This window comes from Actinomycetospora atypica (assembly GCF_042653685.1).
GTDB lineage: Bacteria > Actinomycetota > Actinomycetes > Mycobacteriales > Pseudonocardiaceae > Actinomycetospora > Actinomycetospora atypica.
In genome coordinates this window covers 55,168-100,257 of record NZ_JBHSIV010000023.1, presented here as the reverse complement: position 1 = coordinate 100,257, position 45,090 = coordinate 55,168, and the positions used below count along the sequence as shown (strand labels likewise).

The following is a 45,090-nucleotide window of genomic DNA, read 5'->3' as shown; positions in this document are numbered from 1 at the left end:
GATCGCCGAGGGCCCGGCCTCCGCCCCGTTCCGCTCCCCGGGGGCACCGGGGCCGGGGGACGACGCCCGGACCTCGCTGGTCGGGCACGGCCCGGCACCGGCGCGGCCGCCGGCCGCGCCGGCCGGGACGCCGCCCGGGGGACCCGACCCCACGCCCGGACCTCCGCGGTCCCGGGTGCGACTGCTGGTCGTCGCGGCCGCCGCCGCGGTGCTCGTCGGGGCCCTGACCACCGGCGGCGTCGTCTACGCCCGCAGCGGCTCGGTCTCGGCGACCCTGACGCCGCCCGAGGCCCCGGCCACCAGCGAGGTGGTCCCGGCCGTGGCGCCCACGCAGGAGGTCGTCGAGGAGGACCCGTCCGCCGGCTCCGCCGTCAGCGGCTCCGGGGCGTCGTCCGGGTCCGGGGGGTCGGCCGGCTCCGGCGGATCACGCGGCGGCGGGTCGTCGTCGGGCGGAACCGGCGGCCGGGGCGGGTCGTCCGGCGGGCACCACGGCTCGTCCACCACCGACCACTCGACCCCAGACCCCGAGCCGGAGCCCCCCGTCGAGACCCCGGCCCCGTGGCCGACCGACGCGAACTGACGCGCCGGGAGGGAGCTCAGTTCGAGCCGGGCCCCACCGGGTCGCGGCGGGCGCGGGCCGACGGGAACGGGAGGGTGTGCACCTCGCCGGGGGCATCCTCCACGCGGTCGTCGAGCGGGGCGTCGTCCGCGTCACCGTGCGCGTGGACCCAGAACCAGGCGGCCCAGCCGACGACGGCCACCCCGACGAAGCTGATGAGGCGGTAGAGCAGCACGGCCGCGAGGGCCGGGTGCGAGGGCACCCCGCCGGCGACGAGGGCGGCGAGCAGGGCGCCGTCGACGAGGCCGAGCCCGCCGGGGAGGAACGCGGCGCTCGAGGCGGCGGTGGCGGCGGCGTAGGCGACGAGGACGAGCGAGAGCGTCATGCCGTCGGCGCCGACCGCCGCGCAGCAGGCGGCGAGGCAGGCGATGTCGAGGAGCCAGTTGCAGAGCGCCGCGAGCCCGACCGTCACGCGGCCGCCGCCGCGGAGCTCGATCAGCGCGAGGCTCTCGATCTGGGCGAGGAGCTCGGGCACGCCGGCCTCGCGGGGGCGGCGGCGGAGGCGGTTGAGCAGGCGCAGTCCGCCGAGGGCCGCGGCCGTGATGAGGCCGGGGCGGCGGGACACCACCACGATCAGCGCGCCGACGGCGACGACCCCGGCGAGCTGCAGCAGCTGCGGCCCGAGGGTGGTGGCGCGGCCGTTGACCACCAGCGCCGACCCGATCGCGATGCCGGCCAGCGCGAGGCTCGCCGCGACCCCGCCCGCGACCATGGTCCAGGTGGTGATCGGTCCGCTGGCGCCCCAGGCGCGGCGGCGACGGAACGTGTAGGCGGTCGAGAGCGCGGCGCCGCCGGGCACGGTGAGGTGCAGGGCGTTCGCGGCGAGGGTCACCAGGACGACCGCGCGGAAGCGGACCCGGACCGCCGCGGCCCGCAGCAGCCGGTGGTGCAGCAGGGAGAAGGCGAGGATCGAGCACGCCTCGCAGACGACCGCGAGGACGACCCACACCGCGTCGGCGTCGACCAGCGCCGCCCCGGCGGCCTCGATGGTCGGGAGGATCAGGATGCAGCCCACGACGAGCGCGACGACGACCGCCGTGCCCGCGACGACCCGCGCAGGACGGCTCGATGCCACGCGACCCACACGGCCCATGACCTCGCCCGCCGTCACTCCCACGCCCTCCACTGTCCTCTCCTCGCGCGCGCCCGGGAAAGACGGGGGTGCCGCGCGTCCGACTGAGAATGACCCTCCGGTGGCGTCCTCACACCGTGATCCACGTCCACCCGGGCCTCCTCAGGCCGGTCGCAGCACCCACCACCATGTCGCCTCCTCGGTCTCGCGGGCCCGCTCGCGGGTGAACCCGCACCGGACGAGCACGCTCGTCGAGGGGTTCGGGCCGCGGGCGGTGCGGGCGACGACGCGGACGAGCCCGGCCGCCGCGGCCCGGGCGACCCACCGGCGCACGGCGGCCGTGGCGATGCCGCGACCGCGGTGGGCCGGGGCGACGTGGTAGCCGATCTCCACCTCGCCGTCGTAGGGCGGACCGGTGAAGCCGCCCATCCCGACGACGACCGTGCCCTCCACGAACAGGTGCGTCAGCCAGCGCGGGTCGACCCCGCCCTCGAGGGCGTCCACGGTCGGCTCGAGGGTGCCGGGCTCGTCCCAGCCCTCGGCGAGCACCAGCCCGAAGCGCTCGGGGTAGGCCTCCGGCTCGAAGGCGAGCGTCACCGCCTCCTCGACGGTCATCGGCCGGACGTCCACCACGGCAGGTCACCGTAGGCCCCGGGGCGACGCCGTGGAGCAGAGCTCGACCCGGCGCCGGACGGGGCGTGACAGCGGGCGTGGCGGGCGCGACGATCGGTCCATGGGATCCCTGTGGCACCCGTTCTCCGACATGGCCGCCGTGCGCGAGCACGAGTTCGTCGTCGACCGCGCGGAGGGCGCGTGGGTCTACGACGAGGCGGGACGCGCCTATCTCGACGGCTGCGCGAGCCTCTGGTACGCCAACGTCGGCCACGGGCGCACCGAGATCGTCGAGGCGGCGATGCGCCAGATGGGGAAGCTCGAGGCCTACTCCTGCTTCGCCGACATCGCGAACCGCCCGGCCCTCGAGCTGGCCGACCGGCTCGCCGCGCTCGCCCCCACCGGCCCCGACTCCAAGGTGTTCCTCGGCTCCGGCGGCGCCGACGCGATCGACACGGCCGTGAAGATGGCCCGGGCCTACTGGCAGGCCCGCGGGGAGCACCAGCGGGTGCACGTCGTCTCGCGCGAGACCGGCTACCACGGCACCCACGGCTACGGGACCTCGATCGTCGGGATCCCCGCCAACCGCGAGGGCTGGGGCGTGCTGGCCGGGGAGAACACCGTCGCGCCGCAGGACCTCGAGGGCGTGGAGAAGGTCTTCGCCGACGTCGGCCCGGAGCGCATCGCGGCCTTCGTCATGGAGCCGGTGACGGGCGCCGGCGGCGTGCACATCCCGCCTCCGGGCTACGTCGAGGGCGTGGCCGAGCTGTGCCGGCAGCACGGCGTCCTGCTGGTGATCGACGCGGTGATCTGCGGGTTCGGGCGCCTCGGCACCTGGTTCGGGATCGAGCGCTTCGGCGTGCAGCCCGACCTCGTGACCTTCGCGAAGGGCGTGACCGGCGGCTACCTGCCGCTCGGCGGGGTGCTCGTCTCCGCCGAGGTGGCCGCCCCGTGGTGGACGACCCCGGGCGAGCGGACCTTCCGGCACGGGCCCACCTACGCCGGGCACCCCACCTGCTGCGCGGCCGGGCTCGCGACGCTCGACGTCTACGAGCGGGAGAACCTCATCCCGAAGGGGCAGGAGCTCGAGACCGCGCTCGAGGCGTCGCTCGCGCCGCTGCGCGAGCACCCGTACGTGGCCGAGGTGCGCGCCGGGTTCGGGCTGCTCGCCGCGGTGGAGCTGACGCCCGACGTGCTGTCCTCGGTGAAGGACGCGCCGAACAAGGTGCTGGCCGGCGCGCGGGCGGCCGGGCTACTGGTGCGCGGGCTCGGCAAGGGTGTGGCGGTGTCCCCGCCGCTCACGGTGTCGAACGACGAGATCCGGCTGCTCGGCGAGGGCATCCGGGCCGGGCTCGACGCGCTGCCGGTGGAGTCGCCGGTGCCGAGCGCGCCGGGTGCCTGAGACCGGACTACATCCAGCCGCGCTTCTTGAAGATCGCGAAGAGGACGAGCGAGGCGACCACCATGAGCGACAGCGCGAACGGATAGCCGTAGACCCAGCCCAGCTCGGGCATGTGCTCGAAGTTCATGCCGTAGATCGCGCCGATCAGCGACGGCGTGAACAGGATCGCCGCCCAGGACGAGATCTTCTTGACCTCCTCGCCCTGGGCCAGGCTGGTCTCGGAGAGCCGCTGCATCTCCTGGTTCTGGCGCTGCCCGACGAGGGAGGCGTTCACCGTCAGGAGCCGCTCGAGCAGCTGCCGGAAGGAGTCCGCGGCCTCGACGGCCGACTCGACGTGGTCGGCGACGTCGCGCAGCCCCCGGTGCAGCCGCACGAGGGACTCGTCGTCCTCGGTGTCGTGGACCAGGGTCCGGAGCATCGCGCGCAGCGGCTCGGTGGCGCGCTGGAACTCGATGACCTCGCGGGAGAGCCCGTAGATGCGGCGGGAGACGTCGGGGTCGCCGCCGAAGACCTCGTTCTCGATCTGGTCGATGTCGCGCCGGAGCTCGTTCACCACGGGCGCGTAGTCGTCGACCACCTGGTCGAGGATGGCGTAGAGCACGGCGCGCGGCCCGAGGGTCAGCAGTTCGGGATCGTCCTCGAGCCGCCGGCGGACGTCGGCCAGGTCGGGGTACTCGGCGTGCCGCACGGTCACGACGAAGTCGGAGCCGAGGAACAGGTGCACCTCGCCGACCTGGACGTCCTCCTCCGCCTCGACGTACCAGGCGGGACGCAGGACGACGAACTCCACGTCGTCGTAGCGCTCGAGCTTCGGGCGCTGGTGGGCGTGCACCGCGTCCTCCACCGCGAGGGCGGGGAGGTGGAGGTCGCGGGCGACGCGGGCGATCTCGGCGTCGTCGGGGCGCAGCAGGCCGATCCAGGCGAAGTCGGCGGCGGAGCGGCCGTCCTGCTCCTCCTCGTCACGTAGCGCGCCGAGCGTGTGGTCGAGGGAGTCGGGCTCGGACGTCCGCCGCCCGGCCCGGTACACCGCGTTGTCGACGACACTCATAGCCGGGCAGGTACCCGGCGACGGGCGGCGCTACCGCCCGTCGCCGGAAGTTCCTTCGCTCAGCTCACGAACTGCTCAGCTCACGAACTGCACGAGCGCCCGGTTGAACTCCTCGGGGTGCGTGGCGTTCAGGCCGTGCGGGCCGCCGGCGATCAGGGCCAGCTCGGCACCCCGGATCGACTCGTGGGTCCGCTTGCCGGAGACCTCGAACGGGACGATCGCGTCGGAGTCGCCGTGGATGACGAGCACGGGGATGCCGGCGTCGGAGATCTTCTCGATGTCGCCGCGGAAGTCGGTGCGCCCGAACGCGGCGATGCAGTCGAGCGTGCCCTTCGGCGAGGCGAACTCGGCGATGTGGCGGTGGTACTCGCGGTTCGGCTCGCTGATCAGGTCGGTCCGCTCGCCGGCGGCGAAGAAGTTCGTCGTGAAGCCGTCGAGGAAGGCGATGCGGTCGGAGGTCACGCCGCCCTGGAACTGCTCGATGGTGGCGTCGTCGAGGCCGCCGTCGGGGTTGTCTTCCGACTTGTAGAGGAACGGCGGGACGGCGGCGGCGAACACGGCCTTCGCGACGCGGCCCGTGCCGTAGCGGGAGATGTAGCGCGCGACCTCGCCACCGCCCATGGAGAACCCGACGAGCGTGGCACCCGTGACGTCGAGCTGGGACAGCAGCACGTCGAGGTCGGCCGCGAAGGTGTCGTAGTCGTAGCCCGACCAGGGCTGCGACGAGTCGCCGAAGCCGCGACGGTCGTAGGTGATGACGCGGTGGCCGGCCTCGATGAGGGCCGGGACCTGGTTCTCCCACGACCGGCTCGAGAGCGGCCAGCCGTGGATCAGCACGACCGGGCTGCCGGAACCCTGGTCGGTGTAGTGGAGCTCGATCGGGGCGCCGTTCTCGGTGCCCACCTGGACGCGTGCCATGGGTGGCCTCCTCGTGATCGGGACGGGCCCGGACGGCCCGCTCTCCGACCACGGAAACTCCGGTTGTGCGCTACCGAGTCCCGCGGATGGGGATGGTCTGCGTCTCACCCGGGGCGGGCAGCTCGGCCGGCACGGTCGACGCCGGGGCGGCGATCGGCTGCGTGCTGGTGGTCGGCCGGGCCGGGGCCGCGGCCGGCCGGGCGGCCACGGGGGCCGTGCCGCTGCCGTGGTCGGCGTCGCCGGAGGTGTCCTCGGAGCCGTCGTCCCAGGAGGAGTCCCACGAGGAGTCCCACGAGGAGTCCCACGAGTGGTCCCACGACGAGTCCCAGGTCGGGTCCCACGACGCCATGCCGACATCGGACAGGACGTCGTCCGACGAGTCGTCGGCGTGCGCCCCGTGCCCGTCGTGCTCCCCGGTGCCCGAGGAGTGGGAGTCCCCGTGCCCGGCGTCGTCGTGGGCCAGGGCCGTGCCCGTCCCGAGGACGCCGGTGACGGCGACCGCGAGGGCGGTGGTGGCGATGCGTGCGCCGGTGGGCGCCGTGGCCCCGCGCGTCGAGTGCGCACCCATGTCTGCCTCCTGCTCCCGGGGTAGACGAGTGGGTCGTCCCCGAGCCCGGGTCTCGGTTGCATCACGAACGTATCCCGGATCGGTGTCGGGTACACGTCGCATCGGCCGGGCGCGTCGGCGAGGTCCGACCGGGGCGGCCTACCCTCGATCGGGTGGCCAGGTTCTACGACGTGCATCCGCGCAATCCCCAGCGGCGCACGATCGGGCAGGCGGTGGCCCTGCTGCGCGACGGCGGGCTGATCGTCTACCCCACCGACTCCGGGTTCGCGCTGGGCTGCCGGGTGGAGGCGCGGGACGCGGTCGACCGCATCCGCACCATCCGCCACCTCGACGACCGGCACCACTTCACGCTCGTGTGCCGCGACTTCGCCCAGCTCGGCCAGCTCGTCGAGGTGTCGAACCCGGTGTTCCGCGCCGTGAAGGCCGCGACGCCCGGGCCGTTCACCTTCATCCTCCCGGCCTCGCGGGAGGTCCCGCGCCGGCTCGCGCACCCGAAGAAGCGCACGGTCGGGGTCCGGATCCCCGACAACGTCGTCACGCAGGCCCTGCTCGACGAGCTCGGGGAACCGCTGCTGTCGAGCACCCTGCTCCTGCCCGGGGAGTCCGAGCCCCCGACCGAGGGCTGGGAGGTCGCCGAGCTCCTCGAGCACATGGTCGACGCCGTCCTCGACTCCGGCGACCAGGGCAAGGAGCCGACGACGGTCGTCGACCTCTCCGGCCCCGAGCCCGAGGTGATCCGCCAGGGCCCGGGCGAGGAGCGCGTCTGGCGCTGGTGACCCGGCTCAGCCGCGGGTGATCTCGAACCGGACGTCGCGGCCCTGGGCCACGGTCACCGTGGCGCGGAGGGTCACCGGCGCCCCGTTCTCCGTGCCCGTGCAGGTGATGCTCGCCCCGACGGTCGCGGGCAGCGGGCCGGGGCAGCGGACCGTCCCGGCCGGCAGCGGCACCGTCCGCTCGATCGTGTCCTGCACCGACGTCGCCGCCAGGTCGTTCGACAGCCAGCTCTCCGGGACCCCGACCGTGAGGGCGGCGACCAGGGCGGCCTCGGCGAGGGTGAGCACCAGCCCGACGACGATCGCCGCGGTGGCCAGGCCCCGCCCGGAGAGCGGGTCGGGGGCCGTGTCGTCGAAGACGCTGCGCGACGACGCCGCGATCCGGCGTCGCGCCGCGATCCCGAGGACGAGCCCGACGGGCGCGAGCAGCACGGCGAGAACCAGGGCGACGACCGCCATCCGCGATCGCCGGGCGGTCGCGGCGACCGGTCCGCGGTGCGGGCCGCCCGGTCCGTAGGCGGAGTGCACCGGCGGGCGGGGCGGCGGGGCGCTCGGCCGGCCGCTCGGGAACGGACCCGACGCGGGGAGGACCGGCGGGCGCGGCGGCATCGGCGGCCGCATCGGTCCCGTCGGTGGCCGCGCCCCGCCCGGGGGCGGCGGCCCCTGACCCCACGGGCCCGGGCCGGGGCGGCCGGGTGGCGGGGCCTGGGGTGGCATCGGATCTCCGGAGGTCGGGGCGTCGGCGCCGCGCGATCGTAGCGAGACGGCTCAGGTCAGCAGTAGCTCGCGGGCCCGACGACGCCGGGTCGTCCCCGGGAACGACGAACGGCCCGCTCGTCACCTTCCTCGGTGACGAACGGGCCGTACGTCCGGTCGGAGCGGGGATCAGGCCTGGGGCTGGTCGCCGTCCTGCGCGGGGGCCTCCTGGGTGGGGGCCTCCGGCGTGGTGGCCTCCGGCGCGGGGGTCACGCCGTCGATCGCGACGCGACGCGTCTGCGGGGTGACGGGCTGCGGCTCGGCGTACGCGCCGCCCACCCGCACCGACAGCACACCGGCGTCGTACGAGGCGCGGACGGCGTCGGGGTCGACGTGGCGCGGCAGCGTGAAGCTGCGGCGGAACGAGCCGCGGCGGGACTCGCGGAAGCCCTCGCCGGTCCGCTCGTCGCGACGCTCGCCCGCGACCACGAGGCGGTGCCCGGTGACCTCGACGGTCACGTCGGACGCGACGTCGACACCGGGCAGCTCGAGCCGGACGACGGCGTCGTCGCCGTCGCGCTCCACGTCGGCGGCCGGGACGTACCAGGCCGACTCGGCGGGCCGGGTGGTGACGGTGCTGCGCACCAGGGCGTCGGCGAGCCGGAACGGGCCGAACGGGGTGACGAAGCGGGGGCCGCGGAAGGTCAGTGCGGTCATGGTGTCCTCCTGGGTGAAGGTGGCCCGTCCTTGCGGGCCGCTGACTCCTCCAACATGAGCCGACCCGGCTCAATTCCCGCCGGACGTCGATGTCTGGGACCGTGGCGGCATGAGCGAGCCCACCGACCGGGTCCCGGGCGACGACACCCCCGGCCTCACCCCCGACTACACCGCCGACGGCGTCCCGACCTTCGACTTCGTCCGCGACCGCATCGCCCGGCGCGCCGCGACCGCCGACGGCGCGGGGGTCCTCGACGAGGAGACCCCCGAGGTCCGGGACCTCGCGCAGCAGGAGGCCGACCGCGACGCGGCGGGCAAGCGGCGTCTCGAGGAGATCCGCCGCAGCATGGGCGGCTGACACCTGCAGCGGCACCCGCTGGTCCAATGTGGCCGTGCGCGCCCTGTTCGACCTGACTGCCGCCTACGAGCCGACCGCCGACCAGCGCCGGGCGCCCGTCCCCGCCGTCGAGGCCGTCCTCTTCGACTTCTCGAACACGCTCTTCCACATGGTCGACGTGCACACGTGGCTCACGCGGGTCGCCGCCGCGACCGGGCGGGACCTGGACGTCGAGCGGACCCTCGCCGACGTCGTCGCCGCGGCCGCCGACCCGGAGGTGGCCGCCGCCCAGCACGGCCGCGACCTGTCCGACGCGGCGCACCGGGAGGCCATGCGGACCTGGTTCGCGCGGGTGCCGGGGCTCGCGGGCGCGGAGGACACGGCGACCGACGTGCTGCGCGCCCCCGACGCCTGGGTGCCCTACGCCGACACCGCCGGGGTGCTCGACGCCCTCGCGGCGCGCGGCGTACCGGTCGGGATCGTCTCCGACATCGGCTGGGACATCCGCGCGCACGCCGACGCCGCGGGGCTCGCCGACCGGGTGGGGGCCTGGGTGCTCTCCTGCGAGATCGGGGTCGAGAAGCCCGACCCGGCGATGTTCACCACCGCGTGCCGGGCCCTCGGGGTCGACCCGCGCGCGACGCTGATGGTCGGCGACAACCCGGTCCGCGACGGCGGGGCGGTCGCGGTCGGCTGCCGCGCCTTCGTGCTGCCGAGCGAGTACCGCGACGGCGAGCGCGGCCTCGGCGCGGTGCTGGGCCTGCTCTGACCCGGGCCTGCCCTGATCCGGGCCTGCTCTAGCCGATCGCCGCCGCGAGGGCCCGCGCGAACCGCTCCTGGCCCTCGGGCGAGCGCGCGAGGGCGGCGTCCCCCGGGTTGCGCAGGTTGCCGCACTCGACGAGCACGCTCGGCACCGTCGCGAGGTTGAGCCCGGCGATGTCGTCGCGCGCGTCGAGCCCGTCGCGCCCGATGTAGGTGGCGGGCGTGAACCCGGCGCCGCGCATCGCGGTGACCGCGGCATCGGCGAGCGCCCTCGCCGGGCCGCGCTGCGCCGGGTCCAGCGGCGGCGAGGAGTAGAGGACGTGGAACCCGTGCCCCGCGGCCGACGCCCCGTCGGCGTGCACCGAGATCACCGCGGCGGCCCGCTCGCGCGCCCCGGCCTCCCCGCGGGCGTCGACGCACGGGCCGACCCCGGTGTCATCGGGGCGGGTGAGGACCACGCGGTACCCCCGCTCGCGCAGCAGCGCCGCGAGCCGGCCGGAGACCGCCCAGGTGAAGGCGTGCTCGGCGTAGCCGTCGGCGGTGGCCGCCCCCGTGGTGTTGCACGGCTTCGTCGAGCCCCGGCCGTCGGGGACGGGCCGGGCGATCGCGGCGGCGGCCCGGGCGTTGCCGCCGTTGTGGCCGGGGTCGATCACGATCGTCGCGCCGGGCGGCACCGCGAAGGTGCCCGGCCGTGGCGCCGGAGCCGGGGACACGGGCGGGGGCGGCGGCGCGGCGGGCGCGGCCGGGGCGCTGCTCGTCCTCGCGCACGCGGCGAGGAGCACGGCCAGGACGGCGACCAGCGCGGCACGGGACACGGCCGCCGATGGTGGACCCGCCGGGCCGGTCCCGCCCGCCGCGCCCTGCCAGGATTCCCCCGATGGAGGAGGTCCTGCTCTGCGACGTCGACGGCACCGTCGCAATGCGCACCGACCGCTCCCCCTTCCCCGGCCCGGGCGGCGAGCTGCGCTCCGGGGAGGACCTGCCGAACGCGGTCGTCGTGGGCGTCCTGCGCGACCTGCGGCGCTCCACCCCGCGCGTCGTCTTCCTCTCCGGGCGCACCGAGGCGGCGCGGGTGCCCACCGAGTGGTGGCTGCACGCGCACGTGCTCGAGGGCGACGAGTGGCCGGAGCTGCACCTGCGGGCGGTCGGCGACACCCGCCCCGACGACGTGGTCAAGCGCGAGCTCTACGAGCGCCACGTCGCGGGGCGGCTCCGGGTCCGGCTCGTGCTCGACGACCGGGACCGGGTGGTGGCGATGTGGCGGGCCCTCGGGCTGACGGTCCTCCAGGTCGCGGAGGGGAACTTCTAGGCCGCGGCCCGCGCCCGCAGCGCCGTGACCGCGCCGAGCACCGCGACCACCCCGAAACCGCCGTAGAGCAGCTGCGCCGAGACCGCCACGTCGCTGCCGCCGAGGGCCACCGCCACGCCGGCGAGCGAGGCGCCGAGCGCCACGGCCAGCATCTGCACCATCGTGATCGCGGCCGAGGCCCGGTCGCCCTCGCCCTCGTCGCCCTCCTCGGCGCCGCTCGCCATCGCGCCCGCGGCGAGGTGCGGCCAGGCCATCCCGACCCCGAGGCCGGCCAGCAGGAGCCCGACCGCCCACCAGACGACCGCGCCGGAAGTCTGGGTGACCGTCAGCAGGGCGAACCCGGCCACCGCGGCCCACGGCCCGAACGCGACGGCGGCCCGTCCCCGGTTCAGCGAGGCGCTGGTCATCTCCCCGACCACCCAGCCGCACGCGAGGGCGACCCCGAGGAAGCCCGCCACCACCGGCGTGAGCCCGCCGAGGCGCTGGCCGAACAGCGGGACGAACGCCTCCACCGCCGAGACCCCGATCAGCACCGCGGCCGTCACGTACACGGCCCCGAGCGGGCCGCCGCGGGTGAAGGTCGCGGCGGGCAGGATGCGCGCCGCCCCCGGCCGGCGCTCCACCACCACGAGCGCGACGAGCAGGCCGAGGGCCACGACGATGCCGCCCGCGGCCACCAGGAGGCCGCGGGCGCTCACCCCGGCCCCCGACACGGCGAGCCCCGACACCGAGAGCACCGCGGCCGCGCCGCCCACCAGCAGCACCGAGGTCAGCGGGAACCGTGTCCGCGGGCTCGCGGGGCGGGGCGCGGCCCGGCGCAGGCCCGCGGGGACCGCGACCGCCACCACCCCGGTGACCACGACCATCGTCAGGAAGGCCCCGCGCCACATGCCGGCCTCGGCGAACACGCCGCCGAGCGCCGGCCCGACGAGCAGGCCCAGGCCCCACATGGCGGAGATCGCCGCGCTGGCCCGGGTCCAGAGCTCGCGCGGCAGGGCGGTGCGGATCAGGGCGTAGGCGAGCCCGGCGAGCAGCCCGCCGCCCGCACCCTGCACCGCGCGCCCGACGAGCAGGACCGCCATGGACGGGGCGAGCGCGTCGATCGCCGTGCCGAGGCCGAAGGCGCCGAGCGCGATCAGGTAGGCCCGGCGGGCCGACCACGCCGCGAGGGCCCGGCCGGTGAGCGCGGACGCGACCACGGCGGGCAGCAGGTAGAGCGTGACCACCCACGAGTAGAAGCGCTCGCCGCCGATCTCGACGATCGCCGACGGCAGCAGGCTCGCCGTCACGTAGGTGTCGATCGCGAACAGCAGCACCCCGCCGCAGAGCACCCCGACCGTGCCGCGCCGCCCGGGGGCGAGCATCGCGGACCATCCCGCCGTCATCCGTGCTCCCCGTCGTCGTGCCCGGCCCTCGCCGCGCGAAGGGAGGATGACCGCGCACGCCGGCTCCGAAAGGCCCCGGGGGACGAGACCCTCGTCGCGATCGGGTGCGTCCGACCGGTGGACATCGACGACGCGGTGCTCGGTTCCCCCCGTGCGGGGAGGGTGGTCTGTAGGGTCGAACGCCCGGACCGGCACCCCCCGGTCCGGACGGCGAACCCCCGGGAGGACACCGGCGTGGCCACCCCCGACGACATCCCGACGACCGCCGGCACGGTCGAGGACCCCGGTCCCACCGCGCGCCGCATCATCCTCGGGGCCCAGCTCAAGCGGCTGCGCGAGGAGGCGTCGGTGACCCGTGGCAGCGCGGGCTACCACATCCGGGGCAGCGAGTCGAAGATCAGCCGGATGGAGTCGGGCAAGGTCGGCTTCAAGCGCCGCGACGTCGACGACCTGCTCACGCTCTACGGCGAGGGCGACACCCCGCGCCGCGCGCGACTGCTCGAGCTGGCCGAGCAGGCCAACGAGCCGGGCTGGTGGCAGCGCTCCGGGGAGGCCGTCCCGGGCTGGTTCTCCGAGTACGTCGGCCTCGAGTCGGCCGCGGTGCGCATCCAGACCTACGAGCTGCTCTTCGTCCCCGGGCTGCTGCAGACCCCGGAGTACGCGCGGGCCATCGTCACCCGAGGGCGCCCCGAGACCGCGGACGCGGTGGTCGAGGAGCGCATCGACGTGCGGATGAAGCGGCAGCGGGTCCTCGACCGGCCCGACGCCACCACGCTCTGGGCGGTCGTCGAGGAGTCGGTGCTGCACCGCCCGATCGGCGGGCACGCCGTGCTCGCCGCCCAGCTCGACCACCTCCTCGAGCGCACCCGCCGGCCCAACATCACGCTGCAGGTGCTGCCGACGGAGCTCTCGGGCTACGGCGCCGAGACCGCCTTCTCCCTGCTGCGGTTCGCCGAGCCCGACGTGCCCGACCTCGCCTACGTCGAGGGCCTCACCGGCGCGGTGTACCTCGACCGCCGCAACGAGGTCGAGGAGTACAGCCGGGTCATGGACGAGCTCACCATCGACGCCCTGAGCCCCGACGAGACGCGGAGCCTGCTCACGAAGCTTCGCAGCGGCCTCGACTGAACGGTCGTCCGCACCCTGCTTCTGCACATGCAGATGCCGGTCGCCGGTGCTACCGTCGTTCCTGGTTCAACCAGCCACGGGCGAACGGGGACACCACGATGCACACCGCGGCCTCGCGACTCGTCGACGTCCCCTGGCGGCGCAGCCGCCACAGCGGCAAGCAGGGCAACTGCGTGGAGCTGGCCCCCGCCGGCGAGGTCGCCGCCGACCACGTGGCGGTGCGCAACTCCCGCTTCCCCGACGAGCCCGCGCTGCTGCTCAGCCGCCCGGAGCTCGCCGCGTTCCTCGCCGACCTCCGGGGCGGACGGTTCGACGACCTCGTCCGGGACGCCTGATGACCACCGGACCCGGCGGCCGGGCCCACTGGCTGACCTGCGCGCTCGACGGCCGCGACCACGCCGTCGTCGACCACGATCCCGACTCCGGGGCCCACCTCTCGGCGTGCGCCCGCACGGTCTGGGCGTCGTCGCTGGCCAGCCCACCCGCGCAGCGCTGCGAGGACTGCGCGACGGCCACCGGCGAGAGCCGCGCGCCCGAGCGCCCCTCGCTGCTGGGGCGGCTGCGGGCCCTCCGGCCGGCCTGACCCCTAGGACTCCTGCCGCGCCCCGTCGGGTGCGAACTGCGGGTCGCCCGTGGTGAGGCCGCCGTGGTTCAGCACGGTCACCCGGGCCATCAGGCCGATCGCCACGGCGACCAGCAGCACCGGGACCGCGTAGGAGAACGCGGGCAGGTGCGTCTGCACCACGGCCCCGATCCCCGCGAACACGACGATCGCGCCGATGCGCAACGCCGAGTTGGAGTTCCAGCTCGGCTTGTGCAGCTCGACCATCGCCGAGACCCAGTTGGTCACGGTGCCGGTGAGGAAGTTCGTCGGCGTGCCCGCCGGGCCCACGTACCGCATCGCCGCCGCCTGGATGCCCATCGCGACCGCGGCTCCGAGCACCAGCAGGACCGCCCGCAGCGTGAGTTCCCCGGGGTCGGACAGGGCGTAGTAGCCGATACCGACCGCGACGAGGAGCGCCAGCTCCACCGTCAGCGCCACCCCCACCGCGTTGCGCCACGGCCAGCGCCGCATCGCGAGTCCCGCGCTGAGCGTCCCGGCGATCAGCCCGCTCGAGTACCCGACGATGGCGATGAGCGCCTCGAGCGCCTGGAACCACCGGCCGCGGCCGACGTCGAGCCCGAGCAGCACCAGGTTGCCGGTCATCGTCGAGGCGAACACCTCGTTGAACGCGAAGAACGTCACGGCGTCGATCGCCCCGGCCGCACCGGTGAGGACGATCGTGACGGCGCCGAGCAGGCGGGGGGCACGTTCGGGATGGTCGAATCCGGTCACGGACGATCATCGTGCGTCGGACCGATCGGTTGTGCCCAACCGACCCGCCCGAACGGACGGGTCAGCGCCGCAGGAGCGGCTCCGGCGGCACGCCCGGGCCGAGCGCGAGGACCTCGGCGAAGCCCTCGACGAGACAGCGTCCGAACAGGGTGCGGTCGGTGATCGCGGCCGGGTCGAGGTTGACCCCGACGCAGCAGGTGTCGCCGTGGGTGAGCATGGTGATCATCGCCGCGCACCCGGGCCGCGGGGCGTAGGGGAACATCCGGTCGACCCGCGCCCCCGCGAGGAAGACCTCCTCGCGGATGCCCGGGACGTTGGAGGCCTGCAGGTCGTTGCCCTTGGTGATGCCGCCCGCGACGGCCGCGATCACCGACCCGGGCAGGCGCGCGAGCAGGGGCGACACCAGCCCGATGTCGTCCGCCGCCGGCTCCGCCATGCCGCGGGCCACGTCGGCGGCGACCCGCGCCATCCGCTCGGCCGGGTCCTTCTCCGCGAGGTGGCCGGTCAGGCGCAGCGAGGCGATCCGGTTGCCGCCGGCGTCGTCCCCCTCGCTGCGCAGCGACACCGGGATCGCCATCCGGATCTCGTCGGCGGGGACGCCGCGGGCCTGGTGGTAGAGCCGGAAGGCCCCGAGCAGCGCGGCGACGTACGCGTCGTTGACCGACCCGCCGCCGGCCTTCGCGGCGGCCCGGAACGGCGCGAACGGCAGCTCCATCGCCACGAACCGCCAGTCGGGCCCGCGCTCGGCGAGCAGCGGGGACGCGGTGGCCCCCGGGTCGCCGATCACCCGGATCGCGGAGAGCCCGAACGCGACGGCCTCCCGCGCCCTCGCGATCGGGTCGCGCAGCGCCGCGCCGACCGCCCGCACCATGTGCACCGGCACCGCGGCGAGCGCCTCGGCGTCGTGGCGGACCTGGCGCCCGAGCGCCGACCAGGGACCGGGGCCGTCCTGCTCGGGCGCCCGGGGCTGCGGCTTGTCGGGGTCGGTCTCCCGGTGCCGGTTCAGCAGCCCGGAGAACAGCTGCACGCTGCCCAGCCCGTCGGTGGTGACGTGGTGCATCTTCAGCAGGTAGGCCGCCCGGCCGTCGGGCAGGCCCTCGACGAGGAGGGCCTCCCACGGGGGACGCTGCCGGTCGAACGGGGTGGTCGCGAGGTGCTCGGCCAGGGCCAGGACCCCGGCCCACCCCTCGCCCTCGGGCACCGAGACGCGGCGGACGTGCCGCGCCAGGTCGAAGTCGGGGTCGGCCGACCACACCGGCGCCCCGAGCCCCAGCGGCGGCTCCACCACCCGCTTGCGGAACCGCGGGACCATCCGGGTCGCCCACTCGTGCGCCGTGACCAGCCGCGTCCAGTCGGGCACCGCGTCGAGGTCCGCGACCGCGACCATCGTCGAGCGCAGCGCCGGGTCGGCCTCGGCGCGCCACATCAGCGTCTCGAACGCCGACATGTCGTCGGAGTCGGCCCATCCGAGTCCGGCGCTCTCCCCGTCGCTGCGCTCGCCCCTGTCGTCGGTCACTGCTTCTCCTCGAGCCCCAGCGTCGTCAGGAAGACGGACCGCACCTCGGCGACGTGCTCGTCGAGGGTCTCCACGCTCCAGCCGCCCGTGTCGATCGGCGGGTGCACCACCGCGGACACCGTGCCGGGCCGCACCGTCGCGTCGTGGCGCCACATCAGCTCGCCCGCGTTCTCCAGCACGATGGGCACCATCGGGACCCCCGCCTGCATCGCGATGTGGAACGCGCCCTTCTTGAACCGGCCGGGCCGCGGGGTCGCCGAACGGGTGCCCTCGGGGGCCATGAGCAGCGACATCCCGCGCCGGACCTTCTCCACGGCGGGCTCGAGCGCCTCCCGGGCCTGGCGGGTGTTGCCGCGCTCGACGAACGCCACGTCGGCGAACTGGAAGAGCGGCCCGAACAGCGGCATCGCCCTCGCCTCCGCCTTCGCCACACCGGTGAAGTCGTGGCGCAGCATCGTCATGGCGACGATCGGGTCGAGGGCGCTCTGGTGGTTGAACACGAACACCGCCGGTCGGCGCGCCCACAGGTGCTCGGTGCCCTCCACCTCGATCTGCACGCCCGCGATGCCGAGCGCGAGCTCCGAGGCCACCGAGCCCGCGAGGTTGATCGCCCAGTGCCGCGACCCCTGCAGCAGCCCCACGCCGGCCGCGGCGGCGCTCGCCGTGGCGAACCCGCCGTAGAACCCGACGGTGCCGCTGATCGCGTCGAGGGGCGGGACGGCGCCTCGCGGGCGCACGGGCAGGTCGCCGCGGCTCCCGTCCCGGCCGACCACCACCGCGTTCCCGACGAGGCCCAGCACCGGTTCGTCGGCCACGGTCCCGTAGGCGAAGGAGGTGGCGAGCACGACGTCGTGGTCCTCGGCCCAGGCGGCGACCGCCGCGGCCGCCTGCCGGCCCGCGCACACCGGCGACCCGATCCCGTCGATCCGGCCGTCGGTCACCGACACCCGCGTGACGACGACGTCGTCGGCCCCCAGCTCCTGGGCGAGCGGCTCCACCTCGGCGCGGGTCGCGCGGGAGACCAGCACGACGCGGTGCCCGCGGCGGGCGTGGGCGACCGCGAGCCGCCACACCTCGGGGTGCAGCCACGAGGCGGTCGTCGCGCGGAACGTCTCGCGGCCCTCCTGCGCGACCTCCTCGGCGTCGCGCCCGCGGCGCGACCGCACCACCCGCTCGACGTCGGCCGGGGTCACGTCGCCCGGGCCGTCGACGCCGCTGCGGACGTCGGCGAGGAAGCGGCCCCACAGCGAGTCGGGAGCGGCGGCCGGGCCGAGCGGGCAGCCGGCGAGCAGCCCCCCGTCGACCACGACGAACGCCGTCACCGCCCCGCCGGCGGGGGCGGCGTCGATGCGGGCGGCCAGCCCGGCCTCGGCGTCGGTCCGCACGACGGTCATGCGAGCAGCTCCTCGGTCACCCGGTCCTCCACGTGGGCCAGCTCGACGAGCCGGTCGCGGACGTCGCCGATCTCGTCGCGGAACGCCGTCCGCGCCTCGGCGGAGGCGTCGGCGCCCAGCAGCCCGCGGTTGTCGGCCAGGTCGAGCGCCGAGGCGTAGAGCTCGGTCGACACCGAGTCGGGGCGCACCACCCGGCCCTGGCGCAGCATCTGGCGCCCGAGCCCGAGGCACTCCTCGCCGAAGGCCGTCCGGTCGACCTCCGTGCCCGCCGGCAGCGCCGCCAGCTTCGTCGCGACCACCCACTGCGCGTCGACGAACGAGCGCAGCGCCCGGGGGGCGACGAGGAAGCGGGTGCGCTCCAGCAGCCGGGCGGCGCCGTCGGCGTCGCCGACGTGCTCGCGCCACTCGGGGTCGACCAGCGCCGACTCGGCCTCGATCTCCGTGGCGAAGCGCCGCTTGGACGGGAAGAAGAACTCGAACTTCAGCAGGTCGCGCAGCGCCAGCGCCTCGGCCCAAGCCGCGTCCAGCGGGTCGGTGCCCGACGGCGCGCGGGACGCCGCGAGCAGCGCCAGTTCGACGATCGCGCGGTTGACGAAGTGGTGGATCGCGCCGTTGCGGTAGAAGGCAGCGACCCGGTGGCGGCCGTCGCGGATCGACCACACCGGCTCCTCGCCGCCGTCGTAGCGCTCGACGACCTCCCCGGTGACGAGCCGCTCCAGCGTCCGCTCGATGCCGTCGCCGGTCAGGGCGTCGCGCGGGCCGGGACGCTCGAGCCGGTCGAGGTGGTCGAGCAGCGGCAGGGTGGAGGCCCGGATCTGGTCGAGCGTGAGGGCCCGCCCCCCGGTCCCGAGAAGCGCGAACGTCACGAGCGCCGTCGGCGTCGCCGGGGTCGCCCGGTTGATGCCGTCGCAGATCGCGAACGCGACCTTCTCCAGCCGCGTGGGGCCCTCGCCGACCTCGGCCAGGGCCTCGCGGAGCGAGAACGGCTCACCGAAGCGCACCCGCGCGTTCCCGTTGTTGCGGGTCTGCCCGCGGACGTAGCGGGCCAGCCAGCCCAGCCCCTCGGCCGACTTCTCCGAGCCGCCCTGCTCGGCGGCCATCGCGTCGAGCTCGTAGAGGCGGTCGTAGACGATCGAGGTGGGCACGAGCTGCACGTCGGGCGCCCGCCCGTCGTCGAGCGCGCCCGCCAGGTAGTTGAGCAGGCCCAGCCGGGGCTTGCGGAGCTTGCCGGTGCGCGAGCGCCCGCCCTCGACGTACCACTCGAGGTTGAACCGCTTCGCCACGAGATGGGCGATGTACTCGCGCAGCGCCAGCCGGTAGACCGGGTCGTCGCCCGACGTGCGGCGGATGAAGACGACCCCGGCGCGCTTGCCCAGCGGCCCGATCGGCCAGAACGACATGTTGTTGCCGCCGAGGACGGTGTTCCGCGGCAGGTCGTGGTCGCGGAGCACCTCGGCGAGCACCAGCGGGTCGGCGTAGGAGCGGTGGGTCGGCAGGAACACCAGGGGCGCGGTGCGGTTGAGCTCGCGCAGCGGCTCCACCGTCTCGCTGTCGACCTGCACGTCCCAGGCCGGGGTGTGCAGCGGGGAGAAGACCGTGCGGAACGCGTCGATCGCCAGCGGGCTCTGCACGGCGGCGAGGTCGCCGAGGCGGGCGCGCATGTCGGCCAGGACGTCGTCGAAGGTCCGCCCGTGCTCGCGCGCCAGGTCGCGCAGCCGCTCGCGCACCCCCGTCGAGGCGACGATCTGCTCCACGACCAGGCGCGGCACCGTGTAGTGGTCGCCGATCACCGCGCGCTCGGCCCGCTCGCAGGCGAGCACCCCGGCGCGCCGGACGTAGGCCGCGAGCGGCTCCTCGCGGGCCTCGTCGTCGTGCCGCTCGCGCAGGTCGCCCACCGAGGCGGCCTCGCCCTCGACCACCTGCACGCGGTCGGGCGACGTGCGAGCCAGGCGGCGCTGGACGAAGCGCAGCGGGGCGCGGTGCCCGAGCAGGGCGATGAGGTCGGAGGGCTTCGGCCTCTCGGCCGGGGTCCCGGCGCCGTCCCCCCGCTCGGCGATCCGGGTCGGCGGCAGCCACGTCACCCGGATCGGCACCACCGTCGTCGTCGGGCCGGCGCCCTCCAGCGCCCGCGCGAGCGCGTCCTCCTCGAGGCAGACCGGGGCGCCCGGGTGGTGCTCCGCGGCCCAGGAGGCCACCAGCTCGTGCTCGGCCCTCGTGCGCGCCGTGGCGAGCACGATCACCTCGCCCGTCCCCGTCGCCGGGACCGTCCCCGACTCGACGCCCACCGCCATGTGGTCACACCCCTGCCGTCTCGGTCCCTCGCCCCGGACGCGCGACGAGCACCCCCGGAGCCCGGACGGGACACCGCGGCCGGCCGTCGTCGGCCGTCCACCGCATCGTTACCCACGCCACACTCGATCACCACCCCTGCGGGCCGCCGGGTTCGGGCGGCCGGGGGCTCAGAGCCCCGCGCGACGCCGGTAGGACCCCGGCGCCTCGTGGAACTCCTGCTTGAACCGGCGGCTGAACGAGGCGAGGTCGGCGAAGCCGCAGACGTGCGCGATCTCGGTGAGGCTCGTGTCGGCGCCGCGGGGGTCGAGCAGGCGGCGCCGGGCCTGCTGCAGGCGGCGCCGGCGGATCAGGGCGCCCACCGTCGTGTCGTCGTCGGCGAACACCCGGTGCAGGGCGCGCACCGAGAGGTAGTGCGCCCGGGCGATGTCCTCCGGCCCGAGGTCGGGGTCGGCGAGGTGCTCGACGACGTACTCGTCCACCCGGCGCCGCAGGTCGGCGGCGCTGCCCGGGGACAGGACCTCGTCGCGCCGCAGCGACTCCCCGACGGCCGTGCCGAGCAGCGCGGCGAGCTGCCCCGCGAGGCGGCCGCCGGCCGCCGCCGAGAGCTCCGGCGGCGACTCCGCGGTGTCGGCCAGCGTGTGCCCGACGATGGCCCCGAGCCGGTCGCCTCCGAGCGCGCGGGCGGTGGCGGCGCGCGTGACCTCGGCGCCGAGCGGGACGAGCTCGCGGGGCCAGGTGAGCACGTTCAGCGTCCAGGGCCCGGGGAAGTGCCACGCGAAGGGCCGGTCGGTCTCGTAGATCGCGAAGTCGCCCGCCTCGAGGACGGCCTCCCGTCCGTCCTGCTCGAGCACGGCCCGGCCCTGCGCCACCATCCCGACCTGCAGGTAGACCCGCGGATCGCTGCGGACCAGCCCCGTCGTCCGGCAGGCGCTCTGCGGGGCCGAGCTGACGACGGCCGCCGAGAGGTGTCCGACGAGCGCGCTGCGCACCCGACTACGGAACGGACCGTCCCGGTCGACGTCGTCGACGTCGAGGGCGACGAAGTGCTCGCGGAGGAGGTCGTTCCACGGGGCGAGGCCCTGCGCCGTCTCCGCGGCAGCGCCGACCCCGGGCCCGGCGAAGGGCCCGACTCGGTGCACGGCGCGGCTCATGGGCAGGGGTCTTCCGGTGGTGGTCGCCCGACGCTAGGGCGGGCCCCGGCGGGCCGCAAGCACCCCCGTGTTTCGTCTGCGTGCACCGATCTGGCACGGAGCGACAAGCCCGCTCTCCCCGCGGCGGGTGACGATGCGCACACGTCGACGACGACCGGACCTCCGAACCACCACGAGGAGTCCCCGTGACCGCTCTGGACCTGCCCCTGACGCCGACCACCACCACGGTCCGCGCCGCCTGCCCGCACGACTGCCCCGACACCTGCGCGATGCTCGTGACCGTCGAGGACGGCCGCGCCACGAAGGTGGCCGGCGACCCCGAGCACCCGATCACCCGCGGCGGGCTCTGCGTCAAGGTCAACAACTACCAGGAGAAGACCTACAGCCCCGACCGCGTGCTGCACCCGCTGCGCCGCATCGGCCCGAAGGGCAGCGGCCGCTTCGAGCAGATCTCCTGGGAGTCCGCGCTCGAGACCATCGCGACGACCTTCCAGGAGAAGATCGCCGAGCACGGGTCCGAGACCGTGATGCCGGTCAGCTACCTCGGCACGCAGGGCATCCTCAACGGGCTCTCCGCCGGCGACGCGTTCTTCCACCGGCTCGGCGCCACGGTCACCGAGCGCACCTACTGCGACTCCGGGGCCTGCACCGCGTACGCCTCCACCGTGGGCGCGACGGCGGGCGTCGACCCCGAGAGCATCGTGCACTCGAAGTACATCATCATCTGGGCCTCGAACACGATCTCCACGAACCTGCACCTCTGGCCGGTCATCGCCGAGGCCCAGAAGCGCGGCGCGAAGGTCGTCTGCATCGACCCGATGCGTCACCGCACCGCGCAGCGCGCCGACTGGCACATCCCGATCCGCCCCGGCACCGACGGCGCCCTCGCGCTGGCGATGATGCACGTGATCATCACCGAGGACCTGTACGACGAGGAGTACGTCCGCGAGTACACCCTCGGCTTCGACGAGCTCTCCGAGCGCGTCGCGCAGTACACCCCGGAGTGGGCGTCGGAGGAGACCGGCATCCCGGTCGAGGACATCCGCACCCTCGCCCGCGAGTACGCGACCACCGACCCGGCGATGATCCGCATCGGCGTCGCCATCGAGCGCCACGCCGGCGGCGGCCAGACCGTCCGGTCGATCGCCTGCCTGCCCGCGCTCGTCGGCGCGTGGCGCCACGTCGGCGGCGGCCTGCTGCAGCTGCCGCTGTGGGCGCACCCGGTGAACTGGCCCGCGTTCATCCACCCCGAGTACCGCACCCCCGGCACGCGGGTGATCAACCAGTTCCTGCTCGGCCGGGCGCTCACCGGCGAGATGGCGCTGGACACCCCGGTCACCGCGATCATGGTCTACAACTCCAATCCGATGGTCGTCTCCCCCGAGCAGGAGAAGATCGCCGCCGGGCTCGCCCGCGAGGACCTGTTCACGGTGGTCAGCGACCACTTCCTCACCGACACCGCGATGTACGCCGACATCGTGCTGCCGGCGACCACGCAGCTCGAGCAGCACGACATCATGTTCAGCTGGGGCCACTTCTACGTGACGCTGAACGTCCCGGCCGTCGCGCCCGAGGGCGAGGCCGTCCCGAACACCGAGCTGTTCCGCCGGCTCGCGAAGGCCATGGGCTTCGACGACGAGTTCTTCCAGCTCTCCGACGAGCAGCTGCTCGAGCAGGCCTACGACTGGTCGGCGCCCGCGATGGAGGGCATCACCCTCGAGTCGCTGCGCGAGACCGGCTGGGCCCGGCTCAACCTGCCCTCGCCCGACGAGTACCGCCCGCACGCCGAGGGCGGGTTCCCCACCCCGTCGGGCAAGACCGAGTTCCGCAGCTCGGCGCTCGAGGCGGTGGGCAACTTCGTCGTGAACCTGTTCCGGCAGCTCTCCGACGACCACCAGCCCGGCGGCACGGTCGACCCGCTCCCCCACTACGTGGAGCCGCGCGAGCGCGGCGAGGTCTACCCGCTCAACCTGCTCTCGCCGAAGTCGCACGCCTACATCAACTCGAGTGCGGGCGACCAGGCGATGCAGAAGCGGGTCCAGGGCGAGCAGACCCTGACGATCCACCCGGACGACGCCGAGGCCCGCGGGATCGACGAGGGCAACTACGTGGCGGTGACCAACGACCGCGGCCGATTCGTCGCGCTGGCGCACATCTCCGCGGAGGTCGCGCCGGGCGTCGTCGTCTGTCCCATGGGATCGTGGCGGAAGAACGCGAAGGAGGGCACCACGGTGAACGCCGTCAACCCGTTCGTCTTCGCGGACCTGGGGAACGCTCCGACGTTCTCCGACACCCGCGTCGAGGTCAGCCCGGTCTGACGATGCCCCACGACCCGGTCGAGCTCCGCTGCGCTTCGTCTCCGACGATCGCGGACGCCCACCTCCGGACACCGAAGGTCCACGGACCCGACGTGTCCGTGGGGGCGGCGCGGGCGTTCTTCACCGACTCCCACGTGCACGCCCTGCTGCTCGTCGAGCGGGGCGTGCTCGTGTCGGTGGTCGAGCGCGACGACCTCGACGGGCGACCCGACTCCGACCGCGCCCGCACGGCGGGCCGGCTCACCGGCCGGGTCGCCGGGCCGGGGGACGACCTCGAGGCGACGCGCGCGGCGATGGCCGCGGCCGGCCGGCGCCGGCTCGCGGTGGTCGACGCGACCGGCGCGCTCCTCGGGCTGCTCTGCCTCAAGCGGCACGGCCGGGGCTTCTGCTCGGCCGTCGACGTCGCGGCCCGCGAGGCCGACCGGGCCGGTACGCGCGCCGGCTGACACGCCCCTCGACGACGGAGCGAGCGGCACTCCCGCTGCTTCTCCGCGCGCGAGCGGGCCGCTCGCTCTGCGCGCCGCGATCCCGACCGGACGAACGGGCCGCTCGTCACCTTCTCGGGTGACGAGCGGGCCGTTCGTCCCGTCGGGCGACGGACCCTCCCGTGACGGGGCGCCGATGTCGGGTTCGCGCGGTGTCCGTCCCCCGGTGGAGCGAGGCGGGGGCTCTCGTCCGGGGGATCCACGGGCGCGCCGACGAACCCGGGCCGATCACCGTCGTTGAGCCCGCCGCATCCGACGGTGCGCCGGTAGGGCGCCGTCCGCTCCCCTGCAGGAGGTTCTCCCGTGTCTCTCTCCCCCCGCGTGCGCGCCCTCACGATCGGTGTGCTCGTCGCCGCCGCGGCCTCGCCCGCGACCGCGTTCGCCGCTCCGGCCCCGGCGGCCCCGGCTCCCGCCGCGTCGGCCGCCCAGCCCGCCGCTGCTCCCCGGACCACCGCGGCCCGCCCGGCCGCCGCCCCGGCGGCCCAGCCCACGAGGGGTGGCAGCCTGCTCCGGTCCTCCTCCGCACCGCAGTCGACGGAGAAGGCCCAGGCGCAGGCCGAGAAGGCCCGGGCCGAGGCCGCGAAGAAGGAGGCCGCGGCGAAGAAGGACGCCCAGGGCTCGGGGGCGAGCAAGGCCGCCCTCAGCGGCATCACCCTCTAGTCCGACCGCCGCTCCGGCCGGGTGCGCCCAGCGCGCACCCGGCGGGCCGGTCGCTCTCAGGACCGGGGCTTCGTGGTGCCGTCGGGACCGGCGGTGTGCGAGAGCTGCTTGGCGAAGCAGTCGTTGGCGGGCAGGCCCTGCGCCGAACACCAGGCGTTGGCGCCGTCGGCGGTGGAGAAGGCCTGCGGGTAGACCGCGACCCAGTAGTCGGAGCCCTTGAACACCGACCAGTCGCCCGAGTACAGCAGCGCCGTCGACGGGTAGCGCGCGGCCAGCATCGTGAAGTGCGACCAGATCGCGTCGTCGTCGTAGGTGACGCCGTCGGCGACGGTGCCCTCGTGCTTGGCCGACAGCTGCGGCACCCAGCTCCCCGCGAGGGCGTCCACCGCCGACCGGTCGGCGTCGACCTGCGCCTGCAGGGACGCGGTGGCCCCGGAGGTCGACCCGGCGGAGTACACGGTGCCCGACGAGCTGTCGGCAGTCCGCGAGGCACCGACCGGGACCGGCACGCCGACCGTGACGGTCGGGGCGACCACCGGGGCAGGCGCCGCGGACACGGTCGCGGGCCGCAGGGCGAGGACGGTCATCGCGACGGCCAGGAGGGTGAACGCGGCGAGGACCGCGATCCCGCCCACGAGCCAGGGCGCGGTGGACCGGGTCGGCCGGGGCGTCGGCGCCGCGTACGCCGGGGCCGCCACGGGGACCGCGGGCCTCGTCGGGAACGGGGAGACGGTGGGCGGAAGGGATCGCGGCGCGGCCGGGCGCGGCAGCGGCCGCGGACCGACCGGGCCACCGACGCCCGCGCCCACCGGCACCCTCGGCATCACCGGGACGCGCGCCCCGCACGAGACGCAGAAGTGCAGGTCCGGCACCCACGAGGCACCGCAACGACAACGACCCATCGTGATCATCCCCCGACGACCTGGCCGCCAACGTGCGGCCGTTCGCCGACTGGATCGCTCCAGCGGGCCCGGCGTTACTGCCCGTCGGTCTCCCACTCGAACGCCACGCGGTGCGTCCCGTCGGCGTCGACGCCGAGCGACCCCGAGCCGCGGATCCCGGCCAGCTCCCCGGTCCCGCTGCCGGTCACGATGACGAAGAACTCGTGGCTCCGGTCGGACCCCGACGTCGTCGCGGAGTGGACGTAGGCGAACGTGCCGGTCCGCCCGTCGAGCGAGCCCTCGAACGCCTCCATCGCGATGTAGGTGCCCTGGCCCGAGGTCTCGTCGAAGGCGGCCGTGAACAGCGTCGCGGACCGGCCGGCGACGTCGCCCTCGTAGACCTTCTCCATGCGGGCGATGCCGATCGGGAGGGCGGTGGCGATCGCCGGGTCGACGGTCACGTCGGTGGGGTCGAAGGCGGCGACGCGGAAGGTGCCGGAGGTCTGCATGCCGGGGACCGTAGGCCCCCCGAGCGCGGTCGCCATTGAAGATTCGCGACCGGCTGGCCAGGCTCTGCGCCCATGCGCACCGCACCGGGAACCGCCGTCGTCACCGGAGCCGGCTCCGGCCTCGGCCGGGTCATCAGCCGCGCCCTGCTCGACGACGGATGGCGGGTCGCCCTGGCGGGCCGCCGCGAGGAGGCGCTGCGCGAGACGGCCGACGGACGCGAGCACGCGATCGTCGTGCCGACCGACGTCGCCGACCCCGACGACGTGGCAGCCCTCTTCCGCGCCGTGACCGACACCTGGGGCCGGCTCGACCTGCTCGTCAACAACGCCGGCACGACCGGGCCGGTCGGCACCCCCGACCAGGTCGACGTCGACGGCTGGAACGCGACGGTGGGCGTCAACCTCACCGGCTCGTTCCTCTGCGCGCGGGAGGCCTTCGCGATCATGCGGGCCCAGGACCCGCAGGGCGGGCGCATCCTCAACAACGGCTCCATCGCCGCCCACGTCGGTCGCCCCGGCGGGATCGCCTACACCGCGACGAAGCACGCGATCACGGGCATCACCCGGACGATCGCCCTCGACGGCCGGCCCTTCGGCATCGCCTGCGGGCAGTTCGACGTCGGCAACGCCGCCACCGACATGACCGCGCGGATGCGCGAGGGGATCGTCCAGCCGAACGGCGAGCGGATGGTCGAGCCGACGTTCGACCCCGAGCACGTGGCCGACGCCGTGCGCTACATGGTGGGGCTGCCGCTCGACGCCAACGTGCCGTTCCTGACGATCATGGCGACGACGATGCCGTACCTCGGGCGGGGGTGACTAGGTGCCGGCGGTGTAGAGCGCGGCGATCCGTGCGGTCGAGAGCGCGTCGGTGTAGACGGAGGCGTAGGCCAGGCTGCCCGTCCAGTAGTCGGTGGCCGGGCGCGACGGCCACCCCGCGAGGGTGTCCCAGCCGGCCCGCCAGTAGCCGCCCAGGAGCTGCAGGGAGCCCGAGGTGACGCCCTGGTTGGCCGCGACCTGGGCGCCGTCGACGGACAGCGTCATCCCGGCCGGCGAGAGCGTCGCCACCGCCAGGTGCCACACGCCGTCGTTGTAGGCCCTCGCGCCGCTGACCGTCACCGGCGCGCTCAGCGTCGGCTGGACGCCGAAGACGATCCGGCCCGTGTCGGTCATGTAGAGGTGGCGGTCGGTGGCGAGGGACGCCCCGGTGCGGGCGGGTGAGAAGCCGAGCAGGCGCCCGCCCGTCGTCGTGGTGGTGCGGAACCAGACCGCGATCGAGAAGGTGTTCCGGGCCGGCGTGCTGAGGGCCGCGGTCGGGGTGACGTACGACGGGACCTGGGCGGTCGGGGCCAGCGTCACCGCCCGGGCCGGGGTGTCGCGCGGGCAGGGCTTGGTGCCGGTCGTCGTGAAGCCGCCGGTGTAGGTGCCGGTGCGGGTGCGGGAGTCGGAGAGGTCGCGCGCGGTCGACCCGTTCGTCACCGGCGCGTCGTCGAGCGGCCAGACCTGGAAGTCGGCCGATCCGTCGGTCGAGGCGGCCGCGCAGGTGAAGTAGGGCGCCGAGGCCGCGGTGTTCGCGGAGTTGGTCACCCGAGCGGTGAAGCTCGCGGTCGTCGAGGCGATGACGAGGGTGAGGGCGACGACGAGTCCGGCGACCACCGACGTGCCGACCAGCGGCGCGCGGTAGCGCTCGATCGGCGCGGTCACCGGCAGGAGCAGGGGCGCCGTGGGCGGCTCGTCGGGACCGGCGGCCCCGGTCTCGTCGACCAGCGGGTGCCGCCAGGCGGCGACGAGGCCGTAGAGCATCGGGGTCAGCCAGAAGGCGACCATGACCACCCAGAGCCAGACCGGCATGTGGACGCCGCTGGTGATCACGGTGCCCTTCTCGCCCTGCGGCACCTGCGTCGTCAGCACCCCGACCTGGCCGTCGACGAGGTCGAGGTGACCGCCGGTCGCGGCGGTGACCCGGATCGGGAGGAGCCCGGTGGAGACGAGGGTGACGTGGGAGCCCGCACCGTCCGTGGTCGTCGCGAGGGTCACGACGCCGACGAACGGCCGGAGCACCGTGGTCGCGGCGGCGATGAGACCGGAGAACCCGAGCACCCGCAGCGGCACGCCCCAGCGGCGGGGCACCCAGAGCCGGGTCACCCACCACAGCAGCAGCACCCCGCTGACCAGCAGCGGCAGCGCCTTCACCAGCCAACCGAGGCCCGGCCCGACGAACACGGCCCGGCCGACGAGGTCGGCCGGCCGCACGGTCCACGGGTCCTCGGCGCCGTTGATGTCCCCGCGGGTCCGGAACGACCCGTCGGGTGCGACGGCCACGACCCGGTGGGTGACCGTCAGCGGGTGGTTCGCCACCGGCGGCCGGTAGGTGACGACGTCGCCGATCCCGACGCCCGCGGCGGGTCGGGTGAGCACGAGCGTGCCCACCGGTGCCGCCGTCCCCATGGAGGGCGTCGCGACGATCTGCCCGCGCCCCCCGGTGCCGTACCAGGCGACCGCGGCGACCAGCCCGGCGATCACCACGAGCGCGCCGAGGGCGGCGGCGAACCGGGTCCCCCCGAACCGCATGACGTGGACTCCGTTCGATGGTGGCGGCCGGGTGGGCGGGGATCAGGAGGAGATCGACCAGGTGATGGGCTGCGAGGCCTGGAGACCCTGGTAGGCGTTGCCCGCGGAGTTGTCGATGTAGGTGGTGAAGGTGAACGGCACGGTGGTGCCGGAGTTCGCCGCCGGGATCAGGCTCGCCGGCAGGGTCACCGTGGTGTTGGCCAGCGCGGCCGCGGTGGTGTCGGCCTGCACCGTGGTGGTGCCGCTGACGACCTTGACGTGCAGCTTCGAGCAGAAGTCCGTCGCGGAGCCGTTCGCGGCCCCGTTGTTCGACTGGGTGCAGGCACCGAAGGCCATGGTGAAGGCGTTCGCGGCCACCGTGCCGGTGTTCTTGAAGTTCACCGTCGTCGAGACCGTGTTGGTGGTGCCCGCCGCGTTCGACGGCGTCATGGTCGTGCTGCCGCCGTACTTGTTGAAGGTCGTGCAGGTGGCGTAGGCGTTGTCGCTGATCCCGCCCGCGCCGTCGGTGCTGTTGCAGGCGGCCCCGCCGGTGGCCCCGGTCTCCTGCAGGACGAGCGAGCCGGTGGCCGCGGTGTCGTTGCTGTTGGTGATCGAGGCGACGAACGCCGACAGCGTGTTCGTCATCGCGAGCGACATGAACACGGCGCCGACGAGGCCGGCGGCCACGATGAGGGCGATGAAGCGCCGCTGCTGCGGTGAGGCGGAGGGGTGCTGGGCCACGGCGGGACACCTTTCGAGCGATGACGAGGTGCTCGGCGGAAGCGCCGTGCACCTCGTCAATAGGCCGAATGGTGCTCGTTGTTAGCCTGTTCATCCCATCGTGTCGCCGAAGTCGGGCGTGGCGTGGGCGGAAAAGGGCACCTCGGGGATAGGTGGACGCGCTCGGTGACGAGCTGTCCGATCCGCTCCGCCACCATGACGATGATCTCCTCGGAACCGCGGACGTCGCAGAGCTCGTAGACGCCCGCGTAGCCCTCGAGTCCGGGGCCGACGAAGAACGTCCCCGCCTCGAGGTGCCCGACGACGATGTTCACGTGGTCGAGTCGGCGCACCGGCATGGCGGCGGACCCTGGTGCGCTGCGCGGAACGACTCCCAGACCTCGGGGCGCAGCCGTCCCCGGTCGGGCACGACGAGGCCTGCGGAGCGCGCCCAGGCGCGGACCTCGGCCGTCGTCGGCTCGGGGGCGTCCCCGCTCACCTGCGAGGTCGCCCGGGGGATCCGCGCCCCCACGGCCTGCTCGTCCTCGGCCCACGTCGAGGCAGCCGCGAGGAAACGGTAGGTCCACTCCTCGGCGAGCGGGCGGGTCTCGGCGAACAGCACCGGCACGGTCGGGTAGCGGACCTGCAGCTCGGCCAGGCCGTCGGCGACGACCGCGGGCCGGATGCGGTCGAGGGCGAAGACCTGCGAGTAGCGCCTGCGAGTAGCGGTCCTCGACGACGACCGCGGCTCTCGGCAGGGTCGCCAGCTCGGCCATGGCGTGGCGCAGGCTCGAGTCGACGAGACTCCCGACGAGGTCGGCGAGCGATTTCCGCTCCACCGAGGCCACGAGCGTTCCTCCGACGACAACGCCGTAGTCGCCGCAGCTCAGCGCCCGCTTCGTCGTCGTCACCTGCTGCCCGGCGAAGCGGTACGCGTACCGCTCGTGCGAGTCGACGACGATCTCGAGCGCCCCGTCGATGCCGGCCGCCCGCGCTGTCGGGGTGCGGACCTGGGGGCGCGCCTGCTTCCGGGTCCGTGGCGACTGCCAGAACACCATCTCTCGACCACGGGCCCGCGTGTAGACGATCTGCGAGCGCTTCTCCCGCTGCCGCTCGGCGATGACGTCGATCGCGGCGCCGTGGCGGGCGCAGCCCACCAGGGGTACGCGCTCGACGACGTCCGGGTCCGCCGGCCACTCCTCGGCCCCGACCGGGTGGCAGTACAGGGCCTTCGTCCGCGGCCAGGTGTCGGAGGTGCGGAAGACGAGCCCGCCCGACGTGGGCACGTGGAGCAGGAAGGGGAGCTTCGAGTCCGGGTCCGGATTGCGGGCGATGACCAGCTCAGCCACGCCGCCGACGCTAGCGGGTCTCGGTGCTCCCCCGAACCCTCCACGGTGCACACCGGCTGCGACGCCGTGACCGTCGCCCGGAGACCGGGTCCCGGAGACCCGGTTCTCCCGCAGGTCTCGCGAGCCGCCTCTACGGTGACACGGCCGGGACCGCGACCGTAGGACCGGGGCCGGGGCGTGCACTCGTCGGTCAGTCGACGATCTGTACCTCGTCGCCCGGGTGCAGGGCCGCGAAGAACGTGCGCGCGTCCTCGTCGTCGAGGTGCACGCAGCCGGCGGACTGGCGGCTCAGGCTGCCGCCGTGCAGCGCCCGGCCGTCGTCGTCGAAGAACACCGACCACGGCATCGGCGCGTTGCCGGCCTCCTGGCTCACGTGGTCGCGGTCCTTGCGCTGGACCGTGAACGTCCCGGTCGGCGTCTCGGACCCGCGGGCGCCGCTCGTGATGCGGACCGGGCCCTCGACGACCCGGCCGTTCTCGAGCAGCCAGGCGCGGTGACGGCTGAGGTCGACGCAGACGTCGGCGGTGGCGTCGCACGGCACCGAGCGGGCGCCGGTGGCCGGACCGGCCACGGCGGGCTGGGCCACCACCGCCGGGACCGCGGCCGCCGCCGCGAGCACCGCCGTCGATCGGAGAGCGAGCGCGCTGCGCGTCCGCCGATGTCGAGCACTCATTCCGTCGTCCCCCCGCATACCTCCGACAAGTCCACAGGGCGTGCCCACCCGCCGCGTCGCGCACGCCTTCGACCACGGTCGTGTGCGTGCCCCGGTGCGCGAGGCCATGGGCTGGTGCAGCACGCCGAGAGGGCACGCACGGGGGCGGCGTCAGCCCGGACGCCACCCGTCGGGGACATCCCCGGGGATCACCTCGCCGGGCGCGTAGGGCTCGCGGGTGAACACGAAGCTGCCGAGGTCGAGGTGGCTCACGGCGCCGTCGGGCCCGCGCACCACCCGCAGCGTCTCCCCGGCGTAGTAGCCGTCGAGGCCGACCCAGGTCCCGTCGGGCCGCGGCCGGAACCGCGAGGTCCGGGCGCCGCCGCCGAGCCCGCCGAGGTGCAGCTCGTCGGGGCCGCGCAGCCGCAGCGCCACCGGGCTCGCCCCCCAGTACCAGGGCCCGAGCAGCGCGAGCAGTTCCGGATCGACCGCGGCGGGCGCCCACGGCGCCGGGAGGCGGGGCTCGCGGTCGGCCACCGTGGCGAGCAGGTCGGCGACGAGCGTGGAGATCGCCGGGCCCGAGGTGACGTTCGCGCACGCCACGGCGGCGAGGTCGGCGGCCGGGTCGACCCACAGGGTGGCGACGAAGCCGGGCATCGAGCCGGTGTGCCCGGCGAGGTCGCGGGACTGGTGGCGCATCAGCTGCAGACCGAGGCCCTGCGAGCGCAGCGGCTCCCCCGCCTCCGCGGGCGCCGACGGCACCCGCATCTCCTCGACGACGGCCCGCGGCAGGACGCGGTCGTCGCCCCGGAGCAGGAAGGCGCCGTAGCGGGCGAGGTCGTCGATCGTCGACCACAGCTGCCCGGCGGGTGCCATGAGGCCGTGGTCGTGCTCCGGCTCGGGCAGCAGGACGTCCGCCCACGGGTGCACTGCGAACCCCTCGGCGTGCGGCCCGACCGGGCGGTAGGTCGTGCGCCCCATCCCGAGCGGATCGAGGATCTCGTCCTGCATCGCGACGGTCCAGTCGGTGCCGCGCAGCGTCCCGACGAGCACTCCGAGCAGGCCGAACCCGACGTTGGAGTAGTGGTGGCGCCGGCCGGGCGCGCGCAGCGGCGGGCCCGCGACGAGGCTCGCGAGGTCGGGGCGCACCGAGCCGTCGGACCGCTCCCACCACGGGGCGCCGGTCTCGGCGGCGAGTCCCGACGAGTGCGCGAGCAGCTGCGCGATCGTCGCGTCGGCCGCCGGGGCGTCGGGGAGGTGCCGCCCGAGCTCGTCGTCGAGGGAGAGCAGGCCCTCCTCGCGCAGCCGCAGGACGAGCACCGCGACGAACGTCTTCGTGATCGAGCCGATGCGGTACTGCGTGTCGTCGTGCGGCGGGGCGTTCCCGACGAGGCCGCGGGCCCCCGACCACACGAGGGCGCCGTCGCGGACCACGCCGCCGACCAGCGAGGGCGCGCGGCCCCGCGACTGCTCGACGGCGAGGCGATGGGTCACGGCGTGGGCGGTGGCGTCGAGCAGCACCGCCCCAGTCTCGCCCTCGACGATCAGTTCGCGGGCGCGCCCGTGCCGGAGTCGGTGTCGCCGCGCTCGGCCGGGTGGTCGTTCTCGGTGAGCGAGACCGAGGCGACGACGTCGGAGGCGCTGCCGTACTCGACCGGCGGGATGGCGCGGATCGCGCGGGCGGTCTGGTCGTCGTCGGCGCACACGTCGTTCTCGCCCGGGCCGGCAGCGGGTAGCCGCCCCCCATGACCTCCTACGGGTACTTCCTGTCCTGCGAGCAGTACGGGCCGCACGAGCTGATCGACCAGGCCCGGCGCGCCGAGGACGCGGGCTTCGAGCGGCTCTGGATCTCCGACCACTTCCACCCGTGGAACGACCGCCAGGGCCAGAGCCCGTTCGTCTGGGGCGTGATCGGTGCGCTGTCGCAGGTCACCTCGCTGCCGGTGACCACCGCCGTGACCGCGCCGATCATCCGCATCCACCCCGCGATCCTCGCCCAGGCCACGGCCACCGCCGCGGTGCAGCTCGACGGCCGGTTCGTGTTCGGCGTCGGCACCGGGGAGGCGCTCAACGAGCACGTCCTCGGCGACCAGTGGCCCCCGATCGGCGAGCGCTTCGAGATGCTCGAGGAGGCCCTCGGGATCATCCGGCGGATGCACGAGGGCGGCGTGGTGAACCACCGCGGCAAGCACTACCGGGTCGACGACGCCCGCATCTACACGCTGCCCGAGAACCCGGTCCCGATCTACATCTCGGGCTTCGGCGAGCAGGCCACCGAGCTCGCGGCCCGGCTCGGGGACGGCTACTGCGGCGTGGCGCCCGACGCCTCGCTGCTCGAGACCTACCGGAACGCGGGAGGGAAGGGCCCGACCCAGGGCGGCACCAAGGTGTGCTGGGGCGCCGACCGCGAGGAGATGATCGACCACGCGCACCGGATGTGGCCGAACGACGCCTTCCCCGGGCAGCTCGCCCAGACCCTCCCCCGCCCCGCCGACTTCGAGGCCGCCGCGCAGCTCCTGCAGCGCGACGCGGTGCCCGACCTGTTCGCCTGCGGGTCGGAGGTCGACGAGCACACCTCCCAGCTGCGCTCCTACGCCGACGCCGGCTACGACGAGGTCTACGTCCAGCAGATCGGGCCCGACAAGGAGGGCTTCTTCTCCGCCTACGAGAAGGAGGTCCTGCCGGCCCTGCGCGGCTAGTCTCGCCCGCCGTGGGCGTCTGGTCGGAGCAGGTGGTGCCGCGGGTCACCGACGTGGCGCTGGGCCGGGCCGCGGTCACGCGGCTGCGGGAGCGGGCGCTGGCCCCGGCCACCGGGGTGGTGCTCGACCTCGGGTCGGGCTCGGCGCCCAACCTCCCGCTGATGCCGCCCGCGGTGACCCGGGTGCTCGCCGTCGAGCCGTCGGCGGTGGCCCGGCGGCTGGCGCGGCGGCGGTCGGGTCCGCCGCTCGAGCACGTCGGGCTCGACGGGGCGGCGCTGGAGCTTCCCGACGATGCCGTGGACACCGTCGTCAGCACGTTCACCCTCTGCACGATCCCCGACCTGGACGCCGCGCTCCGCGAGGTGGGACGGGTGCTGCGCCCGGGCGGGGAGTTCCTCTTCCTCGACCACGGGCTCGCGCCCGACCCCCGGGTCCAGCGGTGGCAGCACCGTCTCACCGGGCTTCAGCAGCGGCTGTTCGCGGGCTGCCACCTCGAGCGGGCGATCGACCGCCGGGTGGAGGCGGCCGGGCTGGTGGTCGGGGAGCTGGAGCACGCGGCCATGCCCGGTCCGTCGGTGCTGAACCACCTCTACCTCGGCCGGGCACGTCATTCCGGTCACGCTCCGGATTAGGAGTCCGGCGGCGGAGCCACCCCGGGACCATGAAGGTCACCGTGTTCGGGGCGACCGGCGGCGTCGGCCGGTTCGTCGTCCATCACCTGCTCGCCGACGGGCACGAGGTGACCGCCCTCGTCCGGTCGCCGGAGAAGCTCGGGGACCTGCAGTACGCGGTCGAGCTGATCACCGCGGAGCTCTCCGACACCGACGCGGTCGAGCGGGCCGTCGAGGGCGCCGACGCCGTCATCACCGCCTACGGCCCGCCGATCGACCCGTTCCTGTCGAGCACGCCGCTCACCGACGGCACCCGCACGATCGTCAAGGCGATGCACGCCGCGGGTGTCCGCCGGCTCGTCTCCCTCGCCACCGTCAGCGTCCCCGACCCCCGCGACCGGCCGCGGCTGCTCGACCGGCTCGTGCCGATCGGCATCGGTGTGCTCATCCCGGGTGCGCTGCGCGAGGTGCAGGGCATCCACGAGGTGGTGTCGACCTCCGACCTCGACTGGACGGTCGCGCGCATGTTCGCGCCGATCGACGCCCCGGAGAACCACACGCTGCGCTCGGGCTTCCTCGGCGTCGACCCGATAGGCGTGGAGATGACCCGCGCCGACGTCGCCCGGTTCCTCGTCGACCAGCTCACCAGCACCGAGTACGTGGGTGCGGCGCCGGCGATCAGCAACTAGGTGCTCCGCTCGTGAGCACTTTCCGGGGCTATAGCCCCGGAAAGTGCTCACGAGACGAAGTCACATCCCGTACGCCTCCAGCAGGCGCAGCCACACCTCGGACATCGTCGGGAACGACGGGACCGCGTGCCACAGGCGCGACAGCGGGACCTCCCCGACGACGGCGATCGTCGCGGCGTGGACCATGTCGGCGACGTCCTGCCCGACGAAGGTCGCGCCGACGATCACCTCGCGCTCGGTGTCGACGACGATCGTCGCGAACCCGTCATAGTCGTCGGCCTGCAGCGACCCGCCCGCGACGGAGCCGATCTCGTAGCTCACCGCGCGCACCGACAGCCCGGCGTCGCGGGCCGAGGCCTCGGTGTGCCCGACGGCCGCGATCTGCGGGTCGGTGAAGATCACCTGCGGGACCGCGGTCTGCTCGGCGGTCGCGGCGTGCTTCGAGTACCGCCCGCCCAGCTCCTCGCCGCGGGAGCGCGCGACGACCACGTCGCCGCAGATCCGCGCCTGGTACTTGCCCATGTGGGTCAGCTTCGCGCCGGTCGAGGCGTCACCGACGGCGTAGAGCCAGTCGCCGAGCACCGTGGTGGAGTCGTCGGCCGCGAGGGGCTTCCCGGGCTCGAGCCCCACGGTCTCCAGCCCGAGGTCGTCGGTGGTGGACCGGCGGCCGGCCGCGACGAGCAGCTCGGCGGCGCGCACCTCGGAGCCGTCGCCGAGGGTGGCCACCACCTCGTCCCCGTCGCGACGGACGGCCGTCATCGACGTCCCGAGCCGGATGTCCACGCCGTCGGCCTCGAGGGAGGCCTGCACCCGGCGGCCGGCCTCGGGCTCGGTGCCCGGCACCAGCCGCTCGCCGTGCTGGACGAGCGTGACCCGGGCGCCGAGGCGCTGGTAGGCGGTTGCCATCTCGACGCCGACCACGCCGCCGCCGAGGATCACCAGGGACGAGGGGATCTCCTTGACCTGCGTGGCCTCGCGGTTGGTCCAGGCGCCGACGTCGGCGATGCCGTCGACGGGCGGGGACGCGGGCACCGACCCGGTGGCGACCACGACGTTCCGGGCGGACACGGAGGTCGTCGTGCCGTCGTCGTGGGTGACCTCGACGGCGCGCTCGCCGGTGAGCCGCCCGTGGCCGCGGAGCAGGGTGATCCCGGCGCCGGAGAGCCAGTCGGCCTGACCTGAGTCGTCGGGGTTCGCGAACTGGTCGCGGCGCGCCAGCACCGCGGCGACGTCGATCGGGCCGGCGTCGACGCCCGGCATCCGGTCGACGGCGGCCTTGAGGTCGACGGGCCGCAGCAGCGCCTTCGACGGGATGCAGGCGTAGTACGAGCACTCCCCGCCGACGAGCCCGGCCTCGACCACCGCCGCCGAGAGCCCCTGCTGGTGCGCGCGGTCGGCCACGTTCTCGCCCACCGGGCCCGCGCCGATCACCACGACGTCGACGTCCAGATCAGCCATACGAACTCAGTCCTCTCCCGTCGGGCCGAACCGTTCGACCCGGATGCTCTCGGAGGGCTGCCCGGCCGACAGCAGGTGCGACTCCATCGCGAGGGTGAATCGTGCCGAGCCGCACACGAACGCGGTGGCGCCGGGGTCGGCGATCGCGCCGATCACCGCCGCGTCGAGCCGCGAGCCGCCCTTCTGGCGCGACAGCGCGACCAGCGCCCCGAACTCCTCGAGCTCCTCGCGGTAGGGCAGGTGCTCGGCCGTCCACGCCGACACCGCGAGGGAGAGCAGCTCGGGGCGCCCGATCTCCGTCGCGTGCCGCAGCATCGACACCAGGGGCGCCACCCCGCTCCCGCCGCCGATGCCGAGGGCGGGGGTGCGGCCGTCCCAAGCGAACCAGCGCCCGATCGGCCCGCGGACCTCGAGCTCGTCGCCCGGCTCGACGATCTCGGACAGGTAGCCCGACACCTCGCCGTCGGGGACCTTCTCCACGTAGAGCTCGACGAGGTCGTCCGAGGGGGCCGACACCGTGGAGTACGAGCGGCTCGCGGTGTAGCCGTCCTCGGCGCGCAGGCGCACCACGTAGTGCTGGCCGGGCCGGTGGACCACCCGCTCGGGCACCTTCAGCCGCAGGATCACCGCGAGGTCGCCGTGGTGGCGGACGTCGACGACGCTCGCGTCGCGCCAGATCGCGGCGCGCTGGGGATCAGTCGCCATCGAAGCGCTGCTCCTTCCACGGGTCGCCACGGTGGTGGTAGCCGTTGACCTCCCAGAAGCCCGGCTCGTCGTGGTCGAGCAGGTGGATCTTGGAGATCCACTTCGCGGACTTCCAGAAGTAGAGGTGCGGGACGATCATCCGCACCGGTCCGCCGTGCTCCCGCGAGATCGGCTTGCCCTCGTGCTCCCAGACGATCCACGCCTTGCCGCCGGTGACGTCCTCGATCGGGAGGTTGGTGCGGTACCGGGTGGTCGACTCCTCGACGACGAAGCTCGCTTCCGGCAGCGGCTGCGCGATCTCGAGCAGGGTGTCGAGGCTGATCCCGGTGAACGAGGTGTCGAGCTTCGACCAGGTGGTGACGCAGTGGATGTCGCCCTGATAGGTGTCCGTCCCCAGCGCCTTCAGCTCACGCAGCGACCACGTCGTCGGGTTCGCGACGAGGCCGTCGATCGACAGCGACCACTTCTCGGCGTCCACCCGCGGCGTCGACTCGGCCGTCAGCACCGGCCACGACTTCCCCACGTCGTACTGCCCCGGGGGCAGCCGCGGGTCGCGGTCCGTCTGCTTCCGTCGTCCGAGGAATCCCCGTGTGATCGCCATGTCCGCTCCTCCCAGCGCCGTCCGCCCACCCTAGGGAGGACGGATGCGGTCCGCGTCGGTCGAACGGCGCAGGTCTCCGAGATCATCCCGCCGGGGTGCGCAGCACCGACACCAGCTGGTGGCGGCCGCTGATCCCGAGCTTCGGGTAGGCGTGGTGCAGGTGGGAGCCGACCGTGCGCGGCGAGAGGAAGAGCCGCTCCGCGATCTCCCGGTTCCGCAGGCCCGAGGCGGCCAGACGCACGATCTCGCGCTGCTGCGGGGTGAGCTCCGCGAGCGGGTCGACCTGCGGCTCGACCTCCCGCCGGTCGCCGGACCCGGCGGCGCGCAGCTCGGCGCGCACCCGGTCGGCGGGGGCGGCGGCGCCGAGCGCGTCGAAGGCCTCGAGCGCCGCGACGAGCATCTCGCGGGCCTCGAGGGGACGTCGGCGGCGGCGCAGCCACTCGCCGTAGTGCAGCCGCACCGTGGCCCGCTCCACCGGCCAGTCCTGGCCCGTGGGGTCGGCCAGCGCCAGCCGGAAGTGGTGCTCGGCCTGCTGCTCGTCGCCGAGCAGGGCGTCGGCGTGGTGCAGCAGGATGCGCATGCGGGCCGAGGTCCGCGCCCCGAGGGCGGCACGGACCTTCCCGACGACGAGGGCCGCGTCCCGCCGCTCCTCCGGTCCGGTCGCGGCGGCGGCCAGGGACGCGACGAGGCGGGGGGACAGCCGGGGGTGCACGGGGTCGCCGTCGGGGGTGAAGGCCACCCGCAGGTGCCGGTAGGCGCGTCCCCGGTCGCCGTCGACCATCGCGGCGAGCGCCGTGGCCGCCCCGAGGCGGACCAGCAGGAAGCGGTTGTCGGCGAGGTCGACGCGCCGGCGGGCGGCGGCGACGATCGCGTGGGCCCGGTCGGGGTCGCCGCGCATCGCCGCGAGCACCGCCCGGGGTGCCGCGAGCTCGACCGCGACCCGGGTCATGCCCCGGGCGTCGGCCAGCTCCGTCCAGTGCGCGACGACGGCGTCGGCCTCGGTCCAGCGGCCGTGCTCGACGAGTAGCGTGGCCATGATCGGCACCCCGAAGGCGGCCGGACCCTCGTGGTGCATCCGGTCGTGGGCCCGGGCGAAGAGCTCCAGCGCGCGCCGCACGTCGTCCGCGCGATCGGCCAGGAACCCGAGGTTCTGGAGGTCGTCGGCGGTGGCCGCGGGGCCGGCGCGGCCGCCCTCGAGCATGCGCTCGAGCAGCCGGGCCGCCTCGCCCCGGTCGTAGACGGTGGCGCGGGCCCACATGAGGTCGGCGGGCGAGTCGGCGTCGGCGATCACCCGGCGGACCGCCTCCCGCACCTCGGGCCGGTCGACCACGGCGTCCGCCACGGCCCGGTGCTCGGGGGCGCCGGAGAAGTCGGCGGCCAGACGGAGGAACGACGCGAGCAGGACGCTGCCGGCGGGCGTGGCGCGGCCGATCAGCGGGACGACCTCCTGCATCCGTCGGACCGCCTCGCGCTGGCGGGCGTGGAGCAGGAGCGCCGCCGCGGCGAGCAGCGTGGTGACCACGAGCACCGTCGGGTCGTCGGTCTCCGCGCGGATCGCCTCGCGCTGCTCGGCGACCCCGTCGGCGTCGCCCGCCGCGTAGGACGCCTGCAGCGCGAGGTGGTGGCGCTCCAGACGGGTCCCGGGGTCCGGCGAGCACGCGGCGGCCCGCTGCCAGGCCCGGGCCTGCGCCCGGTGGTCGCCCCGGTCGCCGGCACGCCCCGCGGCGGCGGCGAGGTCGGCGGCGACGGACTCGTCGGGCACGAGGCAGGCGCGGGCGCGCTGCCAGGCGGCGACGTCGGGATCGTCGTCCGCGGCGGCGAGGGCGAGGCGCGCGGTCCGGCGGTCGGCGGCGGGGGTCGTCGCGTAGGCCGCGGCCCGGGCCAGCGGGTGGCGGAACGACACGGCGGCGCCCTCGACCAGGACGATCCCCGCCCGCTCGGCCGGGCCCCACGCCGCGAGGTCGTCCGGGGCGGTGCCGGCCGCGGCCTGGATCGTCGCGACCGGTTCCCCGTCGGCCACCGCGGCGTAGGACAGCAGCCGACGGGTCGGCGCGGGCAGCTCCCGGATGCCGGGGCCGAACAGGCCGTCGACCCGGTGCGAGAGGTCGGCAGGCAGGGCGGTCCCAGCGTCCGCGAACTCCTCGAGGGCGAGGGGGTTGCCGCGCCCGGCCGCGAGGACCTCGCGCCGCACGGCGGCGGGCAGCCCCGGCGACCGGCGGTCGACCACCGCCGCGGCCGCGCGGTCGTCGAGCGGCCCCAGCGCGAGGGTGGGCAGCGAGGCGTCGCCGGGCAGGGGACGCACATCCCCCCGCCCGGCCAGGACCAGCCCGATGCGGTCGACCCCGCTGAGGCGCCGGGTGACGAAGACGATCGCCCGCAGCGACTCGCGGTCGAGCCGGTCGGCGTCGTCCACCACGAGCAGGACCGGGCCCCGGCGGGCCGCGCGGCGCAGGAGCAGCAGCACCCCGAGGTGCAGCGCGCCGGTCGGGGTGCCGTCCGCGTCGCCGGCCAGGGCGGCGGAGACCGCGGCGCGCGGGTGCTCCGGCAGCTCGTCGACGAGGTCGGCCAGCGGGAGCAGCAGCTGGCCGAGGGCGGCGAAGGGGGTCTCGGACTCGTCGTGGCAGCCGTCGGCCGCGAGGACGCGCACCCCGGCGGCGGCGGCGGACCCGGCGCCGTGGGCGAGCAGGGCGGTCTTGCCGATCCCGGCCTCGCCGAGCACCACGACGGCGGGGCGCTCGGCCCCGGGACGGACGGTCGTCGCGAGGACCGCGTCGACGAGGGCGTCGAGGACGGCGAGCTCGGGGCCGCGGCCGACGAGGGCCGTCACCGCACCGTCGAGCGGCCGCTCATCGGCATCTCCTCCCGTCGACGCGGCCAGGATAGATACGACTCCCGTCCTCGCCATCCGTCGAGCGGAGGACGGTCGCGGGCGCGGCGTACGTCATCGCCCCCCGGCATCGGTCGGTCGACCGCTTCCGCCCCGGCGAGATGGTTGCGGACGTGAACGACCGCTACCGTGCGGGACGAGGAGCGGAGATCGTGAGGAGCGGGCCGTGACGGGAGCCGACGACCGGGGCGTGGTCCTCGACCCCGCGTGCGCCCGGCTCCTGCGGGGCCTCGAGGGCCCGCCGCCGCTGCACCGGCTGGGGACCCACGACGGCCGCGAGGCGCTGCGCGAGCTGCAGGACGACCGGCTCGAGGGGCCCGGCGTCGAGGTCGAGCTCCACACCGCCCCGGTGGGGCCCGCCGGCCTCGTCGGCTTCCGCGTCGTCCGCCCCGTCGGCGTCGAGGGGCCGCTGCCCGTGGTGCTCCACCTCCACGGCGGCCGGTGGGTCACCGGGGACGCCGACACGCACGGCTTCCTGATCCGCACGCTCGCGACCGGCGCGCGGGCGGCCGTCGTCGTGCCGGAGTTCACGCTGGTGCCCGAGGCGCGCTACCCGGTGGCCGTCGAGGAGGCCTACGCGACGCTGCTGTGGGTGGTCGGGCACGCGGGCGAGCTCGGGCTCGACCCCGGCCGGGTGGCCGTGGCCGGCGACTGCACCGGCGCGACGACCGCCACGGTGCTCGCGATGCTCGTCCAGCGCCGCGGGGGCCCGCGCCTGGCCGCCCAGCTCCTCTACTACCCCTGGGCCGACCCGCGCTGCGACTCCGACTCCCACCGCGAGTTCGCCGACGTTCCCGTGCTCTCCCGCGACGCCGCGCGCTGGTACTGGCAGCAGTACCCGGGCTCGCCCCGCGACCTCGGCGACGCCGCGTTCGCCCCCGCCCGGGCCACACGCGAGGACCTCGTCGGGCTCCCCCCGACGCTGGTCGTCACCGCCGAGGTCGACGTGGTCCGCGACGAGGCCGAGGCCTACGGGCGCGCCCTGCGCGAGGCCGGCGTGGAGGTGCTGGCCACCCGCTACCTGGGCGTGGTCCACGACTTCGTGACGCTGCGCCCGCTGCGGGACGTCCCCGCCGCGCGGGCGGCCCGGCGGGAGGGCGCCGCCTTCCTCGCGGACGCCCTCGCCACCGCCTGAGCGGCGGTCAGTGGCGCACGACGAAGGTGGTCGCGGGCTCGTCGACGTGCTCGGCGAGCGCGGTGACCCGGTCGAGGGCCTCGCGGTCGTACCCGGTCAGCCGCTCCCGCTGCTGGCGCGTGTACTCGTCCCAGCTCGGGAGCGTGAACTCCTCGACGAAGGCGTCCGCCTCGCCGGCGTCGCGCGCCAGCGACCAGTCCGTGGCGCCCGTCCGGCGCCGCGAGTCGCGCAGCCGGTCGACGGCGGCCAGGAACTCGTCGTGGTGCGCGGTGGCCACGCGGTAGCCGACCCGGACCACCACGGGCGCGGCGACGACGTCGGGCGTGAGCGCGACCTCGGGGGCGCACCAGGCGTCGGTGGTGGTGCGGTCGCCGGGGTCGGCGTCGAGCAGCGGCCACCGCAGCGCCGTGAAAGCCCCGACCAGGAGCAGCACCCCGGCCACCACGAAGGTCGCGCCCACGCCGATCCGCCCGGCCAGCGCGCCCCAGAGCGCGGCACTGATCGCGAACGTGGTGAACAGGACCAGCTGGTAGATCGACAGCGCGCGGGCCCGCACCCAGGCGGGCAGGAACGCCTGCAGGGCCGAGTTCAGCCCGGCGATCACCGCGATCCACGCGACCCCGGCGGGCAGCAGCGCGACGAACACCACGACGGTGGAGCCCGACGTGCCGACCACGAGCATGGACAGCCCGGAGAGGACGCCGGAGCCGAGCAGGATGCGGGTGGCCGACACCCGGTGCTGCACCCGTGGCAGCAGCAACGCCCCGGCCACCGACCCCACGCCCGCGGCGCCGAGCAGCAGCCCGTAGCCGGAGGCGCCGAGCCCGAGCCGGTCGTGCGCGACGAGGGCGAGCAGCGCCCACAGCACGTTCGCGGGCGCGGCGAACACCAGCAGGCGCACCACGAGGCGGCGCACCCGCGGGGCGTGGCGCACGTAGCGACCACCCGCCTCGAGCCCGGCGAGGAACGCCTGGCGGGTCCCGGGTGCCCGTGGGGGCGAGGGCGCCCGCAGCAGCGCCACCGCGAAGACGGTGAAGCTCAGCGCGTTGAGGGCGAAGAGCCCGCCCACCCCGAGCAGGGGGACGAGCGCCCCGGCGACGGCCGGGCCCACGGCCCGCGCGAGGTTGACCGCGATCGAGCCCAGGGCCGCGGCCGGCCCGAGCTGGGCGCGCGGCACCAGGTCGGGGACGAACGCCTGGTAGGCGGGCATCTGCGCGGCCGCCCCGCACCCGAGCAGGAAGGTGAACGCCAGCAGCACCGTCGGGCTCGTCGCCCCGAGGTAGGTCAGCACCGCCAGCGCGACGGCCACGAGCAGCTGGAAGAGCTGGACCACGAGCAGCATCCGGCGCCGGTCGACGAACTCGGCCACCACGCCCGCCGGGAGCGTCAGCAGGAGCACCGGCAGCGACGAGGCGCTCTGCACCAGCGCCACCAGGGCCGACCCGGAGCCGCCGCCGACGAGCAGCCACTGCGCGCCGACGGTCTGCATCCAGGTGCCGAGGTTGCTCACCAGCGAGGCGATCCAGATCGCCCGGAAGGCCGGACGGGCGAGCGGCGCCCAGGCCGACACGGGGGCGGGGGGAGCCGTCGTCGTCACCGGACGAGCGTGTCGTGCCCCGTCCCGCCCCGGCATCGGTCGGTCGACGCAGGCGCCCAGGTTGCGTCGAGCGACCGATGCGGCGGCGGACGCCGCGACGGGAGGGTCGGGGTCCACCCCCGGGAGAAGAGAGCCGACATGCCCTACCTGACCACGTCCGACGGCACCGAGATCTACTACACCGACCAGGGCTCGGGCCGGCCCGTGCTGCTCAGCCACGGCTGGCCCCTGTCGTCGGACGCCTGGCAGGTCGAGGTCAAGCTGCTCGCCGACCACGGCTACCGCGCGATCGCGCACGACCGCCGCGGCCACGGGCGCTCGTCGAAGACCTACACCGGCAACGACATGGACACCTACGCCCGCGACGTCGCCGAGCTCGTCGAGTCGCTCGACCTGCGCGACCTCGTCCTGATCGGCCACTCGACCGGCGGCGGCGAGATGGTGCGCTACGCGGCCCAGCACGGCGTCGGCCGCGTCTCGAAGATCATCACCGCCGGGGCGGTACCGCCGGTCATGGTCAAGAAGGACTCCAACCCCGACGGCCTGCCGATCGAGGTCTTCGACGGCATCCGCGCGGGCGTGCTGCGCGACGCGTCGCAGTTCTGGATCGACCTCGCCGAGTCCTTCTTCGGCGCCAACCGCGAGGGCAGCTCCGTCTCCGAGGGCGCCAAGCGCGACTTCTGGCGCCAGGGGATGAACGTCAACCTCGCGGCCGCCTACGACTGCATCAAGGCCTTCTCGGAGACCGACTTCACCGAGGACCTGAAGGCGCTGCGCGTGCCGATCATGGTGGCCCAGGGCGACGACGACCAGATCGTGCCGATCGGCGACGCCGCGTACAAGACGATCGAGCTCGTCCAGGACGGCACGCTCAAGGTCTACCCGGGGGCGCCGCACGGCGTCTACGGCGACTACCAGGCCGCGCTCGACCAGGACATCCTCGACTTCATCAAGCAGTAGCACCGCCGCCCCGGCGCCCGCGGAGTCGTTCGCGGGCGCCGGCGGCGTCTAGTGCGGGATGTTGCGCAGGTTCTGCCGGGCCATCTCGACGAGGCCCCCGACCCCGCCGGCGAGCACCGTCCTCCCGACCGCCAGGGCGAAGCCGCGGGCCTCGGCCACCGTCACGTGCGTGGGCACCTCGAGGGCGTCCGCCGTGGTCACCACGTGCAGCAGCGCCGGGCCGTCGTGTGCGAAGACCTCCCGGGCCGCCTCCCGCAGGTCGCCGGGCTCGGTCACGCGGCGGGCGAGGAAGCCCATCGCCGCGGCGATGGCGGCGAAGTCGACGTGGTCGTGGTCGGTCTCGAACGGCGGGTCGCCCGCGACGAGCATCTCGAGCCGGACCATGCCGAGGCTCGAGTTGTCGAAGACGACGACCTTGACCGGCAGCGCGTGGGTGCGCACGGTGAGCAGCTCCCCCAGCAGCATCGCGAGCCCGCCGTCCCCGGAGAACGTGACCACCTGCCGGCCGGGGTGCGAGACCTGCGCGCCGACCGCGAGCGGCAGCGCGTCGGCCATCGACCCGTGCACGAACGAGCCCAGGATCCGTCGC

45 protein-coding genes and 2 pseudogenes (1 of these 47 only partly in view) are annotated in these 45,090 nt (G+C 75.1%); 18 read left to right on the top strand and 29 right to left on the bottom strand.

Annotated elements, in window-relative coordinates; all coding sequences use genetic code 11:
• Positions 1-580 (top strand): hypothetical protein (locus ACFPBZ_RS19890; RefSeq protein ID WP_378037836.1); only part of this gene is annotated, 580 nt, incomplete at its 5' end.
• 16 nt (positions 581-596) lie between these two features.
• On the opposite strand, the gene ACFPBZ_RS19885 is transcribed toward ACFPBZ_RS19890, so the two are convergent.
• Both ACFPBZ_RS19885 and ACFPBZ_RS19880 read right to left on the bottom strand, forming a co-directional pair.
• Positions 597-1,736, bottom strand: coding sequence for a lysylphosphatidylglycerol synthase transmembrane domain-containing protein (locus tag ACFPBZ_RS19885; protein WP_378037835.1), 1,140 nt, complete (start codon positions 1,734-1,736; stop codon positions 597-599).
• A 117-nt stretch (positions 1,737-1,853) separates the two neighbouring features.
• A complete protein-coding gene (locus ACFPBZ_RS19880) occupies positions 1,854-2,324 on the bottom strand; it encodes a GNAT family N-acetyltransferase (RefSeq protein ID WP_378037834.1) in 471 nt (156 codons plus the stop codon).
• A 100-nt stretch (positions 2,325-2,424) separates the two neighbouring features.
• Here ACFPBZ_RS19880 and ACFPBZ_RS19875 point away from each other — a divergent pair, with 100 nt between their 5' ends.
• A complete protein-coding gene (locus ACFPBZ_RS19875) occupies positions 2,425-3,705 on the top strand; it encodes an aminotransferase family protein (RefSeq protein ID WP_378037833.1) in 1,281 nt (426 codons plus the stop codon).
• A 7-nt stretch (positions 3,706-3,712) separates the two neighbouring features.
• Here ACFPBZ_RS19875 and corA read toward each other — a convergent pair whose 3' ends face one another.
• The 3 genes from corA to ACFPBZ_RS19860 form a co-directional block, all read right to left on the bottom strand.
• Positions 3,713-4,753: a magnesium/cobalt transporter CorA gene (corA, locus tag ACFPBZ_RS19870; protein WP_378037832.1), complete on the bottom strand. Its 1,041-nt coding sequence runs from the start codon at positions 4,751-4,753 to the stop codon at positions 3,713-3,715.
• Between the two features lie 75 nt (positions 4,754-4,828).
• Positions 4,829-5,671, bottom strand: coding sequence for an alpha/beta fold hydrolase (locus ACFPBZ_RS19865; protein ID WP_378037831.1), 843 nt, complete (start codon positions 5,669-5,671; stop codon positions 4,829-4,831).
• Between the two features lie 70 nt (positions 5,672-5,741).
• On the bottom strand, positions 5,742-6,239 hold the full coding sequence (locus ACFPBZ_RS19860; protein ID WP_378037830.1) for a hypothetical protein: 498 nt from the start codon (positions 6,237-6,239) through the stop codon (positions 5,742-5,744).
• A gap of 152 nt (positions 6,240-6,391) precedes the next feature.
• Between ACFPBZ_RS19860 and ACFPBZ_RS19855 the strand changes: the two genes are divergently transcribed.
• A complete protein-coding gene (locus tag ACFPBZ_RS19855; protein WP_378037829.1) occupies positions 6,392-7,015 on the top strand; it encodes an L-threonylcarbamoyladenylate synthase in 624 nt (207 codons plus the stop codon).
• 6 nt (positions 7,016-7,021) lie between these two features.
• On the opposite strand, the gene ACFPBZ_RS19850 is transcribed toward ACFPBZ_RS19855, so the two are convergent.
• Together ACFPBZ_RS19850 and ACFPBZ_RS19845 are read right to left on the bottom strand one after the other, a co-directional pair.
• Positions 7,022-7,471 carry a DUF4333 domain-containing protein gene (locus tag ACFPBZ_RS19850; protein ID WP_378037828.1) on the bottom strand — a complete coding sequence of 150 codons (450 nt, stop codon included), beginning with the start codon at positions 7,469-7,471 and terminating at the stop codon, positions 7,022-7,024.
• A gap of 426 nt (positions 7,472-7,897) precedes the next feature.
• Complete coding sequence (locus ACFPBZ_RS19845) at positions 7,898-8,425, bottom strand: Hsp20/alpha crystallin family protein (RefSeq protein ID WP_378037827.1); 528 nt, start codon at positions 8,423-8,425, stop codon at positions 7,898-7,900.
• A 109-nt stretch (positions 8,426-8,534) separates the two neighbouring features.
• Here ACFPBZ_RS19845 and ACFPBZ_RS19840 point away from each other — a divergent pair, with 109 nt between their 5' ends.
• Together ACFPBZ_RS19840 and ACFPBZ_RS19835 are read left to right on the top strand one after the other, a co-directional pair.
• Positions 8,535-8,783: a hypothetical protein gene (locus tag ACFPBZ_RS19840; protein ID WP_378037826.1), complete on the top strand. Its 249-nt coding sequence runs from the start codon at positions 8,535-8,537 to the stop codon at positions 8,781-8,783.
• Between the two features lie 34 nt (positions 8,784-8,817).
• The gene (locus ACFPBZ_RS19835; RefSeq protein WP_378037825.1) at positions 8,818-9,531 is read left to right on the top strand and encodes an HAD family hydrolase; all 714 of its coding nucleotides are present in this window, start codon (positions 8,818-8,820) and stop codon (positions 9,529-9,531) included.
• Positions 9,532-9,559: 28 nt separating this feature from the next.
• On the opposite strand, the gene ACFPBZ_RS19830 is transcribed toward ACFPBZ_RS19835, so the two are convergent.
• The gene (locus ACFPBZ_RS19830; protein ID WP_378037824.1) at positions 9,560-10,339 is read right to left on the bottom strand and encodes an N-acetylmuramoyl-L-alanine amidase; all 780 of its coding nucleotides are present in this window, start codon (positions 10,337-10,339) and stop codon (positions 9,560-9,562) included.
• A 62-nt stretch (positions 10,340-10,401) separates the two neighbouring features.
• Between ACFPBZ_RS19830 and ACFPBZ_RS19825 the strand changes: the two genes are divergently transcribed.
• On the top strand, positions 10,402-10,833 hold the full coding sequence (locus ACFPBZ_RS19825) for a phosphatase domain-containing protein (protein WP_378037823.1): 432 nt from the start codon (positions 10,402-10,404) through the stop codon (positions 10,831-10,833).
• On the opposite strand, the gene ACFPBZ_RS19820 is transcribed toward ACFPBZ_RS19825, so the two are convergent.
• Positions 10,830-12,218, bottom strand: a complete 1,389-nt coding sequence (locus ACFPBZ_RS19820) for an MFS transporter (RefSeq protein WP_378037822.1) — start codon at positions 12,216-12,218, stop codon at positions 10,830-10,832. The genes ACFPBZ_RS19825 and ACFPBZ_RS19820 overlap by 4 nt on opposite strands.
• A gap of 234 nt (positions 12,219-12,452) precedes the next feature.
• On the opposite strand from ACFPBZ_RS19820, the gene ACFPBZ_RS19815 reads away from it, so the two are divergent.
• The 3 genes from ACFPBZ_RS19815 to ACFPBZ_RS19805 all read left to right on the top strand — a co-directional run bounded on the left by ACFPBZ_RS19815 (position 12,453) and on the right by ACFPBZ_RS19805 (position 13,929).
• Positions 12,453-13,346 (top strand): helix-turn-helix domain-containing protein, encoded by an 894-nt coding sequence (locus ACFPBZ_RS19815; protein ID WP_378037821.1) that lies wholly within the window; start codon positions 12,453-12,455, stop codon positions 13,344-13,346.
• 98 nt (positions 13,347-13,444) lie between these two features.
• The gene (locus ACFPBZ_RS19810; RefSeq protein ID WP_378037820.1) at positions 13,445-13,681 is read left to right on the top strand and encodes a DUF397 domain-containing protein; all 237 of its coding nucleotides are present in this window, start codon (positions 13,445-13,447) and stop codon (positions 13,679-13,681) included.
• A complete protein-coding gene (locus ACFPBZ_RS19805; protein ID WP_378037819.1) occupies positions 13,681-13,929 on the top strand; it encodes a hypothetical protein in 249 nt (82 codons plus the stop codon). The genes ACFPBZ_RS19810 and ACFPBZ_RS19805 overlap by 1 nt, the downstream gene beginning before the upstream one ends.
• Before the next feature lie 3 nt (positions 13,930-13,932).
• Here ACFPBZ_RS19805 and ACFPBZ_RS19800 read toward each other — a convergent pair whose 3' ends face one another.
• The 5 genes from ACFPBZ_RS19800 to ACFPBZ_RS19780 form a co-directional block, all read right to left on the bottom strand.
• Complete coding sequence (locus ACFPBZ_RS19800) at positions 13,933-14,682, bottom strand: YoaK family protein (RefSeq protein WP_378037818.1); 750 nt, start codon at positions 14,680-14,682, stop codon at positions 13,933-13,935.
• Positions 14,683-14,743: 61 nt separating this feature from the next.
• Positions 14,744-16,198 (bottom strand): wax ester/triacylglycerol synthase domain-containing protein, encoded by a 1,455-nt coding sequence (locus ACFPBZ_RS19795; RefSeq protein WP_378037817.1) that lies wholly within the window; start codon positions 16,196-16,198, stop codon positions 14,744-14,746.
• On the bottom strand, positions 16,195-17,592 hold the full coding sequence (locus ACFPBZ_RS19790) for a 1-acylglycerol-3-phosphate O-acyltransferase (RefSeq protein ID WP_378037816.1): 1,398 nt from the start codon (positions 17,590-17,592) through the stop codon (positions 16,195-16,197). The genes ACFPBZ_RS19795 and ACFPBZ_RS19790 overlap by 4 nt, the downstream gene beginning before the upstream one ends.
• Positions 17,589-19,883, bottom strand: coding sequence for a glycerol-3-phosphate 1-O-acyltransferase (locus ACFPBZ_RS19785; protein WP_378037815.1), 2,295 nt, complete (start codon positions 19,881-19,883; stop codon positions 17,589-17,591). The genes ACFPBZ_RS19790 and ACFPBZ_RS19785 overlap by 4 nt, the downstream gene beginning before the upstream one ends.
• A 168-nt stretch (positions 19,884-20,051) precedes the next feature.
• Positions 20,052-21,035, bottom strand: a complete 984-nt coding sequence (locus ACFPBZ_RS19780) for a helix-turn-helix domain-containing protein (protein ID WP_378037814.1) — start codon at positions 21,033-21,035, stop codon at positions 20,052-20,054.
• Positions 21,036-21,220: 185 nt separating this feature from the next.
• Between ACFPBZ_RS19780 and ACFPBZ_RS19775 the strand changes: the two genes are divergently transcribed.
• From ACFPBZ_RS19775 to ACFPBZ_RS19765, 3 genes are all read left to right on the top strand, one after another.
• The gene (locus ACFPBZ_RS19775; protein ID WP_378037813.1) at positions 21,221-23,353 is read left to right on the top strand and encodes a molybdopterin-containing oxidoreductase family protein; all 2,133 of its coding nucleotides are present in this window, start codon (positions 21,221-21,223) and stop codon (positions 23,351-23,353) included.
• A 92-nt stretch (positions 23,354-23,445) separates the two neighbouring features.
• Entirely contained in the window at positions 23,446-23,799 is a 354-nt protein-coding gene (locus tag ACFPBZ_RS19770; protein WP_378037812.1) for a hypothetical protein, read from the top strand.
• 342 nt (positions 23,800-24,141) lie between these two features.
• Positions 24,142-24,498 (top strand): hypothetical protein, encoded by a 357-nt coding sequence (locus ACFPBZ_RS19765; RefSeq protein WP_378037811.1) that lies wholly within the window; start codon positions 24,142-24,144, stop codon positions 24,496-24,498.
• A gap of 56 nt (positions 24,499-24,554) precedes the next feature.
• Here the strand turns inward: ACFPBZ_RS19765 and ACFPBZ_RS19760 are convergent, their stop codons facing one another.
• On the bottom strand, positions 24,555-25,370 hold the full coding sequence (locus ACFPBZ_RS19760; protein WP_378037810.1) for a hypothetical protein: 816 nt from the start codon (positions 25,368-25,370) through the stop codon (positions 24,555-24,557).
• 104 nt (positions 25,371-25,474) lie between these two features.
• Complete coding sequence (locus tag ACFPBZ_RS19755) at positions 25,475-25,888, bottom strand: DUF3224 domain-containing protein (protein WP_378037809.1); 414 nt, start codon at positions 25,886-25,888, stop codon at positions 25,475-25,477.
• Positions 25,889-25,960: 72 nt separating this feature from the next.
• Here ACFPBZ_RS19755 and ACFPBZ_RS19750 point away from each other — a divergent pair, with 72 nt between their 5' ends.
• On the top strand, positions 25,961-26,707 hold the full coding sequence (locus ACFPBZ_RS19750) for an SDR family oxidoreductase (protein WP_378037808.1): 747 nt from the start codon (positions 25,961-25,963) through the stop codon (positions 26,705-26,707).
• On the opposite strand, the gene ACFPBZ_RS19745 is transcribed toward ACFPBZ_RS19750, so the two are convergent.
• From ACFPBZ_RS19745 to ACFPBZ_RS19715, 7 genes and pseudogenes are all read right to left on the bottom strand, one after another.
• Positions 26,708-28,459, bottom strand: a complete 1,752-nt coding sequence (locus tag ACFPBZ_RS19745; protein ID WP_378037807.1) for a LamG-like jellyroll fold domain-containing protein — start codon at positions 28,457-28,459, stop codon at positions 26,708-26,710. It abuts the gene before it with no gap.
• A gap of 42 nt (positions 28,460-28,501) precedes the next feature.
• Positions 28,502-29,179, bottom strand: a complete 678-nt coding sequence (locus tag ACFPBZ_RS19740) for a hypothetical protein (RefSeq protein ID WP_378037806.1) — start codon at positions 29,177-29,179, stop codon at positions 28,502-28,504.
• A gap of 310 nt (positions 29,180-29,489) precedes the next feature.
• Positions 29,490-29,588 (bottom strand): hypothetical protein, encoded by a 99-nt coding sequence (locus ACFPBZ_RS29625; protein WP_465251519.1) that lies wholly within the window; start codon positions 29,586-29,588, stop codon positions 29,490-29,492.
• 352 nt (positions 29,589-29,940) lie between these two features.
• A pseudogene (locus ACFPBZ_RS19730) lies at positions 29,941-30,216 on the bottom strand (ERCC4 domain-containing protein); the annotation flags it as partial.
• A gap of 481 nt (positions 30,217-30,697) precedes the next feature.
• The gene (locus ACFPBZ_RS19725; protein WP_378037805.1) at positions 30,698-31,126 is read right to left on the bottom strand and encodes a L,D-transpeptidase; all 429 of its coding nucleotides are present in this window, start codon (positions 31,124-31,126) and stop codon (positions 30,698-30,700) included.
• A gap of 204 nt (positions 31,127-31,330) precedes the next feature.
• Complete coding sequence (locus ACFPBZ_RS19720) at positions 31,331-32,677, bottom strand: serine hydrolase domain-containing protein (protein ID WP_378037840.1); 1,347 nt, start codon at positions 32,675-32,677, stop codon at positions 31,331-31,333.
• 26 nt (positions 32,678-32,703) lie between these two features.
• Positions 32,704-32,865 (bottom strand): hypothetical protein, encoded by a 162-nt coding sequence (locus ACFPBZ_RS19715; RefSeq protein ID WP_378037804.1) that lies wholly within the window; start codon positions 32,863-32,865, stop codon positions 32,704-32,706.
• Positions 32,866-32,904: 39 nt separating this feature from the next.
• On the opposite strand from ACFPBZ_RS19715, the gene ACFPBZ_RS19710 reads away from it, so the two are divergent.
• Genes ACFPBZ_RS19710 through ACFPBZ_RS19700 form a run of 3 tightly spaced genes read left to right on the top strand, consistent with a single transcriptional unit; the run spans position 32,905 to position 35,158 of the window.
• Positions 32,905-33,858, top strand: a complete 954-nt coding sequence (locus ACFPBZ_RS19710) for a TIGR03557 family F420-dependent LLM class oxidoreductase (RefSeq protein ID WP_378037803.1) — start codon at positions 32,905-32,907, stop codon at positions 33,856-33,858.
• An 11-nt stretch (positions 33,859-33,869) separates the two neighbouring features.
• A complete protein-coding gene (locus ACFPBZ_RS19705; RefSeq protein WP_378037802.1) occupies positions 33,870-34,490 on the top strand; it encodes a class I SAM-dependent methyltransferase in 621 nt (206 codons plus the stop codon).
• A gap of 29 nt (positions 34,491-34,519) precedes the next feature.
• A complete protein-coding gene (locus ACFPBZ_RS19700) occupies positions 34,520-35,158 on the top strand; it encodes an NAD(P)-dependent oxidoreductase (RefSeq protein WP_378037801.1) in 639 nt (212 codons plus the stop codon).
• Positions 35,159-35,218: 60 nt separating this feature from the next.
• Here the strand turns inward: ACFPBZ_RS19700 and ACFPBZ_RS19695 are convergent, their stop codons facing one another.
• The 4 genes from ACFPBZ_RS19695 to ACFPBZ_RS19680 all read right to left on the bottom strand — a co-directional run bounded on the left by ACFPBZ_RS19695 (position 35,219) and on the right by ACFPBZ_RS19680 (position 40,749).
• The gene (locus tag ACFPBZ_RS19695; protein WP_378037800.1) at positions 35,219-36,616 is read right to left on the bottom strand and encodes a dihydrolipoyl dehydrogenase family protein; all 1,398 of its coding nucleotides are present in this window, start codon (positions 36,614-36,616) and stop codon (positions 35,219-35,221) included.
• A 6-nt stretch (positions 36,617-36,622) separates the two neighbouring features.
• Positions 36,623-37,321 carry an FAD-binding oxidoreductase gene (locus ACFPBZ_RS19690; RefSeq protein WP_378037799.1) on the bottom strand — a complete coding sequence of 233 codons (699 nt, stop codon included), beginning with the start codon at positions 37,319-37,321 and terminating at the stop codon, positions 36,623-36,625.
• On the bottom strand, positions 37,311-37,922 hold the full coding sequence (locus ACFPBZ_RS19685) for a sulfite oxidase-like oxidoreductase (protein WP_378037798.1): 612 nt from the start codon (positions 37,920-37,922) through the stop codon (positions 37,311-37,313). The genes ACFPBZ_RS19690 and ACFPBZ_RS19685 overlap by 11 nt, the downstream gene beginning before the upstream one ends.
• Positions 37,923-38,004: 82 nt before the next feature.
• A complete protein-coding gene (locus tag ACFPBZ_RS19680; protein WP_378037797.1) occupies positions 38,005-40,749 on the bottom strand; it encodes a helix-turn-helix transcriptional regulator in 2,745 nt (914 codons plus the stop codon).
• Between the two features lie 226 nt (positions 40,750-40,975).
• Here ACFPBZ_RS19680 and ACFPBZ_RS19675 point away from each other — a divergent pair, with 226 nt between their 5' ends.
• Positions 40,976-41,944, top strand: coding sequence for an alpha/beta hydrolase (locus ACFPBZ_RS19675; RefSeq protein ID WP_378037796.1), 969 nt, complete (start codon positions 40,976-40,978; stop codon positions 41,942-41,944).
• Positions 41,945-41,951: 7 nt separating this feature from the next.
• Here the strand turns inward: ACFPBZ_RS19675 and ACFPBZ_RS19670 are convergent, their stop codons facing one another.
• Positions 41,952-43,541, bottom strand: coding sequence for an MFS transporter (locus tag ACFPBZ_RS19670; RefSeq protein ID WP_378037795.1), 1,590 nt, complete (start codon positions 43,539-43,541; stop codon positions 41,952-41,954).
• A 138-nt stretch (positions 43,542-43,679) separates the two neighbouring features.
• On the opposite strand from ACFPBZ_RS19670, the gene ACFPBZ_RS19665 reads away from it, so the two are divergent.
• Positions 43,680-44,501 (top strand): alpha/beta fold hydrolase, encoded by an 822-nt coding sequence (locus tag ACFPBZ_RS19665; RefSeq protein ID WP_378037794.1) that lies wholly within the window; start codon positions 43,680-43,682, stop codon positions 44,499-44,501.
• 48 nt (positions 44,502-44,549) lie between these two features.
• Here the strand turns inward: ACFPBZ_RS19665 and ACFPBZ_RS19660 are convergent.
• Positions 44,550-45,090: pseudogene (locus ACFPBZ_RS19660) on the bottom strand (thiamine pyrophosphate-dependent enzyme); it runs 1,206 nt beyond the window's last position.

Excerpts from the sequence above, each read along its gene's own strand:
- ACFPBZ_RS19875 (WP_378037833.1), top strand. The coding sequence starts at position 2,425 with ATGGGATCCCTGTGGCACCCGTTCTCCGACATGGCCGCCGTGCGCGAG.
- corA (WP_378037832.1), bottom strand. The coding sequence starts at position 4,753 with ATGAGTGTCGTCGACAACGCGGTGTACCGGGCCGGGCGGCGGACGTCC.
- ACFPBZ_RS19865 (WP_378037831.1), bottom strand. The coding sequence starts at position 5,671 with ATGGCACGCGTCCAGGTGGGCACCGAGAACGGCGCCCCGATCGAGCTC.
- ACFPBZ_RS19860 (WP_378037830.1), bottom strand. The coding sequence starts at position 6,239 with ATGGGTGCGCACTCGACGCGCGGGGCCACGGCGCCCACCGGCGCACGC.
- ACFPBZ_RS19850 (WP_378037828.1), bottom strand. The coding sequence starts at position 7,471 with ATGGCGGTCGTCGCCCTGGTTCTCGCCGTGCTGCTCGCGCCCGTCGGG.
- ACFPBZ_RS19845 (WP_378037827.1), bottom strand. The coding sequence starts at position 8,425 with ATGACCGCACTGACCTTCCGCGGCCCCCGCTTCGTCACCCCGTTCGGC.
- ACFPBZ_RS19840 (WP_378037826.1), top strand. The coding sequence starts at position 8,535 with ATGAGCGAGCCCACCGACCGGGTCCCGGGCGACGACACCCCCGGCCTC.
- ACFPBZ_RS19825 (WP_378037823.1), top strand. The coding sequence starts at position 10,402 with ATGGAGGAGGTCCTGCTCTGCGACGTCGACGGCACCGTCGCAATGCGC.
- ACFPBZ_RS19820 (WP_378037822.1), bottom strand. The coding sequence starts at position 12,218 with ATGACGGCGGGATGGTCCGCGATGCTCGCCCCCGGGCGGCGCGGCACG.
- ACFPBZ_RS19810 (WP_378037820.1), top strand. The coding sequence starts at position 13,445 with ATGCACACCGCGGCCTCGCGACTCGTCGACGTCCCCTGGCGGCGCAGC.
- ACFPBZ_RS19805 (WP_378037819.1), top strand. The coding sequence starts at position 13,681 with ATGACCACCGGACCCGGCGGCCGGGCCCACTGGCTGACCTGCGCGCTC.
- ACFPBZ_RS19790 (WP_378037816.1), bottom strand. The coding sequence starts at position 17,592 with ATGACCGTCGTGCGGACCGACGCCGAGGCCGGGCTGGCCGCCCGCATC.
- ACFPBZ_RS19785 (WP_378037815.1), bottom strand. The coding sequence starts at position 19,883 with ATGGCGGTGGGCGTCGAGTCGGGGACGGTCCCGGCGACGGGGACGGGC.
- ACFPBZ_RS19780 (WP_378037814.1), bottom strand. The coding sequence starts at position 21,035 with ATGAGCCGCGCCGTGCACCGAGTCGGGCCCTTCGCCGGGCCCGGGGTC.
- ACFPBZ_RS19755 (WP_378037809.1), bottom strand. The coding sequence starts at position 25,888 with ATGCAGACCTCCGGCACCTTCCGCGTCGCCGCCTTCGACCCCACCGAC.
- ACFPBZ_RS19750 (WP_378037808.1), top strand. The coding sequence starts at position 25,961 with ATGCGCACCGCACCGGGAACCGCCGTCGTCACCGGAGCCGGCTCCGGC.
- ACFPBZ_RS19745 (WP_378037807.1), bottom strand. The coding sequence starts at position 28,459 with ATGCGGTTCGGGGGGACCCGGTTCGCCGCCGCCCTCGGCGCGCTCGTG.
- ACFPBZ_RS19710 (WP_378037803.1), top strand. The coding sequence starts at position 32,905 with ATGACCTCCTACGGGTACTTCCTGTCCTGCGAGCAGTACGGGCCGCAC.
- ACFPBZ_RS19700 (WP_378037801.1), top strand. The coding sequence starts at position 34,520 with ATGAAGGTCACCGTGTTCGGGGCGACCGGCGGCGTCGGCCGGTTCGTC.
- ACFPBZ_RS19695 (WP_378037800.1), bottom strand. The coding sequence starts at position 36,616 with ATGGCTGATCTGGACGTCGACGTCGTGGTGATCGGCGCGGGCCCGGTG.
- ACFPBZ_RS19690 (WP_378037799.1), bottom strand. The coding sequence starts at position 37,321 with ATGGCGACTGATCCCCAGCGCGCCGCGATCTGGCGCGACGCGAGCGTC.
- ACFPBZ_RS19685 (WP_378037798.1), bottom strand. The coding sequence starts at position 37,922 with ATGGCGATCACACGGGGATTCCTCGGACGACGGAAGCAGACGGACCGC.
- ACFPBZ_RS19665 (WP_378037794.1), top strand. The coding sequence starts at position 43,680 with ATGCCCTACCTGACCACGTCCGACGGCACCGAGATCTACTACACCGAC.